The 55,855-nt window shown below is 68.7% G+C and carries 57 protein-coding genes (2 of these 57 only partly in view); 26 read left to right on the forward strand and 31 right to left on the reverse strand.

Annotated features, from left to right (window positions below; all coding sequences use genetic code 11):
- The 4 genes from GZ67_RS0117140 to GZ67_RS0117155 all read left to right on the forward strand — a co-directional run.
- Nucleotides 1-382, forward strand: the 3' portion of a protein-coding gene (locus tag GZ67_RS0117140; RefSeq protein WP_029261910.1) for a TPM domain-containing protein. Its footprint begins 1,658 nt before the window's first position; 382 of the gene's 2,040 nt are visible here — the last part of the coding sequence; its start codon lies off the left edge, out of view; its stop codon occupies nucleotides 380-382.
- A 58-nt stretch (nucleotides 383-440) separates the two neighbouring features.
- Entirely contained in the window at nucleotides 441-1,184 is a 744-nt protein-coding gene (locus GZ67_RS0117145; RefSeq protein WP_029261911.1) for a PspA/IM30 family protein, read from the forward strand.
- A gap of 65 nt (nucleotides 1,185-1,249) precedes the next feature.
- Complete coding sequence (locus tag GZ67_RS0117150; RefSeq protein ID WP_029261912.1) at nucleotides 1,250-2,053, forward strand: arginase family protein; 804 nt, start codon at nucleotides 1,250-1,252, stop codon at nucleotides 2,051-2,053.
- Nucleotides 2,050-2,493, forward strand: a complete 444-nt coding sequence (locus GZ67_RS0117155; protein WP_029261913.1) for a hypothetical protein — start codon at nucleotides 2,050-2,052, stop codon at nucleotides 2,491-2,493. Before GZ67_RS0117150 ends, GZ67_RS0117155 begins: the two co-directional genes overlap by 4 nt.
- A 16-nt stretch (nucleotides 2,494-2,509) precedes the next feature.
- On the opposite strand, the gene GZ67_RS0117160 is transcribed toward GZ67_RS0117155, so the two are convergent.
- From GZ67_RS0117160 to GZ67_RS0117170, 3 genes are all read right to left on the reverse strand, one after another.
- The gene (locus GZ67_RS0117160; RefSeq protein ID WP_029261914.1) at nucleotides 2,510-2,980 is read right to left on the reverse strand and encodes an SIP domain-containing protein; all 471 of its coding nucleotides are present in this window, start codon (nucleotides 2,978-2,980) and stop codon (nucleotides 2,510-2,512) included.
- A 74-nt stretch (nucleotides 2,981-3,054) separates the two neighbouring features.
- Nucleotides 3,055-3,765: a tyrosine-protein phosphatase gene (locus GZ67_RS0117165; RefSeq protein WP_029261915.1), complete on the reverse strand. Its 711-nt coding sequence runs from the start codon at nucleotides 3,763-3,765 to the stop codon at nucleotides 3,055-3,057.
- On the reverse strand, nucleotides 3,765-4,241 hold the full coding sequence (locus GZ67_RS0117170) for a carboxymuconolactone decarboxylase family protein (RefSeq protein WP_029261916.1): 477 nt from the start codon (nucleotides 4,239-4,241) through the stop codon (nucleotides 3,765-3,767). Before GZ67_RS0117170 ends, GZ67_RS0117165 begins: the two co-directional genes overlap by 1 nt.
- Before the next feature lie 171 nt (nucleotides 4,242-4,412).
- On the opposite strand from GZ67_RS0117170, the gene GZ67_RS0117175 reads away from it, so the two are divergent.
- The 6 genes from GZ67_RS0117175 to GZ67_RS0117200 all read left to right on the forward strand — a co-directional run bounded on the left by GZ67_RS0117175 (nucleotide 4,413) and on the right by GZ67_RS0117200 (nucleotide 10,380).
- Nucleotides 4,413-5,339: an alpha/beta fold hydrolase gene (locus tag GZ67_RS0117175; RefSeq protein WP_029261917.1), complete on the forward strand. Its 927-nt coding sequence runs from the start codon at nucleotides 4,413-4,415 to the stop codon at nucleotides 5,337-5,339.
- A gap of 92 nt (nucleotides 5,340-5,431) precedes the next feature.
- Nucleotides 5,432-6,952: an ABC transporter substrate-binding protein gene (locus GZ67_RS0117180; RefSeq protein WP_029261918.1), complete on the forward strand. Its 1,521-nt coding sequence runs from the start codon at nucleotides 5,432-5,434 to the stop codon at nucleotides 6,950-6,952.
- 17 nt (nucleotides 6,953-6,969) lie between these two features.
- Nucleotides 6,970-7,920: an ABC transporter permease gene (locus GZ67_RS0117185; RefSeq protein ID WP_029261919.1), complete on the forward strand. Its 951-nt coding sequence runs from the start codon at nucleotides 6,970-6,972 to the stop codon at nucleotides 7,918-7,920.
- Entirely contained in the window at nucleotides 7,917-8,786 is an 870-nt protein-coding gene (locus tag GZ67_RS0117190; protein ID WP_029261920.1) for an ABC transporter permease, read from the forward strand. Before GZ67_RS0117185 ends, GZ67_RS0117190 begins: the two co-directional genes overlap by 4 nt.
- On the forward strand, nucleotides 8,783-9,574 hold the full coding sequence (locus GZ67_RS0117195; protein WP_029261921.1) for an ATP-binding cassette domain-containing protein: 792 nt from the start codon (nucleotides 8,783-8,785) through the stop codon (nucleotides 9,572-9,574). The genes GZ67_RS0117190 and GZ67_RS0117195 overlap by 4 nt, the downstream gene beginning before the upstream one ends.
- Nucleotides 9,571-10,380 (forward strand): ABC transporter ATP-binding protein, encoded by an 810-nt coding sequence (locus GZ67_RS0117200; RefSeq protein ID WP_029261922.1) that lies wholly within the window; start codon nucleotides 9,571-9,573, stop codon nucleotides 10,378-10,380. Before GZ67_RS0117195 ends, GZ67_RS0117200 begins: the two co-directional genes overlap by 4 nt.
- A gap of 23 nt (nucleotides 10,381-10,403) precedes the next feature.
- Here the strand turns inward: GZ67_RS0117200 and GZ67_RS0117205 are convergent, their stop codons facing one another.
- The 7 genes from GZ67_RS0117205 to GZ67_RS0117230 all read right to left on the reverse strand — a co-directional run bounded on the left by GZ67_RS0117205 (nucleotide 10,404) and on the right by GZ67_RS0117230 (nucleotide 15,728).
- Nucleotides 10,404-11,015, reverse strand: a complete 612-nt coding sequence (locus GZ67_RS0117205) for a GNAT family N-acetyltransferase (protein WP_029261923.1) — start codon at nucleotides 11,013-11,015, stop codon at nucleotides 10,404-10,406.
- Between the two features lie 71 nt (nucleotides 11,016-11,086).
- Nucleotides 11,087-11,434, reverse strand: coding sequence for a hypothetical protein (locus tag GZ67_RS0117210; protein ID WP_029261924.1), 348 nt, complete (start codon nucleotides 11,432-11,434; stop codon nucleotides 11,087-11,089).
- A 627-nt stretch (nucleotides 11,435-12,061) separates the two neighbouring features.
- Complete coding sequence (locus tag GZ67_RS20645; RefSeq protein ID WP_136025841.1) at nucleotides 12,062-12,532, reverse strand: hypothetical protein; 471 nt, start codon at nucleotides 12,530-12,532, stop codon at nucleotides 12,062-12,064.
- Between the two features lie 57 nt (nucleotides 12,533-12,589).
- Nucleotides 12,590-13,363 carry a hypothetical protein gene (locus tag GZ67_RS0117220; RefSeq protein ID WP_136025843.1) on the reverse strand — a complete coding sequence of 258 codons (774 nt, stop codon included), beginning with the start codon at nucleotides 13,361-13,363 and terminating at the stop codon, nucleotides 12,590-12,592.
- Nucleotides 13,353-14,057: a hypothetical protein gene (locus GZ67_RS20650; protein ID WP_136025845.1), complete on the reverse strand. Its 705-nt coding sequence runs from the start codon at nucleotides 14,055-14,057 to the stop codon at nucleotides 13,353-13,355. Before GZ67_RS20650 ends, GZ67_RS0117220 begins: the two co-directional genes overlap by 11 nt.
- A 166-nt stretch (nucleotides 14,058-14,223) precedes the next feature.
- Complete coding sequence (locus GZ67_RS0117225) at nucleotides 14,224-14,943, reverse strand: uracil-DNA glycosylase (protein ID WP_029261927.1); 720 nt, start codon at nucleotides 14,941-14,943, stop codon at nucleotides 14,224-14,226.
- Nucleotides 14,944-14,945: 2 nt separating this feature from the next.
- Complete coding sequence (locus tag GZ67_RS0117230) at nucleotides 14,946-15,728, reverse strand: SDR family oxidoreductase (protein WP_029261928.1); 783 nt, start codon at nucleotides 15,726-15,728, stop codon at nucleotides 14,946-14,948.
- 196 nt (nucleotides 15,729-15,924) lie between these two features.
- Here GZ67_RS0117230 and GZ67_RS0117235 point away from each other — a divergent pair, with 196 nt between their 5' ends.
- The 3 genes from GZ67_RS0117235 to metX all read left to right on the forward strand — a co-directional run bounded on the left by GZ67_RS0117235 (nucleotide 15,925) and on the right by metX (nucleotide 19,618).
- A complete protein-coding gene (locus tag GZ67_RS0117235; RefSeq protein ID WP_029261929.1) occupies nucleotides 15,925-17,247 on the forward strand; it encodes a bifunctional o-acetylhomoserine/o-acetylserine sulfhydrylase in 1,323 nt (440 codons plus the stop codon).
- Between the two features lie 134 nt (nucleotides 17,248-17,381).
- Entirely contained in the window at nucleotides 17,382-18,314 is a 933-nt protein-coding gene (locus GZ67_RS0117240) for an endonuclease/exonuclease/phosphatase family protein (protein WP_051662613.1), read from the forward strand.
- Nucleotides 18,315-18,412: 98 nt separating this feature from the next.
- Nucleotides 18,413-19,618, forward strand: a complete 1,206-nt coding sequence (gene metX, locus GZ67_RS0117245) for a homoserine O-acetyltransferase MetX (RefSeq protein ID WP_029261931.1) — start codon at nucleotides 18,413-18,415, stop codon at nucleotides 19,616-19,618.
- A 10-nt stretch (nucleotides 19,619-19,628) separates the two neighbouring features.
- Here the strand turns inward: metX and GZ67_RS0117250 are convergent, their stop codons facing one another.
- Genes GZ67_RS0117250 through GZ67_RS0117275 form a run of 6 tightly spaced genes read right to left on the reverse strand, consistent with a single transcriptional unit; the run spans nucleotide 19,629 to nucleotide 24,366 of the window.
- A complete protein-coding gene (locus GZ67_RS0117250) occupies nucleotides 19,629-20,240 on the reverse strand; it encodes an NUDIX domain-containing protein (RefSeq protein WP_029261932.1) in 612 nt (203 codons plus the stop codon).
- A 9-nt stretch (nucleotides 20,241-20,249) separates the two neighbouring features.
- Nucleotides 20,250-21,479: an MFS transporter gene (locus GZ67_RS0117255; protein WP_029261933.1), complete on the reverse strand. Its 1,230-nt coding sequence runs from the start codon at nucleotides 21,477-21,479 to the stop codon at nucleotides 20,250-20,252.
- Between the two features lie 9 nt (nucleotides 21,480-21,488).
- Nucleotides 21,489-21,965, reverse strand: coding sequence for a GNAT family N-acetyltransferase (locus tag GZ67_RS0117260; RefSeq protein ID WP_036303394.1), 477 nt, complete (start codon nucleotides 21,963-21,965; stop codon nucleotides 21,489-21,491).
- Nucleotides 21,958-22,287 carry a thiamine-binding protein gene (locus GZ67_RS0117265; protein WP_029261935.1) on the reverse strand — a complete coding sequence of 110 codons (330 nt, stop codon included), beginning with the start codon at nucleotides 22,285-22,287 and terminating at the stop codon, nucleotides 21,958-21,960. The genes GZ67_RS0117260 and GZ67_RS0117265 overlap by 8 nt, the downstream gene beginning before the upstream one ends.
- A gap of 4 nt (nucleotides 22,288-22,291) precedes the next feature.
- Complete coding sequence (locus GZ67_RS0117270) at nucleotides 22,292-23,527, reverse strand: DUF2029 domain-containing protein (RefSeq protein ID WP_036303396.1); 1,236 nt, start codon at nucleotides 23,525-23,527, stop codon at nucleotides 22,292-22,294.
- A complete protein-coding gene (locus tag GZ67_RS0117275; RefSeq protein WP_029261937.1) occupies nucleotides 23,524-24,366 on the reverse strand; it encodes an NAD(P)H-hydrate dehydratase in 843 nt (280 codons plus the stop codon). Before GZ67_RS0117275 ends, GZ67_RS0117270 begins: the two co-directional genes overlap by 4 nt.
- Before the next feature lie 56 nt (nucleotides 24,367-24,422).
- Between GZ67_RS0117275 and GZ67_RS0117280 the strand changes: the two genes are divergently transcribed.
- Nucleotides 24,423-25,490, forward strand: a complete 1,068-nt coding sequence (locus GZ67_RS0117280) for an NADH:flavin oxidoreductase/NADH oxidase (RefSeq protein WP_029261938.1) — start codon at nucleotides 24,423-24,425, stop codon at nucleotides 25,488-25,490.
- Between the two features lie 66 nt (nucleotides 25,491-25,556).
- On the opposite strand, the gene GZ67_RS0117285 is transcribed toward GZ67_RS0117280, so the two are convergent.
- From GZ67_RS0117285 to GZ67_RS0117295, 3 genes are all read right to left on the reverse strand, one after another.
- Nucleotides 25,557-26,618, reverse strand: coding sequence for a hemolysin family protein (locus GZ67_RS0117285; RefSeq protein ID WP_029261939.1), 1,062 nt, complete (start codon nucleotides 26,616-26,618; stop codon nucleotides 25,557-25,559).
- Entirely contained in the window at nucleotides 26,615-27,931 is a 1,317-nt protein-coding gene (locus tag GZ67_RS0117290; protein ID WP_029261940.1) for a hemolysin family protein, read from the reverse strand. The genes GZ67_RS0117285 and GZ67_RS0117290 overlap by 4 nt, the downstream gene beginning before the upstream one ends.
- Nucleotides 27,932-28,043: 112 nt before the next feature.
- Complete coding sequence (locus tag GZ67_RS0117295) at nucleotides 28,044-29,498, reverse strand: GuaB1 family IMP dehydrogenase-related protein (RefSeq protein ID WP_029261941.1); 1,455 nt, start codon at nucleotides 29,496-29,498, stop codon at nucleotides 28,044-28,046.
- Between the two features lie 161 nt (nucleotides 29,499-29,659).
- Here GZ67_RS0117295 and GZ67_RS0117300 point away from each other — a divergent pair, with 161 nt between their 5' ends.
- Complete coding sequence (locus GZ67_RS0117300; protein WP_029261942.1) at nucleotides 29,660-33,334, forward strand: multifunctional oxoglutarate decarboxylase/oxoglutarate dehydrogenase thiamine pyrophosphate-binding subunit/dihydrolipoyllysine-residue succinyltransferase subunit; 3,675 nt, start codon at nucleotides 29,660-29,662, stop codon at nucleotides 33,332-33,334.
- 57 nt (nucleotides 33,335-33,391) lie between these two features.
- Here GZ67_RS0117300 and GZ67_RS0117305 read toward each other — a convergent pair whose 3' ends face one another.
- The 3 genes from GZ67_RS0117305 to GZ67_RS0117315 are packed head-to-tail and all read right to left on the reverse strand — an operon-like array spanning nucleotide 33,392 to nucleotide 35,634.
- Entirely contained in the window at nucleotides 33,392-34,696 is a 1,305-nt protein-coding gene (locus tag GZ67_RS0117305; RefSeq protein WP_029261943.1) for a GNAT family N-acetyltransferase, read from the reverse strand.
- A gap of 33 nt (nucleotides 34,697-34,729) precedes the next feature.
- Nucleotides 34,730-34,975, reverse strand: coding sequence for a zf-HC2 domain-containing protein (locus GZ67_RS0117310; protein ID WP_029261944.1), 246 nt, complete (start codon nucleotides 34,973-34,975; stop codon nucleotides 34,730-34,732).
- Entirely contained in the window at nucleotides 34,972-35,634 is a 663-nt protein-coding gene (locus GZ67_RS0117315) for a sigma-70 family RNA polymerase sigma factor (RefSeq protein ID WP_029261945.1), read from the reverse strand. Before GZ67_RS0117315 ends, GZ67_RS0117310 begins: the two co-directional genes overlap by 4 nt.
- A 70-nt stretch (nucleotides 35,635-35,704) precedes the next feature.
- Here GZ67_RS0117315 and aroA point away from each other — a divergent pair, with 70 nt between their 5' ends.
- Genes aroA through bcp form a run of 3 tightly spaced genes read left to right on the forward strand, consistent with a single transcriptional unit; the run spans nucleotide 35,705 to nucleotide 38,577 of the window.
- A complete protein-coding gene (gene aroA, locus GZ67_RS0117320; RefSeq protein ID WP_029261946.1) occupies nucleotides 35,705-37,021 on the forward strand; it encodes a 3-phosphoshikimate 1-carboxyvinyltransferase in 1,317 nt (438 codons plus the stop codon).
- 2 nt (nucleotides 37,022-37,023) lie between these two features.
- On the forward strand, nucleotides 37,024-38,094 hold the full coding sequence (gene rsgA, locus GZ67_RS0117325; RefSeq protein WP_029261947.1) for a ribosome small subunit-dependent GTPase A: 1,071 nt from the start codon (nucleotides 37,024-37,026) through the stop codon (nucleotides 38,092-38,094).
- Between the two features lie 9 nt (nucleotides 38,095-38,103).
- Nucleotides 38,104-38,577, forward strand: a complete 474-nt coding sequence (gene bcp, locus GZ67_RS0117330; RefSeq protein WP_029261948.1) for a thioredoxin-dependent thiol peroxidase — start codon at nucleotides 38,104-38,106, stop codon at nucleotides 38,575-38,577.
- 38 nt (nucleotides 38,578-38,615) lie between these two features.
- On the opposite strand, the gene GZ67_RS0117335 is transcribed toward bcp, so the two are convergent.
- Nucleotides 38,616-39,002, reverse strand: a complete 387-nt coding sequence (locus GZ67_RS0117335; protein ID WP_036303399.1) for a hypothetical protein — start codon at nucleotides 39,000-39,002, stop codon at nucleotides 38,616-38,618.
- A gap of 230 nt (nucleotides 39,003-39,232) precedes the next feature.
- Between GZ67_RS0117335 and GZ67_RS0117340 the strand changes: the two genes are divergently transcribed.
- Complete coding sequence (locus tag GZ67_RS0117340) at nucleotides 39,233-39,481, forward strand: WhiB family transcriptional regulator (protein ID WP_017203224.1); 249 nt, start codon at nucleotides 39,233-39,235, stop codon at nucleotides 39,479-39,481.
- Nucleotides 39,482-39,545: 64 nt separating this feature from the next.
- On the opposite strand, the gene GZ67_RS0117345 is transcribed toward GZ67_RS0117340, so the two are convergent.
- Together GZ67_RS0117345 and GZ67_RS0117350 are read right to left on the reverse strand one after the other, a co-directional pair.
- Nucleotides 39,546-41,030 carry a sensor histidine kinase gene (locus tag GZ67_RS0117345; protein WP_029261950.1) on the reverse strand — a complete coding sequence of 495 codons (1,485 nt, stop codon included), beginning with the start codon at nucleotides 41,028-41,030 and terminating at the stop codon, nucleotides 39,546-39,548.
- Nucleotides 41,031-41,054: 24 nt separating this feature from the next.
- On the reverse strand, nucleotides 41,055-41,441 hold the full coding sequence (locus tag GZ67_RS0117350; protein WP_029261951.1) for an Rv3235 family protein: 387 nt from the start codon (nucleotides 41,439-41,441) through the stop codon (nucleotides 41,055-41,057).
- Nucleotides 41,442-41,571: 130 nt separating this feature from the next.
- Between GZ67_RS0117350 and GZ67_RS0117355 the strand changes: the two genes are divergently transcribed.
- Nucleotides 41,572-42,195: a hypothetical protein gene (locus GZ67_RS0117355; protein ID WP_029261952.1), complete on the forward strand. Its 624-nt coding sequence runs from the start codon at nucleotides 41,572-41,574 to the stop codon at nucleotides 42,193-42,195.
- Here the strand turns inward: GZ67_RS0117355 and GZ67_RS0117360 are convergent.
- Nucleotides 42,183-42,461, reverse strand: a complete 279-nt coding sequence (locus GZ67_RS0117360; RefSeq protein WP_029261953.1) for a helix-turn-helix domain-containing protein — start codon at nucleotides 42,459-42,461, stop codon at nucleotides 42,183-42,185. The genes GZ67_RS0117355 and GZ67_RS0117360 overlap by 13 nt on opposite strands.
- A gap of 97 nt (nucleotides 42,462-42,558) precedes the next feature.
- Between GZ67_RS0117360 and GZ67_RS0117365 the strand changes: the two genes are divergently transcribed.
- Both GZ67_RS0117365 and GZ67_RS0117370 read left to right on the forward strand, forming a co-directional pair.
- Nucleotides 42,559-43,179: an SAF domain-containing protein gene (locus tag GZ67_RS0117365; RefSeq protein WP_029261954.1), complete on the forward strand. Its 621-nt coding sequence runs from the start codon at nucleotides 42,559-42,561 to the stop codon at nucleotides 43,177-43,179.
- Complete coding sequence (locus tag GZ67_RS0117370) at nucleotides 43,176-44,423, forward strand: AAA family ATPase (RefSeq protein WP_036303402.1); 1,248 nt, start codon at nucleotides 43,176-43,178, stop codon at nucleotides 44,421-44,423. Before GZ67_RS0117365 ends, GZ67_RS0117370 begins: the two co-directional genes overlap by 4 nt.
- Here GZ67_RS0117370 and GZ67_RS0117375 read toward each other — a convergent pair.
- The gene (locus GZ67_RS0117375) at nucleotides 44,347-45,573 is read right to left on the reverse strand and encodes a pyridoxal phosphate-dependent aminotransferase (protein WP_029261956.1); all 1,227 of its coding nucleotides are present in this window, start codon (nucleotides 45,571-45,573) and stop codon (nucleotides 44,347-44,349) included. The genes GZ67_RS0117370 and GZ67_RS0117375 overlap by 77 nt on opposite strands.
- A 70-nt stretch (nucleotides 45,574-45,643) precedes the next feature.
- Complete coding sequence (gene secA / locus GZ67_RS0117380; protein WP_029261957.1) at nucleotides 45,644-48,445, reverse strand: preprotein translocase subunit SecA; 2,802 nt, start codon at nucleotides 48,443-48,445, stop codon at nucleotides 45,644-45,646.
- Between the two features lie 188 nt (nucleotides 48,446-48,633).
- On the opposite strand from secA, the gene GZ67_RS0117385 reads away from it, so the two are divergent.
- From GZ67_RS0117385 to GZ67_RS0117400, 4 genes are all read left to right on the forward strand, one after another.
- Nucleotides 48,634-49,254 (forward strand): PadR family transcriptional regulator, encoded by a 621-nt coding sequence (locus GZ67_RS0117385; RefSeq protein ID WP_029261958.1) that lies wholly within the window; start codon nucleotides 48,634-48,636, stop codon nucleotides 49,252-49,254.
- A complete protein-coding gene (locus tag GZ67_RS0117390; protein WP_029261959.1) occupies nucleotides 49,251-49,976 on the forward strand; it encodes an ABC transporter ATP-binding protein in 726 nt (241 codons plus the stop codon). The genes GZ67_RS0117385 and GZ67_RS0117390 overlap by 4 nt, the downstream gene beginning before the upstream one ends.
- Complete coding sequence (locus tag GZ67_RS0117395; RefSeq protein WP_029261960.1) at nucleotides 49,973-52,813, forward strand: ABC transporter permease; 2,841 nt, start codon at nucleotides 49,973-49,975, stop codon at nucleotides 52,811-52,813. Before GZ67_RS0117390 ends, GZ67_RS0117395 begins: the two co-directional genes overlap by 4 nt.
- Nucleotides 52,814-52,889: 76 nt before the next feature.
- On the forward strand, nucleotides 52,890-54,212 hold the full coding sequence (locus tag GZ67_RS0117400; protein ID WP_029261961.1) for a hypothetical protein: 1,323 nt from the start codon (nucleotides 52,890-52,892) through the stop codon (nucleotides 54,210-54,212).
- Nucleotides 54,213-54,284: 72 nt separating this feature from the next.
- Here GZ67_RS0117400 and hpf read toward each other — a convergent pair whose 3' ends face one another.
- The 3 genes from hpf to GZ67_RS0117415 all read right to left on the reverse strand — a co-directional run.
- Nucleotides 54,285-54,941, reverse strand: coding sequence for a ribosome hibernation-promoting factor, HPF/YfiA family (hpf, locus tag GZ67_RS0117405; RefSeq protein WP_029261962.1), 657 nt, complete (start codon nucleotides 54,939-54,941; stop codon nucleotides 54,285-54,287).
- Between the two features lie 135 nt (nucleotides 54,942-55,076).
- Nucleotides 55,077-55,556 (reverse strand): ComF family protein, encoded by a 480-nt coding sequence (locus GZ67_RS0117410; protein WP_231481859.1) that lies wholly within the window; start codon nucleotides 55,554-55,556, stop codon nucleotides 55,077-55,079.
- A 256-nt stretch (nucleotides 55,557-55,812) separates the two neighbouring features.
- A protein-coding gene (locus GZ67_RS0117415) for a GerMN domain-containing protein (protein ID WP_029261964.1) crosses the window boundary here: on the reverse strand, nucleotides 55,813-55,855 show its final stretch. The gene runs 1,676 nt beyond the window's last position; 43 of the gene's 1,719 nt are visible here — the last part of the coding sequence; its start codon lies beyond the right edge, outside the window — the gene reads right to left on this strand; the stop codon is at nucleotides 55,813-55,815.

Below are 55,855 nucleotides of genomic sequence, written 5' to 3' on the forward strand. Positions count from 1 at the left end.
TCTCACCCAGGCGTTGAACCTGCGCGCCACCGACCCCGAGGCGTCTCTGGCCGAGGCCAACCGCGCACTCGCCCTCGCCGGCCAGGCCACTGCCGCCGCCCAGTCCGACGTCCAGGCGTACAACCCGCCCGGGTACGACAGCGGCGGGGGCAGCCCGTTCGGCGGATCCAATTCCTCGTCCGGCGGTTCCGGAATCGGCGGCGACATCCTCGGCGGCATCATCGGCGGACTCCTCGCCGGTGGTGGCGGCGGGTCGTCCCGCCGCAGCAGCAGCGGCTGGCGCTCCTCCGGGGGCGGTGGTTTCCGTAGCTCCGGTTTCGGCGGCGGGGGATCCCGCGGCGGTGGAGGCCGCAGCGGTCGGTCCGGAGGTAGACGCTTCTGATCCGCCACACAGACATTTACGCCAAGCTCTCGAAGACGCCCTCTGAAAGGAACCACGCATGACCAAGCAGTCCATCTTCGGACGTATCTCGACCCTCGTCCGCGCGAACATCAACTCCCTCCTGGACTCCGCGGAAGACCCGCAGAAGATGATCGACCAGCTCGTTCGCGACTACACGAACAGCATCGCCGACGCCGAGTCCGCGATCGCCGAGACCATCGGCAACCTGCGACTCCTCGAGCGTGACCACGAGGAAGATGTCCAGGCCGCGACCGAGTGGGGCAACAAGGCCCTCGCCGCCAGCCGCAAGGCTGACGAGATGCGCAAGAGCGGCGACGCCACCGATGCCGACAAGTTCGACAACCTCGCCAAGATCGCGCTGCAGCGCCAGATCAGCGCCGAGCGCGAGGCGACCGGTGCCGAGCCGCAGATCGCGGCACAGACCGAGATCGTCGACAAGCTCAAGAGCGGCCTCAACGGCATGAAGGACAAGCTCGTCGAGCTCAAGAACAAGCGCAGCGAGCTTCTCGCGCGCGCCAAGGTCGCCGAGGCGCAGACCAAGGTGCAGGACGCTGTCGGCTCGATCAACGTGCTCGACCCCACCAGCGAGCTGGGCCGGTTCGAAGACAAGGTCCGTCGCCAGGAGGCCATCGCTCAGGGCAAGATCGAGCTCGCGGCGTCCAGCCTCGACGCGCAGTTCGAGAGCCTGGAAGACCTCGGCGAGCTGACCGAGGTCGAGGCGCGTCTCGCCGAGCTCAAGGCCGGCGGCAGCGCTCCCCGCCAGGCCATCGAAGGCAACTGACACCACCACCGGGTGTCCCGGGCCGTGCGCCCGGGACATCCGCGCTCTTCTTCTCGGAGGCACCCATGGTGCGATTCCTCGTCATCCCGCAGTGGCAGGGTTCCCCCGCACCGCGCGCGATGCTCCTCGTCGACGGTGCCGCAGCCATCGCCGGAGACCTTCCTCGGGCAGCCACGACCGTGCTGGAGGTGCCGGTCGAGGCGGGTGAATCCCTCGGCACCGGGGTGCGCCGCCTGAGCGCGCTGCTGCGCACACGCGAGCTCACCCACGGGCACATCGACTCGGATACGGTCGTGATCGGCGGCGACTGCAGCATCACCGTCGCCGCGATCGATGCGCTCCCGGGCGGCACCGACGATCTCGCCGTCGTGTGGTGCGACGCCCACGCCGACCTCCACACGCCCGATACCTCTCCCTCCGGAGCCTTCTCCGGAATGGCGTTGCGCGCCCTGCTCGGCGAGGGCGAGGAGCAGCTCGTCCTCTCCCCCGCGATCCGCGCCGACCGGGTGGTAACCGTGGGCGTGCGCAATCTCGACGACGCCGAGGTCGCCCCCCTCGAGGGTCTGACGAACCTCTCGGTCGACGACCTCGAACGACCCGATGCGCTGCTCGACGCGGTCAGAGCGACCGGGGCATCACGGGTCTGGGTCCACATCGACGTGGATGTGCTCGACCCCTCCGACTTCGCCGGTGTCTCCTCCTCCGTGCCGTTCGGGCTCTCCCCCGCAGCGCTGAGCACTGCCATCCGCGCGCTGCGCACCGAGATCCCACTGGCCGGCGCGACGATCGCCGGATTCGCCCCGCGAACGCCGGCCGATGCGGTCGACGACCTCGGAGCACTGCTCCGGTTGGTCGGAGCCGTGGCGTGAACCCGGCTGCGGACTGGCGTCCTGCCGCCGACGAGGCGCTGGCCCGCGGGCGTCGCCTCGACCGTCGGATCCCCGCGTTCCTGCTGCGTTCGCCGATCAGTCGCCTCGGCTATGCCTGGGGCACGGCTGTCGGGTGGCTCTGGGGTTCGCTGTGGAGCACCGGCCCCGTCGAGAGGCGGGCCGGGCTGTGGATCTTCCGGGGCATGCCGAGCTGGACCTTCAACCGTGGGGGCGTGTGCGTCGGCGGGTGCTTCCTCACCGGTGACGCCCGCCCGAGCGATGCCGTCCTGCGTCACGAGGCCGTGCACAAGGAGCAGTGGCTCCGCTACGGCTTCCTGATGCCGGTGCTCTATCTGTTCGCCGGCCGGGATCCGCTGCGCAACCGCTTCGAGATCGAGGCGGGGCTGGAAGACGGCAACTACGTGCGCCGGTCGCGCTGACGCCGCGCTCGCGTGGTCAGCGGTCGGCGGGCAGCAGGCCGAAGCGCTCGGGGGTGCGGATGAGTGCGGGCGAGACCTGCAGCGCGCTCGTCAGGTGCTCGACGATGTCGGCGGTGCCCAGGTAGCCACCGAGCAGCGTGACGCGCGTCTCGATCTCGTCGTCGCACATCATCTCGTCGGCCCACGCGCAGGTCGCGCGTGCCAGGGCCTGACCGGGGGCGCAGGCGCGGCCACTGCCGGGAGCACCGGAACGCTGCTCGCGCGCGAGCCACGTGACGGTCATCCGTCCCGGAGCCTCGATCACGCCGATATCGGCGACCGTGGGCACCTCGATGAAGATGCGGCCGGAGGCGCACAGCGGCAGCGTCGTCAGGAAGACCTCGAGCTCGGTGAGGGACTGTTCGTCCGCCGTCACCAGGTGGTGCGCGCGCTGACGTGCCGCGCGGCGTGCTGCGCGCGTGCTGCGAGTCTCGAACGAGGTGTTCATGATGCTCTCATGGTACACCAAGTGAAGGCTTGCCTTACCTTGCTTCCTCGGGCCGGGCGCGGTCCCGATGCGCACTACTCGGTCGGCTCGACGAGGGCGGCGGTCAGCGCGGAGAGCTCCGCCTCGGTCATCCCGTTGGCCCGCAGGTAACCCGCGGCGGAACCCCAGCGCTCATCGACCTGCTCCAGCAGACTCCGCATCACCGAAGCGGGCGACTGCGTCGCGAGGGCCACCGCATGCACCGCCTCGGGGTGCTCGGCGCGGAGATACGCGGCGATGCGCCGCGAACGCTCAGCCGGCAGCTGCGACTCCGTGAGTGCGTAGTCGGCGATCACGGCCTCACGATCGGCGCCGACGGCGGAGAGGGCGAGGGCCACCGTGACCCCCGTGCGGTCCTTGCCGACCGTGCAGTGCACCAGGGTGGGCGCCCCTGCTGCGATGATGCGGATGGCCTCGACCAGGCGCTCCCCACTCTCCTCCAGCAGATGCAGGTAGAGATCGTCGAGGCTCGTGTCGGCTTCGAAGAACGACCGGACCGAGCCCAGGAACAGCGGGAGGTGCGTGGTGTCCGGTCCCTCGATCTCGGTGGGCTCCGCCGCCACCTCCTCGCCGTCGCGGAGGTCGACGATGTGCTGCACCGTCGCACGGAGCACGGCCGCTCCGTTCGTCGTGGCGCCCGAAAGCTGACCCGACCGCAGCAGCACGCCCGCCCGGATGCGGCCGCCAGACGTCGGGATGCCGCCGACATCGCGGACGTTGGTGACCCCGTCGACGTCGAGGATCATCACGCCTGCGCCTGCGGAGTCCGGGCGGGAACCGGATAGCGTCCGGCGATCACGACGCGGTTGAACGCGTTGATGGAGACGCACGCCCAGCTGAGCGCCGCGTACTCCTTCTCTGTGAAGACGCTGCCGACCAGGTCGTACACCTCGTCGGAGACTCCGTCCTCGGAGATGAAGGTGAACGCCTCGGCGAGCTCGAGGGCCGCGCGCTCGCGCTCGCTGAACACGCCACTCTCGCGCCAGGTCGGGATCTGGGTGAGCGTGTCGGTGTCGATGCCGGCGGCGACGGCGCGGTCGACGTGGATGCGGGCGCAGTATGCGCACCCGTTGAGCTGCGAGCAGTGGATCATGACGATCTCCTTGAGGCGATCGTCGATGCCGTTCGCCGCGCAGATCTGCCCGACGGTCTTCGAGAACGCATCGAGCGCCTGATACGCGGTCGGCTCGGTCTTGGACAGGTGCACACGCGTCTCACTCATGACTCCATGATATTCGGCGCTCGCCCTCGCGGTCGTGGCTCGCGTCGACGACGAAGAATGCACAACGCCACACCAAAGGGCGCTATGCGCGACATAAAGCCAAGCGATTCCGGGTTTTCGCTTGTCGCATTGCTCCAGCATTTCTCCTGCATCATCGCGGAGGAGCAGAATATCCACGTGGCGATCGACATCAGCGAGTTCAGCTATCTTCCCGCACAGGCCGAAGCGCTCGGCGTTCCGCTCCCGGAAGTGGAGCGCCTCACCCTCCCCCTCGCCGATGGACGCTCGGTGAGCGCTCTGCGGTTCGGTGGGGCGGAGCCGCAGGTCACACTGCTGCACGGCGCGGGCCTGAACGCGCACACGTGGGACACCACCTCCCTCGCGCTCCAGCGTCCGCTGCTCGCCATCGACCTGGCCGGCCACGGCGACTCCTCCTGGCGGGACGACGTCGACTACACGCCGCGCACCCTCGCACGCGATGTCGCAGAGGCCCTCGACGCCTGGACCTCACAGCCGCAGGTCGTCGTCGGACAGTCGCTCGGCGGACTCACCGGCGCCGCCCTCGCCGCTTCCCGACCCGATCTGGTCTCCGAGCTCGTGATCGTCGACATCACCCCCGGCATCGACGTCACCGCCGGACCGGCCGCGCTGCGCGAGTTCTACGCCGGCCCCACGGACTTCGCCTCCAGGGACGAACTCGTCGACAAGGCGATGTCGCTCGGCTTCGGCGGCAGCCGCCCCGAGACCGAGCGCGGTGTCTTCCTCAACACCCGCGTGCGGCCCGATGGACGGGTGGAGTGGAAGCACCACTTCGCACACCTCGCCGCACAGGCCCTCGCCGCGCACGATCCGGGTTCGCCCACCGCACCCTCGGTCCTGCACGAGACCGGGTGGGACGACCTGTCCGGGGTGAGCGCCCCGATCACCCTGGTGCGCGCCGCCCGCGGGTTCGTCAGCGAGGCCGATGCCGCAGACTTCCAGCGGCGTGTCCCCGCAGCCCGCGTCGTGAGTCTGGACGCGACGCACAACGTCCAGGAAACCGCACCGGTCGAGCTGGCCGCCCTCATCGCCGCCGCATCCACCGTTCGCGGAATATGACCTTCCGTTCCACACCCGACCCGCACCCTGCCACGCAACTCTAGGCTCGACACAACGGCACACAGCAACTGCCGCACCGAGAGGAAACGCCCATGTTCCGACGCACCCGACGCCTCGCGCTGATCTCCGCGCTCGCGGCCACCGCCGTCATACTCAGCGCCTGCGCCGGCTCCCCTGCGCCCAGCCCTTCCGAGAGCGCCGGCGAGCCCGACCCCGACGCGACCCTGCACGTCGGACTGGTCCTCGAACCGACCAACCTCGACATCCGGCACACCAGCGGCGCAGCTCTCGAGCAGATCCTCATCGACAACATCTACGAGGGCCTCGTCACGCGCACGCAGGACAACGAGATCGAAGGGCGACTCGCCACGGACTACGAGGTCTCCGACGACGGGCTGACCTACACCTTCACCCTCGGCGAAGGCATCCTCTTCCACGACGGCACCGCGCTCACCTCCGCCGATGTCGTCTCCTCGTACGAGACCGTGCGCACGGACGCCACCGTGCAGGGGAACGCCGATTTCGCAGCGGTCTCGTCGATCACGGCGACGGATGCCACCACGGTGCAGATCGTGCTCACCGAACCGAACCAGAACTTCCTGTTCGCCCTGACGGGTCCGGCGGGGCTGGTCTTCAAGACCGGCGACACCACCGACCTGAAGTCGGCCGAGAACGGCACCGGACCGTTCACACTGACCCGCTGGAACAAGGGCAGCACCATCACCTTCGCCCGCAACGACGAGTACTGGGGAGACCCGGCCGGTGTCGCGCAGGTCGAGTTCCAGTACATCCCGGACTTCACGGCGGGCGTCAACGCCGCACTCGCCGGCGACGTCGAGGTGCTCACCGCCGTCGATCCCAACCTCGCGCCGCAGCTCGAGGACTCCGGAGAGTTCGCGCTGACGAAGGGCCGCACCACCGACAAGGCCACGCTGGCGTTCAACAACAAGAAGGCGCCGCTCGACGACGTCCGCGTGCGCGAGGCACTCCGCCTGGCCATCGACCACGATGCCCTCATCGAGGCGGTCGGCGCGGGCACGACGCTGTTCGGCCCGATCCCCGAGCTCGACCCGGGCTACGAAGACCTGTCGGACGTGATCTCGTACGACCCCGAGAAGGCCAAGGACCTGCTCGCCGAAGCCGGCCAGGAAGACCTGGAGCTCACCCTCACAATCCCCGCGTTCTACGGGACGACGGTGCCCAAGGTGCTGATCTCCGACTTCAAGAAGGTCGGCGTCGCCCTCGACGTCAACTCGGTCGAGTTCCCGACCTGGCTCGAAGACGTGTACACGAACAAGGACTACGACCTCAGCTTCGTGCTGCACGTCGAGCCGCGCGACTTCGGCAACTTCGCCAACCCCGACTACTACTTCGGCTACGACAACGCGGAGGTGCAGGACCTGTACTCGAAGGCCCTCGCCGAGGTGGACCCCGACAAGTCCGCCGAGCTGCTCGCGCAGGCCGCCCGCATCGTGTCGGAGGACCACGCCGCGGATTGGCTGTACAACGGCGAGACCATCACGGCCGTGGCTCCGATCGTCACTGGGTTCCCCGAGGACTCGATCAACTCCCGGATCAACCTCGCCGGTGTGACCGTCTCCGCTGAGAAGTAGCGAGCGGTCACCCGTTCGTGATCCGCTACGCACTCGTCCGAGGAGCCCTGCTCATCGCAGGGCTCCTCGTGTCGAGCGTGCTCATCTTCCTCACCCTCCGGGTCTTCCCGGGAGATGTCGCTCAGCTGATCGCCGGCACGCAGGCCTCCCCCGCCGAGGTCGACGCGCTCCGGGAGTCGCTCGGGCTGAACCAGCCGCTGCTCGCGCAGTACACCGACTGGATCGGCGGCATCTTCCGGGGCGACCTCGGCACCTCGCTGCTCTCTGGCGCCTCGGTGGGCGAGGAACTGCTGCTCAAGGCCCAGGTCACCGTGCCCCTCGGCATCATGTCGCTGCTCATCGCCGTGCTCATCGCGGTGCCGTTCGGGATCCTCGCCGCCCTCCTGCGCGGCCGCCGCACCGGCACCGCCCTCAGCGTCGGCGCCCAGACGCTGGCCGCCGTGCCCGTCGTGTGGGCCGGCATGATGCTCATCGTCGTGTTCTCGGTCTGGCTCGGCTGGCTCCCGCCGCAGGGGTTCCCCCGCACCGGCTGGTCGACGCCCGGGCGTGCGATCGAGTCGCTGCTCCTCCCCGCGCTGACGATCGGCGTGGTCGAGGGAGCCATGCTCATGCGCTTCGTGCGCAGCGCGACCCTGCAGGCCGCCGGACAGGACTTCGTCCGGACAGCCGCAGCGAAAGGGCTGACCCGCACGCGCGCGCTCATCCAGCACGGGATCCCGGCCGTGGGGCTCTCGATCATCACGGTGCTCGGACTCCAGGTGGCCGGGATCATCGTCGGATCCGTCATCATCGAGCAGCTGTTCACCCTCCCCGGGATCGGACGGATGCTGGTCGCCGACGTCGGCACCCGCGACCTCATCAAGGTGCAGAGCGAGCTCCTCGTGCTCACCGGCTTCGTGCTGGTCGTGGGCTTCGTCGTCGACCTGCTGCACCGCGCCATCGATCCTCGACAGCGGGAGGCCGCATGACGCCGCGCTGGCTCGGCCGACTCTGGGCCACCCCGACGGGGCGCTTCGGCATCATCGTCGTCGTCGTGATCGCCCTGACCGCGATCGTGGCGCTGTTCTGGACCCCGTTCGACCCGCAGGCGTCGGACATCGGCGACCGCTGGCTGCCCCCGAGCTGGCCGCACCTGCTCGGCACCGACGACACCGGCCGCGACATCCTGAGCCTGCTGATGGCGGGCGCGCGCACGACCGTCTTCGTCAGCGTCGGCGCGGGAATCGTGGCCACGCTCGTCGGCATCGCCCTTGCCGCCCTCGGCGCCCTCACGGCTCGGTGGATGCGTGAGGCCGTCGCGGTGCTCGTCGACATCCTGATCGCCTTCCCCGTGCTGCTGATCGCCATGATGATCTCGTCGGTCTGGGGCGGGTCGCTCTGGGTCGTGGTCTGGTCCGTGGGGATCGGCTTCGGCGTGAACATCGCCCGTGTCACCCGACCTGAGCTGCGCCGGGTGCAGCAGAGCGACTTCGTGCTCGCCGCCCGCGCCGCAGGTCTCACGCCGACGCAGAGCCTCGTGCGGCACCTGCTTCCGAACGTCGCCCCGGTCTTCATCGTGCAGCTCTCCTGGTCGATGGCCGTCGCTGTGCTCGCCGAGGCCGGCCTGTCGTACCTCGGATTCGGCGCGTCGGTGGTCGAGCCGAGCTGGGGCCTCCTGCTCGCCGATCTCCAGCGCTACATCGGCGTGCATCCGCTGTCGGTGATCTGGCCCGGGCTCGCGATCACGATCACCGTGCTCGCACTCAACCTCCTCGGAGACGGGCTCCGCGAAGCGACCGATCCGACCCTGCGGCACCGCGCCGCCGAGGTCCACACCCCGGGAGTGGTCGCATGAGCCTGGTAGTGCAGGACCTGGTGATCGAGATCGACGGGCGCCGCGTCGTCGACGGGATCTCGTTCGAGGTACCCGACGGTGCGCGACTCGGGCTGATCGGCGAATCGGGGTCGGGAAAGTCGCTCACCGCCCTCGCGGTCCTCGGGCTGCTCCCCGACGGCGCGACGGCCAGCGGCAGCATCCGCTGGAACGGCATCGAGCTGATCGGGATGCCGGATCGGGAGCTCGCGAAGCTCCGCGGGGACGACATCGGCATCGTGTTCCAGGAGCCCCGCACGGCACTCAACCCCATCCGGACGGCGGGCCGGCAGATCGCGGAGTCCATCCGCATCCACGAGGGACTCGGTCGTCGGGAAGCCCGGGAACGCGCGATCGCGGAAGCGGCACGCGTACGGCTCCCCGATCCCGAGTCGATCGTGGACCGGTACCCGCACCAGCTCTCGGGCGGGCAGCGGCAGCGCGTCGCGATCGCCATGGCACTCGCCTGCCGTCCGCGGCTGCTCATCGCCGACGAGCCGACCACGGCACTCGACGTCACGATCCAGGCAGAGATCCTCTCCCTGCTGCTCGCGCTCGTCGCCGACGAGGGGATGTCGCTCGTGTTCATCACGCACGACCTCGCCGTGCTCGCGCAGGTCGCGACCGAGGGCGTGGTGCTCGAGCACGGACGCGTCGTCGAAGCGGCCCCCGTCTCGACGCTGCTGTCGACTCCTGCCTCGCCGGTCACCCAGGGCCTGCTGCGGGACGCCACCGCGACTCTCTGGCGGCCGAACGGTGGTGCCGCATGAGCCTGATCGAAACACGGGGACTGCGCCGCGACTTCGTCGTCCCGAAGCGAACCGCATTCGAACGAACGCGCACGCAGACGGCGCTGGCGGCGACCGACCTCGATGTCGTCGAGGGGTCTTCGTTGGGGATCATCGGCGAGTCGGGGTCGGGAAAGTCCACGCTGGTCCGACTGATCCTCGGTCTCGACCGCCCCACGTCCGGGACCGTGTCGATCGACGGACGCCCCGTCGATGCTGCGGCATCCGCGAAGTCGCTGCACTGGCTGCGGCGCGAGACCGGGCTGGTCTTCCAGGATCCGTATGCCTCGCTCGACCCGCGCATGACCGCCGGTCAGATCGTGCGAGAGCCGCTGTGGGCGCTCGGCATCGAGGGAGACCACCGGGCGCGAGTACGCGAAGTGCTCGCCCAGGTCGGGCTCGAGCCCGAGATGGGCGACCGCTATCCGCACGAGTTCTCGGGCGGCCAGCGACAGCGGATCGCGCTCGCGCGGGCGATCGTGCATCGCCCCCGAATCCTCGTCGGCGACGAGCCGCTCTCCGCCCTCGACGTGACGGTGCGCGCGCAGATCCTCGACCTGCTGATCGAGCTCCGCCGCACGACCGACCTCACGCTGCTGCTGGTGTCGCACGACATCGGCGTGGTCCAGAACCTGTGCGACGCGGTCGTCGTGATGAAGGACGGCCACATCGTCGAGCGGGGTTCGGCTCAGGATGTGCTGCTGCACCCCACGGAGGACTACACGAAGACGCTGCTCGCGGCGATCCCGGTGATCCCGGGCGCTCCCCCTCGCCCCTCCAGCGACTGAGCTGCCGCGGATTCTTCGGGTCGTCAGCGCGAACCGAAGAGCCTCCGCCGGCGTCCGGTGGGCTTGAGCACACGCCGCATGTACACCGTGCCGAGGTCGCGGCCGAACTTGTAGCCGACCCGCCCCATGCGACCGGCTTCGACGAACCCCAGCTTCTCGTGCAGCCGGATCGACGCCTCCGCGCCGCTGTCGCTGATCACCGCGACCATCTCGCGCAGACCGATCTGCTCGCAGGCGTCGATGAGCGCCTGCAGCAGGGCCGCGCCGAGTCCCTTCCCGCCCGCGCCCGGCCCGAGGTAGATCGAGTCCTCGACGGTGTACTTGTAGGCGTTCTTGCCGGCCCAGGGCTGCGCGAGCGCGTATCCCATGACCACGCCGGCCGGCGAGACCGCCACGAGGAACGGCAGTTCCAGGCGAGTGAGCAGCGCGTACTTGTCACGCCAGTACGGGATGCTGCTGCGCCGCTCGTCGAGCGTCACAGCCGAGTTGCTCACGAAATGGTTGTAGATCTCGCGGACGTGAGGCAGGTCAGCCGGACGCGCTGCACGGATCGTGTACGAGAAGACCTCGGGCGCGACCTCGGGGCGGAGGTGGCGCGGGAGGACACGGCGGCGATCCCCCGGTTCGAACTGCATGCGCTCAGCCTATTGGGAGCGCGTTCCGCGGCGGTAGATCTGGACTTCTGGGTGCCGCAGGCGCGATCACGCTAATGATCTGTGAACCGCCACGGCGACTCGGGGTCGATGACTTGCACTTCGTCTGCACCGGTTCGGAAGAGGTACGAATCAGCCTCTTTCTCTTGCGGCAGGGGGCACAGTTCCACGACGAACTCCGCCAGAAGCGCAGATATCCGCTCGCTCACTTCGTTTCGATCGCCCCAGCAGACCAGGACATCAGTCGGATGCGGTGGATCGAGCACGACGAACTCCGGGTTGAACGTCACCTCGATCAAGACGTCTTGCGGCCGCGACTCGGTCACGAACTTCAGGTAGAACGGCCCCCAGTCCGCAGTGCGAGAAAAACCGATGGCACCACCAGCGAGGATGCGCGTCACTGCATCTGCGGTCGAACCCGTTACCCCGCTCATTGCAGCCACACGTGGAAGTTCCAGCGAACTCCGTTCCGCCCGAGGTTCATCTTGATCCTCCGGGCCCCGCGCCGTCACGACGGGCTCTGGCTGATCGGCGCGGGCCGGTTCCCGCTCCCGACTCTGCCCCCAGCCACCGATTCAGTGCTTCCGAGGTGCGTCGCGCTGTGCGCCGATTGCAGACGCTTCCGTGCAACCGAACAGTGTCGCCATTCCGCAGTTCGGCAGCCACGCGACCACTCTCCAGCTGTCCCCCGGAAACATTCCAGCCCGCGATGAACAAGTATCCCGTATACGACTTCTCGCGAAAACGAACGATCTCACCCTTCTCGTAGGTGCGTGTCCGCCACCAAGAGGTGGCGACGATGCGATCTCCGTCTATGCGAATCCCCGTGAACGGCAGCCGGACCCAGCACCACGCGCAGATCACCACCGAGCCAGCCAGGAGGCTGATGGCGAAGGGCGGCATCGTCGCGCCGATATCGACCAGCGCGAGCAGCGGCAAGAGGCCGAAGAAGAACGTGGCCGGCCCGAGTCTCCTCGCTCTCTCGGCGAGAGCCTGCTCGCGTATCGACCTAGCGCGCAGCCCATTCCTCACGAGCTAGGCCGCCAGGGCGGCGCGATCCCGCGTCCGGCCCCATATCCGCGATACAGGCGCATCTGTTCGCCTCTCACTGTGACATCCACAAACGGCGTCCGCAGAAAACGAGTACGTCCACCGCGTCCGCCCGCTCGGACATACTGCAATCCGATCGCGACTCGGCGCCGCAGTTGCTCCTCCTCATCGGCCAATGACTGTCGAAGTTCATGTTCGTCATCAGCCAACAAGGCATCCTCGTCGATCTCGTCCAGGAAGTAGGTGTCGTCAAGACTCAAGGAATATAGATTGCTCGCAATTCGGGCGATGCAAGCGACACGGTCGTCACCGAGGCGCGATCTTAGCCAAAGCCTCGCCCCGGACTCGTCCGCCATAACAACGGCGTCGACATTCTGCTTCCCCTCAACCATCGTCGCCAGAAGCGAAGCTATAGCTTGGTTTGAACGCGGCATGGTCACGACATCCACTTCCCATACTTCCACCGTGGTAGATCCGGACCTCTGAGCACCGCGGGCGCGATCGCGCTAGTGATCTGCGAACTGCCACGGCGACTCAGGGTCGTGGCGCGCGAGCCGCGAGACTGTCCTCCCCACGATCTCCGTGAGTGCTACCCCCCAGTCGCCGGACACCCAGAACTTACCAGGCTCGAGAATGGCGCGGGCCATCCGTTTCGCGTCTCGAAGACGCGTCGGCCGCACGTCCCCCCGCGCATCCCGGTAACTCCACCAGAGCGTCGCGAACCATGCTCGAACCGCCGCCTCCGGGGACAGAGCATCGCCACCCTGATCGACAGTCTGCGAACAGGTCTTCATTAGAAGCTTGGCCTCCCGCCCATCGATATCCTCTGAGACAACGTTCGAAAGGAGCCGGAGGAGATCGGCGCTCAGCGACGCGGGGCTCGCGAGCGCTTGGAGCAGCGGCGCGCGCGCAGCGAGACGCACCGCACCTTCATCGATCGCTGAGAGCGTGGCCGGTCGCAGCGGCAGGTCCAACAGAACGCCCTCGTCGGGGCCACGAACAATGCGAACGTAGTCCTGGTTGAAGAATCGCGCGGCGAGTGAATCCGAGATGTCGGTCTCGACCCGGCCGACAAGATCCTTGTGGATGCGAGTCGCGTGATCTCGCGGGACAATGTTTCGAAGAATGCTGAGCGTGTAATGGTGCGGCGTCCAGCACGCGATTTCTACGAAGTCATCGGGGCCGACATCAATCGGATCCAAGGCGACAACACTCCCTGCCAACTCTCCCTCTTCAATATATCCAATGCTCTGCCATACTTCGTCCAGTTCAGTGCTCAATATGCATCCCGCCTGCGCGCCCCCGATACCCAATCACCGAGTATCTCCTGTGGGTATACGAGTGGTAATTCCAGCCAGTTCGATTAAAGGTATTCACTCCACTATTTCCTCGCGAGGTGATGCGCTTGACCGAAGGGTTCCTCAACAATGCTCGCGACGCGATCTGCGTCGCTCGGTAGCTTGCCTTCATAGTTGGCCGCGAGTGTGTGGTTTTGTTCACGAAATTACCGTTTCTCCACTGAGTACTCTTGCGCACCACATTTGTCGCTTGCGAGACCGTACGCAACCGATTGGCCACATTCATGCCTCTAGTGAATTTTGCCCCGTAGTACACCACTCGCGCTGCAACGACGGCTACCTTGATCGCGGCACCGGCGACGGTACCGACGCCGGGCACGAACATTATTGCGGTTGAGACTATGTCCAGTGCAAGCAGCCAGTCGAACTCGCCTGACAGATCGCTGCTCCCGATGGGATCTGTCGGCCAGACGTAGTCGTTGTCGACGCCGCCCTCGACGGGGTCGACCTGAAGGAATCGACCGAGGGCCGGCACATAGAGCCTCGCCCCCATCTCGATCATCAGGACAGTTGATTCCGCTTCAACCGGCTTCCGCGCGCCCTGATGCCATCCGCTCGCGCCATCGTTCTGCCCGGCGGCATTGGCGGCGATAGTGCCGATCGCGAACGTGGTCATATCCAACGGCTGACCGAACGGTTCGTATAGCTGCAGTGCCCCGTGGCCAGCCCCGTCACCGGTCACCAGGGTGTGCCCGAGAAGACTCGGATACTGCCACGACGCTGACACACCGTTCGTCCCTGACGCGCTCAGCGCGACCGACACTCCCCCAGGAAGGGAGCGCCTAGATCAAACGGTCGTGCTCCGCAGGCTCGCCGCCCACCCGCCAGTCGATCGCCTCCGCACCCTGCTCCGCGAGGAGCGCATTCACGCGGGAGAACGGGCGGGAGCCGAAGAAGCCGCGGCTGGCGGACAGCGGAGACGGATGCGCAGAGGCGATGACCGGCGTCGAACCCAGCAGCCGCTGCAGGTTCGCGGCGTCCTTGCCCCACAGCACGGCGACGAGCGGCTGATCGCGGGCGACGAGCGTCCGGATCGCGAGCTCGGTGACCTTCTCCCACCCCCAGCCGCGGTGGGAAGCGGCGGCACCGGGGCGCACGGTGAGCACGCGGTTGAGGAGGAGCACGCCTTGATCGCTCCACGCGGTCAGGTCGCCGTGGGGTGCCGGCGGGATGCCGAGATCGCTCTCGCGCTCCTTGTAGATGTTGGTGAGACTGCGCGGCAGCGGTCGCACGTCACGATCGACCGCGAAAGACAGACCGATCGGGTGGCCGGGCGTCGGATAGGGGTCCTGTCCGGTGATCAGTACCCGCACATCCGCCAACGGACGCTGGAAGGCCCGAAGGACGTTCTCACCGGACGGCAGGTACCCGTGCCCCGCCTCCTGCTCGGCGCGGAGTCGCTCGCCGAGCTCGGTGATGGTGTCCTGAACAGGAGCGAGCGCGTCCGCCCACCCCGCGTCGATCTGCCCGTCCGCAGCGAGCTCGGCGAGAGACCGCGCCATCGTCAGTCGATGGAGCGCACGCGCAGGGGTCCGCGCGCGAGCAGGTGCTGCGCCGACTGCGCGACCGGGCGCATCGTGATCAGGTCGAGGTTGACGTGCCCCGGCGACTCCAGCGCATAGGCGATCACGTCGGCGACGTCTCCGGCGAGAAGAGGCGCTTCGACGCCGGAGTACACAGCCTCGGCGGCGACGGCATCACCACCGAGACGGTTCAGCGTGAACTCCTCGGTGTGGACCATGCCGGGTGCGACCTCGACGACGCGGATCGGCTCGCCGTTGAGCTCCTGACGCAGGACCTTCACCAGCATGCCCTCGGCGGCCTTCGCGGCGTTGTACCCGGCGCCGCCCGCATACGCCGACTGCGCAGCGGTCGAGGTGACGAAGATCGTGTCGGCGTGGCCGTCTGCCGCAGCGGCCCGCCGCAGCAGCGGAAGCAGGCCGGCGACCAGTCGCTGCGTCGCCAGCACGTTGGCGTCGAACATCCACTGCCAGTCCTCGACCGAGGCATCCTCGATGCGGTCGGTCCCGCGGGCGCCTCCGGCCACCTGCACGAGCGCGTGTACCGGGCCGGATGCTTCGAGCTCCGAGACCAGCGCGTCGACGGCTGCCGGGTCGGTCAGGTCACACGCGATGGCCGAAGCCCCGGTCTCCGCGGCGAGCGCGGACAGACGGTCCTCGCGTCGGGCGACACCGACGACATCCCATCCTCGTGCCCGGAGTGCGCGCACCGTCGCCGCGCCGATTCCCGAACTCGCACCTGTCACCACTGCACGTCTGTTCACCATGCCTCCACCGTACGATGTTCCGCCGAGATTGCGGAGTCCCGCACGGGGCAGTCGCGGAACCCTCTCTCCCCCGTGATTCCGGGCCTCCGCCGTGTTACGTCACATTTCCCGGTTGTTGTTGACACGGGCCGATGTTCCGTACTCTCGCTGCAACGGCATCCGCCATCCGACCTTCCGACCACTCCTGGGGGAAATCATGTCCGCACCCGAGTCCTGGCGCTTCGAGACCAAGCAGATCCACTCCGGCGCCGCCCCCGACCCGGTCACGAAGGCCCGCGCCACGCCGATCTACCAGACCACGTCGTACGTGTTCGACAGCGCGGACCATGCGGCCAACCTCTTCGCCCTGGCGGAGTTCGGCAACATCTACACCCGCATCCAGAACCCGACGCAGGACGTGCTCGAGCAGCGTCTCGCCGCGCTCGAAGGCGGCACCGGCGCCCTCGTGCTCGCTAGCGGCCAGGCCGCCTCCACCTTCGCGATCCTCAACATCGCTCAGGCAGGCGACCACTTCGTCGCCTCGAGCTCGATCTACGGCGGCACCTACAACCTCTTCAAGTACACCCTCGCCAAGCTCGGCATCGAGGTCACCTTCGTCGAGAACCAGGATGACGCCGAGGAGTGGCGCCGCGCGGTCCGCCCGAACACGAAGCTGTTCTTCGCGGAGACCATCGGCAACCCGCAGATCAACATCCTCGACATCCGCGCCGTCGCCGACATCGCACACGAGTCCGGCGTCCCGCTGATCGTCGACAACACGATCGCCACCCCGTACCTGATCCGTCCGTTCGAGTTCGGCGCCGACATCGTCGTGCACTCGGTCACCAAGTTCCTCGGCGGACACGGCACCACCATCGGCGGCGCCATCGTCGACGGCGGAACGTTCGAGTGGTCGAAGAACGTCGACAAGTTCCCGGGCCTCACGGTTCCGGACCCCTCGTACCACGGCGCCAGCTACACCGCCGCGGTCGGCGACCCGCTCGCCTACATCATCAAGGCCCGCGTGCAGCTGCTGCGCGACCTCGGCTCGGCCATCGCGCCGCAGAGCGCGTGGAACCTCATCCAGGGCATCGAGACCCTGTCGCTGCGCATCGAGCGTCACGTGCAGAACGCGCAGGAGATCGCCGAGTGGCTCGACAGCCGTGACGACGTCGCGACCGTCAACTACTCGGGTCTTCCCTCCTCGCCGTGGTACGCCAAGGCGAACGAGTACGCCCCCAAGGGCGTCGGCGCGGTGCTGTCGTTCGAGCTCAAGGGCGGTGTCGAGGCCGGCCGCGAGTTCGTGAACAGCCTGTCGCTGTTCAGCCACCTCGCCAACATCGGCGACGTGCGCTCGCTCGTCATCCACCCCGCGTCGACCACGCACGCGCAGCTCACCCCCGAGCAGCAGCTCACTGCGGGTGTCACCCCGGGCCTCGTCCGCCTCTCCGTGGGCATCGAGAACATCGACGACCTGAAGGCCGACCTCGACCAGGCTCTCGCTGCGGCACGCGCCGTGTCGGAGGCTGCTCGCGCCTGACGTTCCACACGCACCACCACGAGGATGCCTCGGACCACGCGGTCCGGGGCATCCTCGCGTTCGCGGGCGCGGGCATCACCCGGCCGACCCACAGGCGGCGCCGTCGAGAATGGGATCCCCGCTGTGAGGAGAGCATGATCGACGTCGAACACCGACCACCGCTCGCCCGACGCCCCACGACGCGCCATGCCCGCCGTCTCGCGATCGCCGGCATCGCCGTGCTGATCCTGCTCGTGTGCGGCTGGATTCCCGGCGTGATCGGCACCGCCGTCGCCGCCGTCCTCCCCTGGCTCGGTCTCGTCCTGCTCGCACTCGTCGTCATCGCGTTCTTCCTCGCCCGGCGCGTGATCGTCCTCCTCCTGGTGCCCGTGCTCCTCTGGGTCCTCGCGATGGCCCCGGCGTTCCCCGGCCTCCCGGCATCAGCCAGTGCGGAGAGCGAGCTCACGATCGCCAGCCAGAACGTGCGCGCGCACTCCGGCAGCGCTGCCGCCTCCGCCGCAGAACTCGCGCAGAGCGAGGCGGATGTGATCGCCCTCACCGAACTCGACGGCGACAGCCTCTCCGCCGCGAGCGAGGTGCTCGCCGACGCCTACCCGCACTCCTACACGGTCGGCACGGTGGCGCTGTGGAGTCGATACCCCCTGGCGAGTGCCGAACCGCTCACTCTCGGGCTCAGCTGGAAGCGCGCGCTCCGCGTCGAGGTGCAGAGCCCCGCGGGCCCGGTCGCCGTCTACGTGCTGCACGCCGCCTCCGTGCGCCCCGGGCAGCAGCAGGACCGCGACACGATGCTGAACGGCATCGCCGAACAGGTCGCCTCTGACGCGGCCTCCGCGCTCGTCGTGGTCGGGGACTTCAACGCACCGTCGACGGACCCGAGCCTGGCCGCGCTGCGAGCGGAAGCCGAGTGGGCACGGCCGACCGACGGAACCCTCGGGTTCACGTGGCCCGCCGCCTTCCCGCTCGTCCGGATCGACCAGGTGTTCGTCCGCGGACTCGATGTCGTCGCCTCGAGCACTCAACGCGCCGGGAACAGCGACCACCTCGCCACGATGACCCGCGTCCGCTGAGTCGACCGCCCCGTCGTCCGGGCCGTCGCGCGCACGGCGACACGACACCGGGTCGTAACCTGCCGCCGCCGGGTGCTCGACCAGGCGACAATGGAGGGATGGACTGGCAGACGACCTCCGAGGACACGGTGCCGTCGGCGCCCGTGACGGAGGCCGACGTGCGGCTGCTCCGTGCCCGCCCACCGGCGACGGGCGCGTGGCGCGACGGCGACCCGGTCGGCGGTAGGCGTTTCGCCGCGTTCGGCGCCTTCTCGACCGAGAGCGGCCGGGAGCTGCCGGGTATCCGCATCGCCTACGAGTCGTGGGGCGAACTGAATGCCGCTCGCGACAACGCGATCCTCGTGCTACATGCGCTCACGGGCGACAGCCATGTGCGGGGTCCTGCAGGCTCCGGCCATCCGACCGTGGGGTGGTGGGAAGACATCACCGGCCCCGGTGCGCCGCTCGACACCGACCGCTGGTTCGTGATCGCACCGAACATGCTGGGCGGCTGCCAGGGGTCCACCGGGCCGGCGAGCGTCGCCCCCGACGGCTATGAGTGGGCGTCGCGCTTCCCCTACCTGACGATCCGCGACCAGGTGGCGGCGCAGGTGCGGCTCGCCGATGCGCTGGGCATCGACAGCTGGGCCGCGGTCATCGGCGGATCCATGGGCGGCATGCATGCCCTGGAGTGGGCGGTGACGCACCCGGAGCGCGTACAACGGCTGGCTGTGCTCTCCTCTCCCCCGGTGACGACGGCCGACCAGATCGCGCTGAACACCGTGCAGCTCGAGACCATCCGGATGGACCCGCGGTTCCAGGGCGGCGAGTACTACGACCTCGGAGACGGTGACGGCCCGCACCGCGGACTCGCGCTGGCACGGCGGATGGCTCTGCTGAACTACCGCAGCCCGATCGAGTTGAACCAGCGCTTCCAGCGGTCGTGGCAGTCGGATGTCTCACCTCTCGGTCACGGCGGGCGCTTCGCCGTGGAGTCGTACCTCGATTTCCACGGTAACAAGTTCACCCGTCGCTTCGACGCGAACAGCTACATCACGCTCGTCGAGGCCATGAACTCGCACGATGTCGGCCGCGGGCGCGGCGGTGTCGAAGAGGCGCTGCACGCGGTCACAGCCACGACGCTCGTCCTCGGTATCGACAGCGACCGGCTGTTCCCCGTCGACGGACAGCAGCGCATCGCCCGCAGCATCCGGAACGTGATCGACGGGGAGGCCGTGGTGGTCTCCAGCGACTTCGGGCACGACGGCTTCCTCATCGAGACCGAGGTCGTCGGCGCGAACCTGCGGCGGCTGCTCGAGAGCTGATCCGCGTCGCTCAGCCCGGAACGAACCGCCACGGCAGTTCGCCCGCCTCGAGACGCCCCTGCTCCCACGCGAACGCCTGCGCGGCACCCGAACCGAGAACACGGGTCTGGAACAGCTGCACGGCGCCGCCGGAAGACAGCGCGGATGCTGCGTCGGTGAACGCCGACAGCTGATGCAGCGTGATCCAGGTCGGCGGATACAGCATCCACTCCCCGGCACCGTGCCGCGCGAGAGCCTCGGCGGCACGGACCCAGGCGATCTCGGCCACCTCGTCTTCGGACGGTGAAGGATCGGTGGACGGCGCCGCAGCGAGGAAGAACCAGGTACGGATGCGCGTGGGTGCCTCGACCGGCGGATGCCATTCGGAGAACGCCACCAGCTCCTCGACGACGACCCCGACCTCTTCGAAGGTCTCCCGGATCGCGGCACGACGTGCGTCCTCGACCTCCTCGTCACCGTCTCGGAGGTCGGCCGGCTCGACCTTGCCACCGGGAAAGACCCACGCACCCGCGAATGATCCACGATCGGGACGCCGCATCAGCAGCACTTCGAAGCCGGGGTCGGCTGCGCGCAGCAGCACGACCGTGCCGGCGACGGGGAGCGAGGAATCGGGCGCGATCACCCCGTCACTCTACGACGCGACGCGTTCCCTGGCCGCGGGACGACGCGCTTCCACGCGGTAGGACAGCAGGGCGATCAGCAATCCCGCCACGGCGAGCGCGGCGCCGGTCCATGCGGGAGCCGTGAAGCCCCAACCTGCCGCGATCACGAGCCCACCGAGGAAAGCGCCCAGGCTGTTCCCGATGTTGAGGGCCGAGTGGTTCATCGCCGCCGCGATCGACTGGTTGTCTTCGGCCACATCCATCAGTCGCGTCTGGATCGTCGGGCTCAGCACCGACGACACGAAGCCGACCACGAAGACCAGCAGCCCGAGCGTCACGATCCAGAAGGCCAGGACCGCGAGCAGGCCGAGGACGACGACGAGGGCCGCGAGCCCGAACAGCAGCGTGCGGCGCAGGTCGATGTCTGCGAGGTGGCCGCCGACGAGGTTTCCCGCGGTCATGCCGAGCCCCATCAGCACCAGGACGATCGGCACCGCCCAGTCCGGCGACCCGGCGACCTCGGTCACGAGAGGCGCGATGTAGCTGTAGACGGCGAAGAAACCACCGAAACCGATCGCACCGACGCCGAGCGTGAACCACACCTGCGGGATGCGGAAGACTCGCAGCTCCTGACGCATCGTGCGTCCGGGATCACCGGGGTGCTGCGGCACGAACACCGCGATGAAGACCGTCGCCAACGCGAACACGAGCGCGACGACGGCGAACGCCGCGCGCCACCCCCACTGCTGTCCGAGGAACGTGCCGAGCGGCACGCCGACCACGTTGGCGACCGTGAGGCCAGTGAGGATGAACGCCACACCCTTGGCGCGGTTCCCCGGACCCATGACGTCGGCCGCGACCAGGGCGCCGATGCCGAAGTACGCGCCATGCGGGAGCCCTGCCAGGAACCGGGAGGCGGCGACCAGTTCGAACGTGGGCAGGATGACTGTGAGCGCGTTGAAGACCGTCAGGGCGAGGGCCAGCACGATCATGACCCGGTGCCTCGGGAAGCGCGCGACGAAGCCGGCGATGGTCGGCGCACCGACCACGACGCCCAGCGCGTACAGCGAGATCAGCCAACCGGCCTGGCTCAGCGCGTCTTCCTGGCTGGTGGCCCAGAGCGAGGGCAGCAGGTCGGCGGCGATGTTGGGCAGCAGACCCATGACCACGAACTCGGTCATGCCGATGCCGAAGCTGCCGATGGCGAGAGAGAGGAGCGCCCACTTCGCCGCACCCCTCGATTCAGTCGAGGGATTCACCGGTACAGCCTAGCGGCCGTCCGACGCCACGCCGTCCGTGCTCGTCCGCTCACGCAACATGAAGACGTCGACCTCGTCCTGCCTCTCGAGGACGAAGCCGTGGCGTTCATACAGCGCCCGGGCAGGACTGCCCTGGAGCACGTTGAGACGATGGGGCACGTCATCGTCCAGGAGCATCGTCAGGATGCGACCTCCGACGCCGGCCCCCTGGTGCGAAGGAACGATGTAGAAGTGCTCCAGCCAGCGCGACCCGCCTTCGTCACGGAGCGCGACGGAGCCGACCTCCTCTCCGTCCACGATGATGACGCGGGTCTCCTCCGGCGCGAACGCGTCCCGGAACCGCTGCCGCACACGCACATCGTCATAGCGACCGAGCCTCGTCAGATCGGACCGGAGCACGATCGCCCGCAGTTCCGCGATCCAGTCGACGTCATCGTCGACAGCCGGACGTGTCCGGACCTCGGCAGGAGCGCGCCGATCAGTCATCCGACTCCTCGATCGCCGCCTCGAGTCGCTCGATCTTCGCCTCGAGCTCGCCCGAGTACCCGGGGCGGATGTCGGCCTTGAGCACCAGCGACACCCGCGAGCCGAACGGCATGACCGCCTCGGTGGCGCGCTTGACGACGTCCATCACCGTGTCCCAATCGGGACCCTCGACCTCGGTGAACATGCTCGTCGTGCGGTGCGGCAGCCCCGACTCGCGCACCACGCGCACAGCCGCGGCCACCGCGTCGTGCACGGAGGCATCGGTTCGCTCGGTTCCTTCGGCGGGTGTGCCGCTCGGGGCGACGGAGAAGGCGATCAGCATGGGTTCACTCCTGGAGTTTCGGATGACGGACGGGCACGCGCAGGAGAGCGCGGAGGCCGAGGACGAGCAGGACGAGGAGAAGGACGTTTCGCACCGTCAGCACGGCGACGGGAAGCGCTTCAGCGCGCAGCAGGGCGTCGTAGCCGAGCGGATACACGAGACAGGTGAGCAGACAGAGCGCGAGCACGATGACCGCGGGCATGCGCGCTCTGGCGCGATCGAGCACGATCCACAGGATCACCGGCGCGATGAGCCAGGTCTGGAACTGGGGCGAGCCGACCTTGTTGGTGACGATGAGCAGCGTCACGAGTGTGAGGGCGAGCGGCGGGAACAACCGGGGGAAGGCGGCACCGCGCATCGCCTTCACCGCGCCGATCGCCGCGACCGCCAGCACGCAGATCATCATCAGCGGGGTGAGGGCCGCGGCTACGGCATCCACCCCCGGCGCCGTCACCTGGAAGGTGAGGATCTCGAAGCTGTACTCGATGCGTGCAGCCCCCGCGACAGCGAGCCAGAGGAACGGCGTCGCCGCCACCGCCTCGATCTGCAGCCCGCGCCCGGTCTGCTCGGTCAGGAACCCGAGGATCTCGGTGTCCGCGCCGAACAGGAGCAGCAGCGCCACGACACCACCCGTGACGATGATCGCCGCGAGCAGCACACGCCACCGCGCGCGGACCGCGACGACGGCGGCCACGACGAGCGCGCCGGGCCAGATCTTGATCCAGGCGCCGGCCGTCAGCAGGGCGGCGGCGATCATCGGTCGCGCGACGAGCCAGAGTCCCCCGATCACGGCGAGGGGCACGGTGATCGCGTCGATCCGGTACAGCGCGATCGGACCGAGCAGCAAGACGGCCCCACACCAGAACCAGGCAGCGACCCGCCGCGCGTGCGAGGGCGAGCGCCCGATGAGCACGCCGAAGGCGACCGCATCGAGGACGATGACCAGCACGGCCCAGCCGACGAGGTAGGCGCTCGAGACGCCGAGCACGGGAACCAGAGGCGCGGCGAGTCCGGCGGCGAGCAGCATGGGCACCAGCGCGAGCTGGGGGTAGACCCAGGTCTCGGTGATGCCGACGATCGGTCCGCCCCCGAGAGCCGCCGACGCCCACGGCTCATACACGAGCACGACATCACCCATGGGCTGGCTCGGATACACCCACCCGAGCAGCGCGGTGAGCAGGTGGACGAGGAGGAATGCGCCCCACAGGACGAGCACCCTCGTCGTCGAGTCGCGGCTCACGCCAGGACGTCCTGGATCGCGTGCGGGAGCGCCTCGGCCACGTCCATCGCGACGATCGGGTGACCCGGGCCGCCGGCGAGCGTGCCGGCCGCGATCCGCGCGGCATGACCATGCAGCCAGGCACCTGCGGCGGCGACCTCGGCGAGCGCGGCTCCGGGGTTCGCGGCCATCACCGCTCCGAGCACGCCGGCGAGCACGTCTCCGGTTCCGGCCGTCGCCAGCCACCCCGTTCCCGCTGCGACGGCGATGACGGCTCCGTCGGGGTCGGCGATCAGCGTCCGCGCCCCCTTGAGCAGCACGGTGCCGCCGATCTTCGCGGCCACCTGCCGCGCCGCATCCGCCCGCTCGTCGTCTTCGTCGTCGTGGGGCTGCACGCGGAGGCGCTCCCGCAACCGGGCGAACTCCCGTGCGTGCGGGGTGACGAGGAACGGTGCCCGTGCTCCCGGCGCGACGTCCAGCGCACCCGCATCGATCACGACGGGGACCGTACCGGCGAGGATCTCGCGCAGTGCGACGCTCTCCGCGTCCGTCCGGTGCGAAGGATCCGTGCCGGAGCCGATCACCCACGCGCCGACCCGCGAACTGCCGATGTCCGCGCCCACGACGGTCTCGGGTCGCCGCGCGAGCACCGCGTCAGCCACCCGTTCCGCGCCCACGTACCGCACGAACCCCGCTCCGGATCGCCACGCCGCCTCGACTCCGAGCACCGCGGCGCCGGGGTATGCGGGAGATCCGGTACGCAGCGCCACGACCCCGCGGGCGTATTTGTCGTCCTCCGCCGTGGGCGCACGGAACAGGCGCGCCGTATCGCTGCGTGACCACTCCCGCACCTCGATCATGACTCCACGTTAGTGCGACGGCCCGAGACGCACGCCCGCGGGGGTAGCGTCGAACGGTGAGTCTTCTCTTCTCCCCACTGAGCATCCGATCCGTCACCTTCCGCAATCGCCTCTGGGTCTCGCCCATGTGCATGTACAGCGCCGTCGACGGCGTCGCTCAGGAGTGGCACCACGCCCACCTCGCCCAGTTCGCCTCGGGCGGCGCCGGGCTGATCGTCGCCGAGGCCACCTCGGTCGTCCCCGAGGGCCGGATCTCCCCTCGTGACCTCGGCCTCTGGAACGACGACCAGCGTGACGCGCTCGCGCCGATCGTCCAGGCCATCCACGACCGCGGAGCGCACGCCGGCATCCAGCTCGCGCACGCGGGTCGGAAGGCCTCGACCTGGTGGCCCTGGGCTCCTCTGCGCGGCTCCGTCACGCAGGAGGACGGCGGCTGGACGACCACCGCGCCCTCGGCCGTGGCGTTCGACGGCTTCGAGGAACCGGTCGCCCTCGACCTGGCGGGCATCGACCGTGTGGTCGAGGCCTTCGCGTCCGCCACGCGCCGCGCACTCGACGCCGGCTTCGACGTCATCGAGATCCACGGGGCGCACGGCTACCTTCTGCACCAGTTCCTGTCGCCGCTGTCGAACCTGCGCGACGACGAGTACGGCGGATCGCTCGAGAACCGTGCCCGACTGCTGCTCCGCGTGGTGGACGCCGTTCGTGCCACCGCCGGCGCCGAGGTGCCGCTGCTCGTGCGCATCTCGGCCACCGATCACGCGGACGGCGGCTTCACCCCGGAGGAGGCGACGATCGTCGGCGACTGGGCGGCACAGCACGGGGCCGACCTGATCGACGTCTCCAGCGGCGGCCTCGTGGCGCATCAGCGGATCGACGTGTTCCCCGGCTACCAGGTGCCGCTCGCCGAGAGGGTGCGCCAGGGCGGCCGCATCCCGGTGTCCGCCGTCGGGCTCATCACCGCGTCGGCCCAGGCGGAGCAGGTGCTCGCCGACGGCGCGGCGGACGTGATCTTCGCGGGTCGGGAGTGGTTGCGTGACCCGCACTTCGCCCTCCGCGCCGCGCACGAGCTCGGTGCGGAGATCGCCTGGCCCCCGCAGTACGAGCGCGCGCACTGGCGCTGAGCGGGAGCGCACGCGACGAAGGCCGCCGATCCTCCCGGGTCGGCGGCCTTCGCGTATCTGTCCGGATCAGCGTCCGCGGAAGCGACGCGTCGCGTCCTGCACCTCGCCGACCAGCTCCTCCAGGATGTCCTCCAGGAACAGCACGGCGGTGGTGTTCCCCTGCGCGTCGCGCACCTTCGCGAGGTGGCGGCCCGCGCGGCGCATGACGGCGAGGGCATCCTCCAGATCCGTATCCTCCTGCACCGGCACCATGTGGTGGATGCGCTTGGCCGGGACCGGCTGGATCATCTTCGTCTCGGCATCCGGCCCTTCGGATGCGCGGAGGATGTCCTTCAGGTGGACATACCCGATCGGTACCGCTTCGTCGTCGACGATCACGTAGCGGGAGAACCCGTAGCGGGACACGGCCTTCTCGATGTCGTCCGGCGTGGTCGACTGCGGCAGCGTCACGAGATCGCCGAGCGGCACGGCGACATCCCGCGCCTTCTTGTCGGTGAACTCGACCGCGGCGGCGACCGTTCCCGCGGTGTCCATCAGCAGACCCTCGCGTCGCGACTGGCTCACGATGGTCGCGACCTCGTCGAGCGTGAACGTGGAGGCCGCTTCGTTCTTCGGCTCCACCCGGAAGAGGCGCAGCACACCGTTGGCGGCCGCGTTGAGCACCCAGATCACCGGCATGAACACCTTCGACACCCATACGAGCGGCGGCGCCAGGATCAGCACAGCACGATCCGGCACCGAGAACGCGAGGTTCTTCGGCACCATCTCGCCGAACACGACGTGCAGGAACGAGACGATCAGCAGCGCGATCGCGAAGGAGACCGCGTCGACGGCTCCGTCCGGCCAGCCGAGCGCATGCAGCGGGACGGCGAGCAGGTGGTGGATCGCGGGCTCCGAGACGTTCAGGATCAGGAGCGAGCAGATGGTGATGCCGAGCTGCGAGGTCGCGAGCATCAGAGTCGCGTGCTCCATCGCGTACAGCGCCGTCTTCGCTGCACGCGAGCCCTGGTCTGCGCGCGGTTCGATCTGCGACCGCCGAGCTGAGATCACCGCGAACTCTCCACCGACGAAGAACGCGTTCGCGATCAGAAGCACGACGAGCCAGGCGAGTCCTCCCCAATCGTTCATCGGGTGGCCTCCTCTCCCCCGTCGAGCGGACTCGGAACGTAGCGGACGCGGTCGACGCGCCGGCCGTCCATGCGGACGACCTGGAGGATGCCGCTGTCGAGCGGCACCTCGTCGCCGACCGAGGGCACGCGCTCGAGCACGCTCATGACGTAGCCGCCCACTGTGTCGTACACGTCGCCCTCCGGCACCTCGACGCCCGCGCGACGGCGCAGCTCATCGGGCCGCAGCTCGCCGGGGAAGGTCACACCCTCCCGGTTGCGGATGACTCCTGCTCTGGTGCGGTCGTGCTCGTCGGCGACCTCGCCGACCAGCTCCTCGACGAGGTCTTCGAGGGTGACGAGACCCGCAGTCCCGCCGTATTCGTCGACGACGACGGCGAGCTGGTAACCGCGAGCACGGAGCTCGGAGATCAGGGCGTCGACGTGCACCGTCTCGGGTACGCGCAGGGGCTCGGTCGCCAGAGCACCGACGGGGACGTCGATCCGGCGATCACGCGGCACCGAGATGGCCGCCTTGAGGTGCACGACGCCCGTGATGTCGTCGAGATCGTCGTCGTACACGGGGAAGCGGCTGTGGCCGGTCCGTCGCGCGAGTTGGATGACGTCGTCCACCGAGTCGCCCGCGGCGATCGCGTGCATGCTCGGCCGCGCGGTCATCACATCGGCGGCGGTCAGCCGGGAGAACATCAGGGTGCGGTCGAGCAGCGTCGCGGTGTCGGCCTCGAGCAGCCCCGCATTGGCGGAGCGTCGGACGAGCGAGGAGAGCTCCTCCGCGCTGCGGGCGCCGGAGAGCTCCTCCTTGGGCTCGATGCCCATGCTCCGCAGCACGCCGTTGGCACTGCCGTTGAGCACGACCACGGCCGGTTTGAAGACTGTCGTGAAGGCGACCTGGAAGGGGATGACGAGCTTCGCCGTCGCCAGCGGCAGGGCGAGCGCGAAGTTCTTCGGCACGAGTTCGCCGAGGATCATCGAGAGCACGGTGGCGACGAGCATCGCCACGATCGTCGCGATGGGCGCGACCGCCGCCTCCGGGATGCTCCAAGCGAGGAGCGTCGGACGAAGCAGGTTCGACAGCGCCGGCTCCATCGTGTAACCGGTGAGCAGCGTCGTGAGCGTGATGCCGAGCTGCGCTGCGGAGAGATGCGTGGACGTGTGCCTGAGGGCGCCGATCGTGAGCGAGAGCCGGGATTCACCTCTGGCCTGTCGCGCCTCGAGCTCGGCGCGGTCGAGGTTGACCAGCGCGAACTCGCTGGCGACGAAGAGGCCGGTGCCGACCGTGAGAAGGAGCCCCACGCCCAACATGATGTAGTCCATCAGCGGTTCCTCTCCTGCGAGAGAGGCGGACAGTGGGGCGATGTTCTGCAACTGGGAGGGTCGTCCATTATGCGGACGATTGTACAGAAGACGACTGTGCTCGCGCTCGCGATCACCAGCTGACGGGCAGCGCCTTGCCCTCTTCGTACCCCGCCGCCGACTGGAGTCCGACCAGCGCGCGATCGTGGAACTCCGGCACGGACGACGCGCCCGCATACGTGAACGACGAACGCACGCCCGAGGTGATCATGTCCAGCAGGTCCTCCACGCCGGGACGCAGGGGGTCGAGATAGATCTTGGACGAGGAGATGCCCTCGGCGAAGAGCTCTTTGCGGGCCCGCTCGTAGGCGTCGAGTCGGCCGAAGCGCGCCTGCACCGCCTTGGTCGACGCCATGCCCCAGGATTCCTTGAACAGGCGTCCGTCGCCGTCGCGCTGCAGCTCCCCCGGCGCCTCGATCGTGCCGGCGAACCACGAGCCGACCATGACGGATGCCGCGCCGGCCGCGAGCGCGAGCGCGACGTCGCGGGGGTACCGCACGCCGCCGTCGGCCCAGACATGGGCGCCGAGCTCCTTGGCGGCCTGGGCGGTCTCGAGCACCGCGGAGAACTGGGGGCGGCCGACCGCGGTCATCATGCGCGTCGTGCACATCGCCCCCGGGCCCACGCCCACCTTGAGGATCGTCGCGCCCGCATCGACCAGGTCGGCGACGCCGTCGGCGGTGACGATGTTGCCGGCGACGATGGGCAGACCGAGGTCGAGCTCGGCGATCGCACGCAGAGCTCGCAGCATGCTCTCCTGGTGGCCGTGTGCGGTGTCGACGACCAGCACGTCGACACCGGCTCCGGCGAGCGCCTTGGCCTTCGCTGCGACGTCGCCGTTGATTCCGACGGCCGCGGCGACGGCCAGACGCCCGTCGGTATCGACGGCCGGGCGGTACAGGGTCGAGCGCAGCGCACTGCGCGCGCTCAGGGTGCCCACGAGATGTCCGTGATGGACCACGGTCACCAACTCGACGTCGGCGTCCGTGATGACGTCGAAGGCGTGCCGCTCCGAACCGATGTCGTCCGCGTCGATGGACGGCGTCCCGCGGTGCACGAGATCTCCGAGCTGGGCATCCGGCAGAGCGGTGGCGAGTCTGGTCGCCGGGAGCACGCCGAGGATCCGGCCGACCTCGATCGGCGCGGCACCCTGCGCCACCACGATCCCGTGGCCGGCGGCGGCCGGGAGCAGACGGAGGGCGTCGGAGACGGAGGCCTCGGGCGGGAGCACGATCGGGGTGTCCCAGAGGACCGGCTGCGCCTTCACGTCGCGGATCGCGGAATCGAGGTCCTGCAGCGGCAGGTCCTGGGGAAGGACGCCGAGCGCACCTCGGCGGGCGAGCACCGCCGCGATGCGCGGTCCGGTCACGGAGTTCATGTTCGCGGCGACGATCGGAAGGGTGGCCGGGGTGCCGTCCAGTGGTGCCAGATCGACCTGAAGACGGCTGGTGACCCCGGATCGCCGCGGCACCAGGAAGACGTCCGAGTAGGTCAGGTCGACGGTCGGCTGCGCTCCAGAGAACTCCATGTCTCCACGGTACCCAGATCGCAGCCGCGTGGGCGCGTCGCTTCCGACGATTCCTCGAGCGAAACACGTTAGGCTTGTTGGTCGAGAGTGTGCGGATCCGAACGCATCCTGCGTCGACGTCCGCACCAGAGAGCTTCAGCGATGAAAGAGGGCGATCGAGAGTGTCGAACCAGGTGACCGGCGTCAACGGCGACGGGGGGTTCGGAGCCAATTCCTGGCTCGTCGAAGAGCTCTACGAGCAGTTCAAGGTGAACCGCGACTCCGTCGACAAGGAGTGGTGGCCGATCCTCGAGAAGTACCACTCGGACACGTCCTCATCGGCACCCGCCGCCGCGGACACGTCGGCACATCCGGTGACCGCCCCGATCCCGGTGATCGGCTCGCAGCCGGTCGCCCGCACGACCGCGAAGCCCGCGGCCGCCGCGCCGATCCCGGCCCAGGCGCCCAAGCCCGCGCCCAAACCCGAGTCGAAGGAAGCCGCCGAGACGGTCGAGGAGGACAAGGTCACGCCGCTGCGCGGCCTGCCGAAGACCCTCGCGGCGAACATGGACGAGTCGCTGACCGTCCCCACCGCGACCAGCGTGCGCACCGTGCCCGCGAAGCTGATGATCGACAACCGCATCGTCATCAACAACCACATGGCGCGCACCCGCGGCGGCAAGATCAGCTTCACCCACCTCATCGGCTGGGCGCTCATCCGCACGCTCGACGAGTTCCGCAGCCAGAACGTGTTCTACGCCGAGATCGACGGCAAGCCCTCGGTCGTCGCCCCGGCGCACGTCAACCTCGGCATCGCGATCGACCTGCCCAAGCCCGACGGAACTCGCGCACTCATGGTGCCCAGCATCAAGCGCGCCGACACCCTGTCCTTCACGGAGTACCTCAGCGCCTACGAAGACCTGGTCACCCGCGCGCGCGGCAACAAGCTCACCGCCGCCGACTTCCAGGGCACCACCGTCTCGCTGACCAACCCGGGCGGCATCGGCACCGTGCACTCCGTGCCGCGACTCATGAAGGGCCAGGGGTGCATCATCGGCGCCGGCGCCCTCGAGTACCCCGCCGAGTTCCAGGGCGCGAGCGACAAGACGCTCAACGAACTGGCGATCGGCAAGACGATCACGCTCACCAGCACCTACGACCACCGCGTCATCCAGGGTGCCGGGTCGGGCGAGTTCCTCAAGAAGGTGCATGAGCTGCTCATCGGCCAGCGCGGCTTCTACGACGACATCTTCGCGGCGCTCCGCATCCCGTACGCCCCCATCCGGTGGAACCCCGACATCGCGGTCGACCTCGCCGAGCGCGTCGACAAGCAGTCCCGCGTGCAGGAGCTCATCAACTCCTTCCGCGTCCGCGGCCACCTGATGGCCGACATCGATCCGCTCGAGTACCAGCAGCGGTCACACCCCGACCTCGAGATCGAGAGCCACGGGCTCACCTTCTGGGACCTCGACCGCGAATTCGTCACCGGCGGATTCGGCGGTCGGCGCGTCGCCAAGCTCCGCGACATCCTCGGAGTGCTCCGCGACTCGTACTGCCGCACGCTCGGCATCGAGTACATGCACATCCAGGACCCGGAGCAGCGTCGCTGGTTCCAGGAGAAGGTCGAGGTCAAGTACCAGAAGCCCGGCCACGACGAGCAGCTGCGGGTTCTCCGCAAGCTGAACGAGGCCGAGGCGTTCGAGACCTTCCTGCAGACGAAGTTCGTCGGCCAGAAGCGCTTCTCGCTCGAGGGCGGCGAGTCGCTGATCCCGCTGCTCGACGAGATCCTCCAGGGCGCCGCGACCGCAGGTCTCGAGGGTGCCGCGATCGGTATGGCCCACCGCGGCCGCCTCAACGTGCTCACGAACATCGCCGGCAAGACGTACGGCCAGGTGTTCCGGGAGTTCGAGGGCACCCAGACCCCCGGCAACCAGCGCGGCTCCGGCGATGTGAAGTACCACCTCGGCACCGAGGGCACCTTCGTCGCCGACGACAAGTCCGAGCTGCCGGTCTACCTCGCAGCGAACCCGTCGCACCTCGAGACGGTCGACGGCGTGCTGGAAGGCATCGTCCGCGCCAAGCAGGACCGCAAGCCGATCGGCACGTTCGCCTGGCTGCCGATCCTCGTCCACGGCGACGCCGCCTTCGCCGGACAGGGCGTCGTGGTCGAGACGCTGCAGATGTCGCAGCTGCGCGGCTACCGCACCGGCGGCACGATCCACGTCGTGGTGAACAACCAGGTCGGCTTCACGACGACCCCGAACGACGGACGCACCTCGGTGTACTCCACCGACGTGGCGAAGACCATCCAGGCACCGGTGTTCCACGTGAACGGCGACGACCCTGAGGCCGTCATCCACGTGGCGCAGCTCGCGTTCGAGTACCGCGAGCGCTTCCACCGCGACGTCGTCATCGACCTCGTGTGCTACCGCCGACGCGGTCACAACGAGGGCGACGACCCCTCGATGACGCAGCCGCTGATGACCGACCTGATCCAGGCGAAGCGGTCGGTCCGCCGGCTGTACACCGAGTCGCTCGTCGGCCGTGGCGACATCACGGAGCAGGAGTACGACGAGGCAAAGGCGGACTTCCAGAACCGTCTCGAGATCGCCTTCGCCGAGACCCACGCGGCGGAGACCGGGGCGACACCGATCGCACCCGACCTGCCTCCGGTGGAAGATCAGGTCGGCGCGCCCGAGGTCACCGGCGTGCCGGGTGAGGTCATCCAGCTCATCGGCGACGCGTTCGTGAACAAGCCCGAGGGCTTCACGGTGCACCCGAAGATCCAGCAGCTGCTGGAGAAGCGTCTCGACATGAGCCGCAACGGCGGTATCGACTGGGGCTTCGGCGAGCTGCTCGCATTCGGCTCTCTTCTGGTCGAGGGCACCCCGGTGCGTCTCGCCGGGCAGGATGCGCGCCGCGGCACGTTCGTGCAGCGTCACGCGACCCTTCACGACCGCGCGAACGGCCAGGAGTGGCTGCCGCTGTCGAACCTGTCCGACGCGCAGGGCCGCTTCTTCGTCTACGACTCGCTCCTCAGCGAGTACGCCGCCCTCGGATTCGAATACGGCTATTCGGTCGAGGCCCCCGAAGCACTCGTGCTCTGGGAGGCGCAGTTCGGCGACTTCGTCAACGGCGCCCAGTCCGTCATCGACGAGTACATCTCCGCCGCCGAGCAGAAGTGGGGCCAGCAGTCCAGCGTGACGCTGCTCCTCCCCCACGGCTACGAGGGCCAGGGACCCGACCACTCGTCGGCGCGCATCGAGCGATTCCTGCAGCTGTGCGCACAGGAGAACATGATCGTCTCCCGTCCGTCGACCCCGGCGTCGTACTTCCACCTGCTGCGCCGCCAGGCCTATGCCCGTCCTCGCAAGCCGCTCATCGTGTTCACTCCGAAGGCGATGCTGCGTCTGCGCGGCGCGACGAGCCCGGTCGAGGCGTTCACCCAGGGCCGGTTCGAGCCGGTGATCGACGACGACCGCGGTCTCGACCGCTCGGCCGTGAAGCGCGTCCTGGTGCACTCGGGCAAGGTGCACTGGGATCTGCGCGCCGAACTCGATAAGAACCCGAACCCCGAGGTCGCCCTCGTCCGGCTCGAGCAGCTCTACCCGACGCCGATCGACGACCTCAAGGCCATCACCGACTCCTACCCGAACGCCGAACTGGTGTGGGTGCAGGAGGAGCCGGAGAACCAGGGCGCCTGGCCGTTCCTCGCGCTCGCCTTCGCCGACGTTCCCGGCGACCGTTCCTTCCGTCCCGTCGCCCGCACGGCATCGGCATCGCCGGCGACGGGATCGTCCAAGGTGCACGCGGCCGAGCAGGCCGCACTGATCCGCTCGGCCGTCACGCTCGGCTGATCCATCGACGAGAAAGGGCGCCCCGACCACGGTCGGGGCGCCCTTTCTCGTTCCGGTTCAGTACCAGATGTCGAGGGACGGCACGGGGAAGGCGACCAGCGCCCGGTCGAGCGCCTCGACGGCCGCAGCGTCGCCCGAGATCCGACCGGCGGCGTGCAGAGACGCCGCGCGAACTCCCCCGGCGTACAGCGAAGACAGCGCCGACACGTCGAGCACGATGTCGGCGGGATCTCCATCCTCGGCGACCTCGACCGTCGCGTCACCGGACTCGTCGATGCGCACGCGCCAGTCGCCGTTCACGAACCCGAGCGAGTCCTCGACGCGCAGCACCGTGTCGAGCGGAGCGGAGTAGCGTCGTGCGGTCAGCGCGGCCGGGAGATCGAGGATGCGCAGCCAGCCGTGGTCATGCACCTCCTGCTTCACGCCGCGGGAGTCGGCGACGAGCCAGGGCAACGGATCGTCGAGGGGACGGAGGTCGGCGACGACCTCGTCGACGAGGTCGTGCTGCAGCGCGAAACGCCACAGGGCAGCGCGCGCTTCGGTGGTCTCCGCCACGAGCAGCCGCACGTCCAGGCGGAAGCGCAAAGTGCCGTTCGCCTCACTCACGGTGTATGCCATGACGCCTCGAAGCGCACCGTCCTCGTCGAGATAGCGCACGCCACGGGCCTGATCCCGATCTGCGGTCGGCGCGACGCCCGCATACCCCTCCCAGCGGCCGCGCCAGCCGGGGATCTGTCCGGCCGTTCGTCGACGCGCGCGCTCGTGGACAGCCCCGAGGTCGGCGGCGAGTGTCTCACGGTCGACGTATTCGAGGCGTCCCGGCGAGGTCTCGCCGCCCCACCCCGCCCGTCGTGTGTCCACGGTCAGGCGCGCGACCGGAACGGCGGAGCCGAAACCGTAGCGCCCGTAGATCGTCGCCTCCGTCACGGTGAGACCCGCGACGGCGACACCGGCTGATGCTGCGGCCCGCAGCTCCCCCTCCAGAAGGGCTCTGGCGATGCCTCGGCGCCGATGGGTCGCCGCGACGGTGACGACGCTGATCGCCCACATGTCGATCTCGCCGCCGCCCGGAAGCGTGAGCGGAGTCGCCCACGCGTTGGTGGTCGCGACCGGCAGCGCCGCTTCCGCTGCCGACTTCTCGAACACGCCGATGTTGCGTCGTGCGGCGAAGGTCTTCGTGACCTGGGCGAGCATCTCACTGCTCGGTTCTGCGCCGAGGAACCCGCGGTCGACCGCACGCTGGAACGCCACGGCGCTCGCGTCATCGGTCAGATCGACGACGCGGTACTCGAGTCCGGCGGCCGCCAGTCGTTCAGTCGAGGTGGTGTCTGCGGGCACGTCCCGCGCATCGATGGAGCTCATCCATCCACACTACCGACGGGCTCGGACGCGCGGTCAGTGCTGGGCAGCCTGGGCTTCGCGGAGGCGAGCGAACACCTGGTCGCGCAGCTGCTCGGGAGCGGTCTCCTTGCACGCACGGGCGATGACCTCGGTGAGGGTCGTCGCCACGAGCGCCTCATCACGGCAGGACGGGCAGTGCTCGAGGTGCTCACGGATCTCGGTGTGCTCGGTCTTGCACACTTCGTTGCGGAGGTACTCCTCCAGATCCTGACGCGCTTTGTCGCAGCCGCAGTCGCTCATTTCTTGCTCCTCGTCTCAGCCGCGGCGATGCCCCGCTCGGCGGCGTAATCTGCCAGCAGCTCCCGCAGCATCCGCCTGCCACGATGCAGGCGACTCATGACGGTGCCGATGGGGGTCTTCATGATGTCGGCGATCTCCTGGTACGCGAAGCCCTCGACGTCCGCGAGGTACACCGCGAGGCGGAAGTCCTCCGGCACGGCCTGCAACGCGTCCTTGACCACGGATGCCGGCATCCGGTCGATGGCCTCGGCCTCGGCGGAACGGCTGTGCGAAGCCGTCGTGGATTCCGCACCGCCCAGCTGCCAGTCCTCGAGCTCGTCGATCGTGCCCTGGAACGGCTCGCGCTGGCGCTTACGGTAGATGTTGATGTACGTGTTCGTGAGGATGCGGTAAAGCCACGCCTTGAGGTTGGTCCCCTGCGAGAACGTCGACCAGGAGCCGTACGCCTTCACGAACGTCTCCTGCACGAGGTCGGCAGCGTCGGCGGGGTTGCGCGTCATGCGCATCGCGGCGGCGTAGAGCTGATCCATGAAAGGGATCGCCTGCTCCTCGAACTCGCGTCGGGGGTCGCCGACGATGTCTGCGGTTGCGGTGTCATCCATCACCGGCCAGTCTAGGCCGCTGAGGTCGATCACCTCGCGCTCCAAGGTCGCCGGCATTCTCTCTCCTTCGCTTTCAGGAGCCTGTCTTTCGCGACGAAGCTTCCCGCGTTTACTAAGGTGAGAACCGATGAGCGCCAACAGGTATTCCCCCGCCCGGGTGCAGGGCACCTATCCTGCGCCCACCACCGACGTGCCGGTGCACGCCGAGCTCACGATTCCGGGCTCGAAATCGCTGACGAATCGCGAGCTGATGATCGCTGCGATCGCCGACGGCCCCGGCCGATTGATCGCTCCTCTCCATTCCGATGACTCCGCACGCATGGTCGATGCTCTGCGCGCCCTCGGCGTCGGCATCGAAGAGGTGGAAGCCGGACACGAGTTCGGCCCCGACCTCGTGGTCACCCCGGCGAAGCTCCGTGGTGGCACGACGATCGACTGCGGCCAGGCGGGCACCGTGATGCGCTTCATCGCCCCGCTGGCGGGCCTCGCCGAGCACGACGTGCACCTCACGGCGCATGAGACCGCACTGCATCGCCCTATGGGCGGGCTGATCAGCACCCTGCGGGACCTCGGCGTCGACATCGACGACGAGGGGACCTGGGCGCTCCCGTTCACCATCCGCGGTCACGGGCGCATCCGCGGCGGTCGAGTCGAGATCGACGCGTCGGCGTCGAGTCAGTTCGTCTCCGGGCTCCTGCTCGCCGCTCCTCGATTCGATGTCGGACTCCATCTCGTCCACGTCGGCGAGCACCTCCCGAGCCTTCCGCACATCGACATGACCATCGAGGCTCTGAGCCGCCGCGGCATCCGCATCGAGCGTCCGGCGGTCGGCGAGTGGCTCGTCGAAGCCGGCGTGCCGCGTGCGAAGGAGATCGCGATCGAGCCGGATCTCTCCAACGCCGCACCGTTCCTCGCGGCAGCCCTCGTGTCCGGTGGCTCCGTCTCCGTCACCGGCTGGCCGGCGCACTCCACGCAGCCGGGGGCGCTGCTGCCGGACATCCTGCAGGCCACCGGAGCGCACGTGGGTCGACACGGCGGCACCCTCACGGTGCGCGCCGGCTCCGGCATACGCGGTCTCGACCTCGATCTCTCCGCGGCGAGCGAGCTGACTCCGACACTCGTCGGCCTCGCCGCGTTCGCGGAGTCCCCGACGACGATCCGTGGCATCGGCCACATCCGGCTCCACGAGACGGACCGGATCGCGGCGCTCATCGGCAACCTCCGCGCGCTCGGCGGGGAGGCCGAGGAGCTCCCGGACGGGCTCCGCATCATCCCCCGCCCGCTGCACGGCGGCAGCTGGGCCGCCCACCACGATCACCGGATGGCCACGACCGGTGCACTGATCGGCCTGCGCGTTCCCGGTGTCGAGATCGACGACATCGGAACCACGGCCAAGACCCTCCCGGAGTTCACGATGCTCTGGGAGCGGATGCTGCGAGGTTGATGGTGAGCTGGCTCGACGACGGCGACGACCTCGATGACGACTTCGAGGACTTCGACGAGAGCAGCATCAGGACACGCCCGAACCCCAAGGCGAACCGCCCGCGCACCAAGCGCCGCCCCGCCCACGAGGATGCGCAGGTGGGCAGGGTCCTCGGCGTCGACCGCGGCCGGTACTCGGTGCTCCTCGGTGAGAACACTGCCGACGAGCGCATGATCACCACCACCAGGGCACGGGAACTGCGACGAATGCCGATCGTCACGGGTGATCAGGCGCGTGTGGTCGGCGACACCTCGGGCGACGAGGGCACGCTCGCCCGCATCGTCGGCATCGTGGAGCGCACCTCGCTTCTGCGTCGCAGTGCCGATGACACGGACCAGGTCGAGCGCGTCATCGTCGCGAACGCCGATCAGATGCTCGTCGTCGTCGCCGCTGCTGACCCCGAGCCGCGGGCCCGTCTCGTCGACCGCTACCTCGTCGCTGCGCTGGACGCGGGGATACGACCGCTCCTGGTCGTCACGAAGACCGACATCGCCGACCCGACGGAATTCCTCACCCACTTCGACGGTCTCGATCTGCGCGTGTTCACCAGTGCGCAGGAGGAGATGCCCGTGGAGGAGATCGGCGAAGCGCTCGTCGGGCACTCCACCGTCTTCGTCGGCCACTCGGGGGTCGGCAAGTCCACCCTCGTCAACGCGCTCGTGCCCACGGCTCTGCGAGCCACCGGACATGTGAACCAGGTCACCGGACGCGGCCGCCACACCTCCTCCTCGACCGTCTCGCTGCGCTATGAGGGGGCCGGGGGCAGCGGCTGGGTGATCGACACCCCCGGCGTCCGCTCGTTCGGTCTCGGCCACGTGGATCCCGCCAACATCCTGGCCGCGTTCACGGAGCTCGCCGCGATCGCCCAGGATTGCCCCAGAGGGTGCACGCACCTCACCGACGCCCCCGACTGCGCGCTCATCGAAGCGGCGGAACGGGGTGAGCTCGGCGACACCGGCCGTGCGCGGCTCGATTCCCTGCAGCGTCTGCTCCAGACGTTCGCAGACAAAGCGGAGCAAGCTCCCGGCCGTTAGGCTGGAGGCGTGACCCAGCGCCTGGAACCCGGAACCGCAGCCCCTGACTTCTCCCTCCTCGACCAGGACGGGAAGACCGTGCGCCTCGCCGATCTGCACGGCCAGAAGACGGTGCTGTACTTCTACCCCGCTGCGATGACGCCCGGCTGCACCACAGAGGCCTGCGACTTCCGCGACAGCATCTCGTCGCTCCAGGGTGCGGGCTACCGGGTCGTCGGCATCTCGCGCGATGAGCCGGCTACGCTGACGAAGTTCCGCGAACGCGATCGACTCACCTTCCCGCTGCTGAGCGACCCCGACCACGCGACCCATACCGCCTACGGCGCGTGGGGCGAGAAGATGAACTACGGCAAGCTCGTCGAGGGCGTCATCCGCTCCACCTTCGTCTTCGACGAGGACGGAACGATCGTCCTCGCGCAGTACAACGTGAAGGCCACCGGTCACGTGGCGCGCCTGCGCAAGCAGCTCGGTATCGACGCCTGACACCCGGCGCGGAGTTCACGCTCGGCGCGCCGCGGAGGTCACTCCGCCGCGCGTTGCTCGCCCTCGCGGCGCGCACTCGAGATCAGCAGCACGAAGCCCACAAGCCCGGGGAGTCCGACCCCGAAGGTGAAGGCCCACGACACCGGCTGCAGCGTGAGGGAGGCCAGCGCCAGGGCTACCGCGAGCACCTGGAACACCACTCCCCCGGACCGCGCCCAGGACTTGCCGCTGCGAACACCGATGGCGAAGGCCACCAACGCTGCGGCGCCGATGAGGGTGAGTGCGATCAGGGCCACAGCGGTCGGCAACGACGCCGCGTCACCGGCGCCGAGCCCCACCAGTTCGATCACCGCGAAGACGAGGAGTGCCGCTGCTTCCGCGGCGAGCACCGCCGCTGCAGCGAGAGCGATTCCAGGTGCGCGCACAGCATCTCCCAAGCATCGAAAGAGAACAAAACCCTTGATTTCGGGGTTTTCATGTAACAGAATAGAGAAAGTCATGTGCTCCCACAGCGGCGTGGGGCGAGCAATCACGCTCGCATCACAAATCGCGGGCATCCCGTCCGCACATCACCAGGGTAGCCGAACCCGAACTGCTGCCCGAATCCGAGAGGTCGCATCGCGACATCTCTTGAAATCCACACCGAGGAGCCCCCATGGACTGGCGCGATAAGGCCGCCTGCCTGACTGTCGACCCCGAGCTTTTCTTCCCCGTGGGGAACACCGGCCCGGCCGTCGATCAGATCGAGAAGGCGAAGACCGTCTGCGCCACCTGCACAGTCACGGAGATCTGTCTGCAGTACGCCCTGGAGACCAGCCAGGACTCCGGCGTGTGGGGCGGTCTCTCCGAAGACGAGCGCCGCGCTCTGAAGCGTCGCGCCGCACGCGCACGCCGCGCCTCCTGAACCTGCACGAAAGCGGCCTGAGACGAGGTCTCAGGCCGCTTTCGTCTGCCCTGCGTGCGGCCGGTCAGCGATCGAGCCAGCGCAGAGGGATGTCGATGACCACCTCTGTGCCCTCGCCATCGCTTCCGTGCCACTCGATTGTTCCGCCCAGCTCCCCCTGGATGAGGGTACGGATGATCTGTGTGCCGAGGCCCTGACCGATCCGACCCTCGGGGAGACCGAGACCGGTGTCGCGCACGGTGACGCGGAGATTCTCCTCGGTCCTGGCGGCGTCGATGGTGACGATGCCCTCCTGGCCGGCGAGACCGTGCTCGACGGCGTTCGTGACGACTTCGGTGAGCGCGAGAGCGAGGGGGGTCGCGTACTCGCTCGGAAGCACCCCGAACCGCCCTGTCGACTGCGTGCGCGCGCGCGTGTTCGGCGCCGAGGCGACCTCGGCCACGAGCTTGAGCACCCGGTGGAAGACCTCGTCGAAATCGACCTTCTGCGTGAGGCCCTGAGCCAGGGTGTCGTGGACGACCGCGATCGCATCGACGCGACGCATCGCCTGCGTGAGGGCATCACGGGCCTCGTCGGAGTGGGTGCGGCGCGCCTGGATACGCAGGAGCGACGCCACGGTCTGGAGGTTGTTCTTCACACGATGGTGGATCTCGCGGATCGTCGCGTCCTTGGTGATGAGCTCCTGCTCCTGATGCCGCAGCTCCGACACATCGCGACAGAGCACGATCGCGCCGATGCGCGTCCCATGGTCCTTCAACGGGATCGCGCGCAACGACACCGTGACGCCTCGCGCCTCGATGTCGGTCCGCCAGGGAGCGCGGCCGGTCACCACGACCGGCAGGGATTCATCGACCTGCCGGGAGGGTGGGACGAGCCGAGTGGTGACCTCGGCGAGGGACTCCCCTTCGAGCTCGTCATCGAACCCCATGCGGTTGAACGCAGACAGTGCGTTCGGGCTGGCGAACGTGCTGATCCCGTCGACGTCGATCCGGATGAGGCCATCCGACGCGCGCGGAGCGCCCCGACGCGGTGACGTCGGTGCAGTGAGGTCGGGGAAGCTGCCGTCCGCGATCATCCGGAACAGATCGTTCGCGCACTCGTCGAAAGTGATCTGCTGGCGAGAGGGAGTGCGCAACTCGCCCAGGTTGGTGTGCCTGGTCACCACGCCGATCACGGTGGGCCCGGCATCTGCGCCGCGTCGTTCGCTCACGATCGGCACGGCGCGCACCCTGGTCGGGGTCTCCTCGAACCAGTCCGGCGACGACGAGTCCACGATCTCGGCCGACTCGAAGGCGCCCTGGACCTGCGTGCGCCACTGCGGTCGCACCCGCTCACCGACGATGTCACGGTAGAACAGCGTCGCTGCCCCGCTCGGCCGTGCATGAGCGACCGCGATGAAGGTACCGTCCTCCGTCTGAATCCAGATGACGATGTCCGCCGACGCGAGATCGGCGAGGAGCTGCCCGTCACCGGCGAGTCGGTGCAGCCACTCGACGTCGCTGTCGGTCAGGAGACCCTGGGCATGGGCGAGATCACTGAGGGTTGACACCCCACCAGCCTACGGTCAGATCCGTCAGAGGATGGCCAGGGACGTCGCACGCCAACGCCGATCGATGCCGTCCAGCCGGATGGCGACCGCGCGCGTACGCCCCGGCCCCGCCACCACGACGACGGCTTCGATCACGCCGTCGGTCGGCTCGGCCACGCGCAGCGACCTGATCGCGAACGCCGGTCGTGCCGGAGCGACACCCCGTGCGCTTCGCGCTCTCGCCGAAAGGTTGGCTCTGGTGACCAGGCTCCGGTAGGCATCCTCACTGAGCCAGCGAGCGAGCTGATCGACCTCCCGGATCCCGGCGAGAGCCTCGAGGACGCCGGTGGTGAGACTCCGCAGGAGCGGTGCGGGATCGGGGAGTTCGCTGGTCGGCGTGGGCTGGGCGGCGAAGTACTCGTGAGGCATCATGTCGAACTCTCGGTCGGGGAGGTCTGGAAGTCCGTCAGTACAGCACCACGTCGTCCCCCGGCGCGGGCGCATCGAGCAACTATGTGGATAACTCGTACGTGAGATCCGGCCGTCGCCTACGCTCTGTCGGGTGCACTGGGATCGTCTGTTCGAAGACCTCGAAGGCCAGCTGGCGTCGGACTGGGAGGCGGAGCGGGCCGTGCTCGACGCCGAGTCCGAGCGACTACGGATCGCGAAGCTGGACCTGCGCGGCCGCCTCCGGACGTTGTGCAGCGCCGGCACCGACGCGACGATCGACCTCGTGAACGGACGACGGCTGCCTGTCACACTCCAGGCACTCGGAGCAGACTGGCTCGCCGTGGCCTCACGCGATGTCGGCGGCTCCCGCCACACGACGGGCACGGCAGCATCGGCACTGATCCTCCCTCTGCACGCCGTCGCCGGCATCACGACGGACCACGGCATGATCCTGGCGAGCCTCGACGACTCTGCGACGGAGGTACACCCGCTTCGCGAGCGGATGACACTCGGGTTCGTGCTGCGGGATCTCGCTCGACGACGGGTCCCTGTGCACATCAGCGTGCACGTCGGCGACGACGCCCACGGCACGATCGACCGTGCAGCAGCGGATCACCTCGATCTGGCGCTGCATGATCCGGGGCAGGCGCGTCTCGCCGGAGCTGTGCACGGCTTCCGCATCATCCCGTTCTCAACGCTCGTCGCCGTGCGCACCCCGGGAGATCAGCTGCGGTGAGCCGAGGAGGTGCCCCAGACCTCCGGAAAGCTCGCGACCTGCGACTGTCTCCACAACGCCATGCGGCGGGCGTTCTCCGATTCCTCTGCCAGGTAGCCCTCGAGACTCGACTCCTCGACTCGCCAGCGCGGCGGCGATCCGAGCTGCGCTCCGCGGAGCCTTCCTTCATGGAGGAGGTCGATCACCTCGTCCACACCGATGCTCAGGAGTTCGGCCACCTGTGCGGGGGCGAGGAATCGCGACGCGGGCCGGGTCGGGGGTGCCATCCCCCCATTCTCCACGACGGGATCAGGAGGATCAGGCGCTCCGCGGTCCTGTGGATAACCGGCGGAGCACATCCGGGATTTCTGTGACGATATCGCCATGGCTTCCCTCTCTCGCCCTCGGCGTGCGTTCTGGGGCGACACCCGCTTCCTCGTCGGGATCGTTCTGGTCGTGCTCTCCATCACCGCAGTGTGGCTCATCGTCACCGGATCCGACCAGGCGCAGCCGGTGCTCCGAGCCGACCGCACCATCGTGCAGGGCGAGAAGCTGAGTGCGGGCGACTTCCAGGTGATCGAGGTCGGGCTGGGCCTGTCCGGCGACGACTACCTCGGCCCCGAAGATCTGCAGCCCGGTCAGGTCGCGGCGCGCACACTCACGAAGGGCGAGATCGTGCCGACGACTGCGCTGGCTGATGCCGACCGAGACCGCAGCACCACCATCGTGGTCGAGAGCAACACCGGGATCCCCGGCGAGGTACAGGCCGGTTCGGTGGTCGACGTCTGGTTCGCCCCACCGCTCGACGACGGGCGCACGTACGACACTCCGCGAATCCTCGTCACGGACGTGGTCGTCCGCGACGTGATCGAGTCGAACGGCATGCTGGCAGATACCGCGGCCAGGCTCGAACTCGTGATCGACAGGAGCGATACAGCCGATGTGCTCGCCGCGATCACCGGAGGCGCAGCACTCTCCGTCCTCCCGGTCGGGGCCGGCTCGTGACGGCTGTCGTCGTGGCGATCCCGGAACCGCGCGCCACCGAACTGGCTGCGGAGCTGGAGATGGAGGGAGTCTCTGTCCTCGCCATCCTGCCTCTGCCCGCCGCCGATCTCGAACTCCCTCGTGACGCCGAGGCGATCATCGTGGCAGCCGCACGTGCAGTACTCACGGCCGAGCTGGTTTCCACCTGCGATCGGGCGGGAGTCCGCATCCTCCCACTCGGGGGTGCCGACAGCCGCCTGCTCGGACGACTCGGCTTGTCTGCCGCGTTGCCGCCCGAGGCGGCCGGCTGGGAGGTCGCGGCGGCGTTGCGCGCCGATGCCGACCACGTGAGCGCACCTCGATCACGCCATCCGCACCGGGTCATCGCCGTGTGGGGGCCGCACGGCGCACCGGGCCGCTCCAGGATCGCCATCGAGCTCGCGGTGGAACTCGCACGGTCCGGCCGCACCACCGCCCTGGTCGACGCCGATACGGTCGCTCCGTCACTCGCGCTGCTGCTCGGGCTCAGCGACGACGCACCCGGGATCGCTGCGGCCTGCCGTCGTGCCGAGCGAGGCACCCTCGACGCGACGGAGCTGACTCGACTCGCCACGACGGTCGCCACCGGCGGCGGCGAGGCGGTCGAGGTGCTCGCCGGTATAAACCGCCCGAGCCGGTGGCCGGAACTGGGGATGGCCCGTCTCCGAATGGCTTTGGGCGCGTGTCGGGAGTGGCGGGAAGAGACGGTCGTCGATGTGGCGGGAGCCTTCGATGCAGACGACGAGGTGACCTACGATATCGCCGGCCCTCGACGCCATGCCGCGACGTCGGCGACGCTGAGCGAAGCCGACCTGATCGTCGCCGTGGCCGCAGCCGATCCGCTGGGGATCAGCCGATTCCTCCGGGATCACGCGGAAGTCCGCCGGCTCACCGCGCCGACGCCGGTGTCGGTCGTCGTCAATCAGGTCCGGCCGGGACCGCTGGGGATCGATGCCCGCGGGCAGGTTCGACGCACGCTCGAGCGGTTCGCGGGAATCACGGACGTCACATTCCTCCCGTTCGACCAGCGCGCTGCCGATGCCTCGTTGCTGCATGCCCGCCCGATGACGGATGTCACACCGCGCTCGACGCTCGTCGCCGGCATTCGAGGGCTCGCGGCGACGCTGTCTCCCGTCGACGCGGAGCCCGTTACTGCCGGTAGCTCGCGAGGAAGTTCCCGAGTCGCTCGACGGCTTCGCTCAATACTCGGGGCTCCGGGAGCGTGACGAGTCGGAGGTGGTCCGGGGTCGCCCAGTTGAAACCCGTCCCCTGCACCAGGAGGATGTGCTCCGCGACGAGCAGGTCGTAGACCAGGCGAGCGTCGTCTCGGATCTCATGCACGTTCGGATCGAGACGCGGGAACGCGTACAGTGCTCCCTGCGGCTTGACGCACGAGACCCCCGGGATCGACTCGAGGCCTTCCCACGCGATGTCACGCTGTTCGTGCAGGCGACCGGTCGGGGCGATCAGCGCGTCGATGGATTGCACGCCCGACAGCGCGGCCTGCACCGCGTGCTGGGCGGGAACGTTCGGGCACAGTCGCGTCGACGCCAGCAGCGTGATGCCCTCGATGAATCCCTTGGCGTGGCCCTGCGGCCCGGTGATGACCATCCAGCCCGAGCGGTAGCCCGCGACACGATAGGTCTTGGACAGTCCGTTGAATGTCAGGCAGAGCAGATCGGGAGCGAGGGTCGCGGTGGGGATGTGCACGGCGCCGTCGAACAGAATCCGGTCGTAGATCTCATCCGACAGCAGCAGGAGCTCATGTTCACGAGCGATCTGCACGAGCCCCTCGAGGATCTGGCGCGAGTACACGACGCCGGTGGGGTTGTTCGGGTTGATGATGACGAGAGCTTTGGTGCGCGGCGTGATCTTCGAGCGGATGTCCTCGAGATCGGGCTGCCACTCGTCATCCTCATCGCACAGATAATGCACGGGCGTGCCGCCGGCGAGGCTGGTCATCGCTGTCCAGAGGGGGTAATCCGGGGCCGGGATGAGCACCTCGTCGCCCTCGTCCAGCAGCGCCTGCATCGTCATGGTGATGAGCTCGGAGACGCCGTTGCCGAGGTAGACGTCGTCGGGGTCGAAACGGGGAAAGCCTTCGATCTGCTCGTACCGGCTCACGACCGCGCGGCGGGCCGAGATGATGCCCTTGCTGTCGCTGTAGCCATGCGCGGACGGAAGCGACGCAAGCATGTCATGCACGATCTGATGAGGAGCATCGAAGCCGAAGATCGCCGGATTCCCGGTGTTCAGCTTGAGGATCTTGTGGCCTTCGGCCTCCAGACGCGCCGCCTCGACGAGCGCGTTTCCGCGGATCTCGTACAGGACGTTCTTGAGCTTCGACGACTGGTCGAAGTTGCGCGTTGGTGTCATCGACCAAGCCTACAGCGACGAAAGGAGGGCCGATCCACCCGGACTGGCCCTCCTCTCCTCTGCGCGGGAGCTACTTCTTCTTCTTGCCCTGGGCGCGACGCTGCTCGCGGTTGCCGGCGGCCGGAGCCTCCGCATCGGTGCGCTGTCCGAAGGCGCCTCGCGGCGCCTCTTCCGGTTCGGTCTGCGGGGCCTGAGCGCGAGCCGCCGCCTGACGGACACGATCGGTGGCCGCCTGCTGGACCTGACCGCGATCGTTGCGGACCTCGACTTCGCCTGCATCGTTCGCTGCGGAGTACTCGAGGCGCTGCTCTCCCCCGTCGGAAGCGAGCCCCTTGGCCTCGACCTCGGCGGTCTGGGAATCTCCGGCCCGACGCACCTCGACCTCGAGGTTGTAGAGGTACCCGACGGATTCCTCCTTGATCTGCCCCATCATCGATTGGAACATCGCGTAGCCCTCGCGCTGGTACTCGATGAGCGGATCACGCTGAGCCATCGCGCGCAGGCCGATGCCGTCCTTGAGGTAGTCCATCTCGTAGAGGTGGTCACGCCAGCGGCGGTCGAGCACCTGGAGCACGACGCGACGTTCCAGTTCGCGCGTCGCAGCCTCGCCGAGCGCCTCCTCGCGAGCCTCGTATGCGATCTTCGCGTCGGAGAGCAGCTCGCGGGTGAGTCCGTCCGCCGTGATCCCTCCCTTGCGCCCCGCAGCCTCCGAGACGACCTCGTCGATCGTCACGCCGACCGGGTAGAGCGTCTTGAGCTCGGTCCAGAGCGCGTCGAAGTCCCAGCTCTCGTTGTGCCCCTCACCGGTGTGGTCGCGGACCACGCCGCTGATCGCATCCTCGATGAAGTGCTGCACGCGGTCGGCGATGTCATCGCCCTGCAGGATGTGTCGACGGTCGGCGTAGATCGCCTCGCGCTGACGATTCAGGACGTCGTCGTACTTGAGGACGTTCTTGCGCATCTCGGCGTTGCGCGACTCGACCTGGGACTGGGCGCTGCGGATCGCTCGGGAGACGAGGCCCGACTCGATCGGCACATCGTCCGGGAAGTTCGTGCGGGCGAGGATCGCCTCCGCGGCACCCGACTGGAACAGACGCATCAGGTCGTCGGTCAGGCTCAGGTAGAAGCGGCTCTCACCGGGGTCGCCCTGACGCCCGGAACGGCCACGGAGCTGGTTGTCGATGCGACGCGACTCGTGTCGTTCGGTGCCCAGCACGTAGAGCCCGCCGGCCCCGATGACCTTCTCGGCCTCCTCGGCGACGATGCTCTTCATCGACTCGTAGGTCTCATCCCACGCGACCTCGTACTCCTCGGGCGTCTCGACGGGGTCGAGCCCCTTGCCCTTGAGTTCCTGGACGGCGAGGAACTCGGCGTTTCCGCCGAGCATGATGTCGGTGCCTCGTCCGGCCATGTTCGTGGCGACGGTGACGGCACCCAGACGTCCGGCGCGGGCGACGATCTCGGCCTCGCGTGCGTGGTTCTTCGCGTTGAGGACCTCGTGCTTGACGCCCTTCTTCGCGAGCAGGCGCGAGAGGTACTCGCTCTTCTCGACGCTCACCGTTCCGACCAGCACCGGCTGGCCGGCGGCATGACGCTCGGCGATGTCCTCGACGACCTGCGCGAACTTGGCGGTCTCGTTCTTGTAGACGAGGTCGGACTGGTCCTTGCGGATCATCGGCCGGTTGGTCGGGATCGGGATGACGCCGAGCTTGTAGGTCGACATGAACTCCGCGGCCTCGGTCTCGGCCGTACCCGTCATACCGGCGAGTTTGTCGTAGAGACGGAAGTAGTTCTGCAGCGTCACCGTGGCGAGAGTCTGGTTCTCGGCCTTGACGGGTACGCCCTCCTTGGCCTCGATCGCCTGGTGGATGCCCTCGTTGTAGCGGCGTCCGACCAGGATGCGGCCGGTGTGCTCGTCGACGATCATGACCTCGTCGTTCATCACGACGTAGTCGGTGTCCTTCTTGAACAGCGCGAGTGCCTTGATCGAGTTGTTGAGGAACGAGATCAGCGGGGTGTTGGCCGACTCGTAGAGGTTGTCGATGCCGAGGTAGTCCTCGACCTTCTCGATACCGGGTTCGAGCACGCCGACCGTGCGCTTCTTCTCGTCGACCTCGTAGTCCTCACCGACCTCGAGCGTGCGGGCGATCTTCGCGAACTCGGCGAACCAGCGGTTCGCCTCGCCCGAGGACGGGCCCGAGATGATGAGCGGCGTACGGGCCTCGTCGATGAGGATCGAGTCGACCTCGTCGACGATCGCGAAGAAGTGCTCACGCTGGACGAGGTCTTCCTTGCGCCACGCCATGTTGTCGCGCAGGTAGTCGAAGCCGAACTCGTTGTTCGTGCCGTACGTGATGTCGGCCGCGTACTGCTCCCGGCGGACCGCGGGCGTCTGGCCGGAGACGATGATGCCCGTGGTCATGCCGAGGGCACGGAACACACGCCCCATCAGCTCGGCCTGGTAGCTCGCGAGGAAGTCGTTGACCGTGATGACGTGCACGCCCTTGCCGGCGATCGCGTTCAGATACGCGGGCAGGGTCGCGACGAGAGTCTTGCCCTCACCGGTCTTCATCTCGGCGATGTTGCCGAGGTGGAGCGCGGCACCACCCATGATCTGCACGTCGTAGGCGCGCATGCCGAGCGTGCGCTTGGCCGCCTCTCGTACCGCGGCGAAGGCCTCGGGCATGAGCTGGTCGAGCGTCTCGCCCTTCTCGAAGCGTGCGCGCAGCTCGACGGTCTCATTGCGCAGTTCGTCGTCGGTGAGCTTGGAGATGTCCTCTTCCAGCGCTCCCACTGCCTTGACGACCTGATTCAGGCGGCGGATGACCCGCCCCTCGCCCGCACGCAGCAGCTTCTCAAGAGGATTGGCCACGGATGTCATCTCCCTGTCAGTGGGTAAATCGCCGGCCGCCGGTGAACCCGACGCCAGGCATGCTTTGCCATGTTACCGGCCCGTGACCTGCACGTCGCCTGCACAAGCCTTCCACGAGAAGATCCGAATAGTTGCCGGGTATGCATATACTCGGTATTGCATTCATCTCGACAACCAGGGAGCCCACCATGTCGGTACGTCAGAGCCTGCTCGCGATCCTCGATCAGGGCCCCTGCTACGGCTATCAGCTGCGGCACGAATTCGACCGTCGCACCGGTTCCACCTGGCCGCTGAACGTCGGACAGATCTACAACACGCTCGAGCGTCTCGAGCGAGACGGCCTCGTCGAGCGCGGGGATGCCGACGAGCAGGGTCATGTGTACTGGCAGATCACGGATGCCGGCTCCGCCGAGGTCGCACAGTGGCTCTCCTCCCCCGTGGTGCGGACGCAGGCGACGCGGGACGAGCTCGCGATCAAGCTCGCCGTGGCCGCGACGCTGCCCGGAGTCGACGTCGCAGCGGTCATCCAGTCGCAGCGCACGGCGTCGCTGCGACAGCTGCAGTCCCTGCAGCGGGCGAAGTACGCCGGCGGTGACGCAGACGGTCCGGAGGAGCTCTCCTGGGCGCTGGTCGTCGATTCGATGATCTTCGCCGCGGAGGCCGAGGTGCGGTGGCTCGACCACACGGAACAGCGCCTCGCCCTGCACCCGCGACAGGCGATGGCGCTCGAACTCGCGACCGAGCGCCCCAAGCGCGGGCGGCCCGCGAAAGCTGGTGCTCCCTTCGCGGATGCGGCTCCCTCACTGTGAGCGCCGAGACGGTCCTGCGACTGGTCGGGGTGACGCAGCAGTACGGGAACGGCGCGACGGCGGTGTCGGCACTCTCGGGTGTCGACCTGGAGGTTCGCCGCGGGGAGCTCGTCGCCGTCATGGGTGCCTCCGGCTCCGGCAAGTCGACTCTGCTCGCCATCGCCGGCGGTCTCGCTCGACCCACCACCGGTGAAGTCGTCATCGAGGGCGCGTTCCTCAGCGAGCAGAGCGCCGCGGAGGTCGCCCGCCTGCGTCGACGTTCCCTCGGCTTCGTCTTCCAGGACTTCAATCTGATCCCCACGCTCACCGCCATCGAGAACGTGACACTCCCGCTGGAACTCGACGGCTTCCGCACCCGGGTCGCCCGCCGCGCGGGGAAGGACGCCCTGCAGTCCGTCGGCCTGGCGGACAAGCTCGATTCCTATCCGGACGATCTCTCCGGAGGTCAGCAGCAGCGCGTCGCGATCGCTCGCGCCGTGGTCGGCGGACGCCGACTCATCCTCGCCGACGAGCCGACGGGCGCATTGGATTCCGTCACCGGCGAACTGGTGCTCCGGATGCTCCGCGGACGAGTGGATGCGGGTGCGGCGGGCATCCTCGTCACGCACGAGGCGCGCCATGCGGCATTCGCCGACCGGATCGTGTTTCTCCGGGACGGGAGGATCGTCGACGAGACCCGGCGCGACGACGCCGAGGTGCTGCTGAGCGGGACGGGCCGATGACCGCGACCGTCGACCGACCGGAGACGAGGACGTCCGACCGTCCCTCCTCGTCCGTCCGACGGCCGGGAAGACGCGCCCGCTGGCGCGTCGCCGCCCGGCTTGCGCACCGGCAGCTGCGCCGCACCCTGCTGTCGAGCGCCCTCATCGGCACGCTCGTCCTGCTCCCGATCGCAGCCATGACCGCCTACGCGGTCATAGGGGCGAGCATGATCGGCACCCCGCAGGAACGCGTGACCGCGGAACTGGGACGGATGGAGGCATGGGTCTCGGTGGGCGGTATACCGGACAGCGGATTCTGGCAGTCCCCCATCGACCCCACGTGGACGGGATATCCCGATAACTCCGGCAATACCCCCGAGGGGACGCCGATCGCCGATCCGACCACTGTGCTGCCGTCCGGCACCGAGGCGATCCGGGTCGTCGAGTCCACCGTGCGTGTGCAGACTCCCGACGGCGTGACCGGGATGCCCGCGTGGGGAGGCGAGGTCTGGGATGAGCGATTCGAGGGACGGTACGAGCTTCTCGACGGGGCGACCCCGCGGTCCGGCCGCGAGATCATGGCGACGCCGGCTGCACTCGAGCGGCTCGGGATCGCGATCGGTGACGAGGTCGTCGTCACCGACGGCGACCGCAGCTACACCGTCGTCGGAACCCTGGACTCGGCGGTCCTCTCCGATGCGACCTCCGCGCTCTTCCTGCCGGCGAGCGCCGGACTCTCGGGCGACGCCCGCTGGTATCTCCCCGACCTGTCGCTCAGCTGGCCGGAGGTCGAGAAGCTGAACGAAGACGGTGTGGTCGCCTACTCGCGGTCGGTGATCCAGGAGCCGCCGGTCCTCTCGGACAAGACGAGGGGCGGGTGGTCCGGAGCAGACGACGGCGCCCTGTGGACGGTGCTCATCGTGCTCATCGCCGGCGGGCTCTTCGCCGCGTACGTCGTCGTGATGCTGGCGGGCGCCGCCTTCGCGGTCGCCGCACGCCGCCAGCAGCGGTCTCTCGCCGTCGCCGCGAGCGTGGGAGCCGCGCCGGCCGACCTCCGCCGGGTCATCCTGCTCCAGGGCACGGCCCTGGGCCTCATCTCCGGCATTCTCGGTCTCGCCCTCGGCGTCGGGGCGGCCGCGGTGACGATGGCACTCCTCGCCGACGGATCGGCCACCCAGTTCTGGGGCTTCCACGTGCCGTGGCTGATCCTGGCGGGGATCCTGACCTTCTCGGTGCTGGTGGGAACCGCATCCGCAGTGCTTCCCGCACGCACGGTCGCCCGCACCGACACCCTCAGTGCGCTGCGCGGCGCGCGTCGTCCGCAGAGACCCCGTGCGTCGCGACCGATCTGGGGATCGATCCTGCTGATCCTCGGCGTCGCGCTCACGATCGGCAGCGCGTTCGCGATCCTCGCCATCGAGGTCACGGATCTGCCGTGGGACTCGCCGCTGCGGGCTATTCCTCCGTTCGGCATCGTCATCGGGCCGATCCTCGTGCAGATCGGCATCCTGCTCTCCGGTCGCTGGCTGCTGTGGATCACCGCCAAAGCGCTCTCGCCCGTCAGCGTCGCCGCTCGCATCGCCGCCCGCGACGCCGCGGCGAACTCCTCACGCACGGTTCCCGCTTTCGCTGCGATCGCCGCGACCGTCTTCGTCGCGGTCTTCGCCATGAGCCAGACCTCCATGCAGAACGCGTGGACCGCGCGGGATTGGGCCTACCAGGCTCCGGTCGGCACCCTCGCCATCGCGATCCAGCCGACCGGAGCGGAGTCGACCGTCGACTCCTCCGTCGCTTCCGAGGCGACCGACGCGGGAATCGCGCTCGCGGACAGCGTGGGGGCGTCCGGCACGGCCGTGATCGCCCGCCAGCCCGAGGTGTGGGGCTACGCGAACTCCCTCGACATCCCCGCGGACGAGACGAGGGTCATCGCCGTGATGCCGGACCGTCATCTTTTCGACCCGGAGGTCGAGAACTCGTTCACGGCGAACGGACAGAACCGACCGAACCCGATCGCGGTGGTCTCGGTGGACGAGCTCGACGAGGCCCTCGGCGTCACGGTGAGTTCCGCACAGCGCGCCGCCTACCGAGACGGCGCCGCGATCGTCACCGACCCGCAGTACGTCACCGACGGCACGATCGACGTCGGCGCCTGGAGCGCCCGGGATGTCTACGACGGGAAGGCACCCGACAACATCTGGACCGCTTGGGGAGACGCACCGCCACGCAGCGAGCCGCTCTGGGAGCGGAAGGTCGACGCCATCGCACTCGAACTCCCCCACCAGGCCGTCGCCGTGGCCATCTCCCCCGAGACAGCGGCGGAGTTCGACATGGCGACGCGTCCCACCCTGGTGATCGCCGCATTCGACGCCCCCGTGCCGGTGGAGGTGCGCGACCGCGTGCAGGAGAACGCCGATGCGCTGGGCACAGCCGACTGGATCCTCTCCCCGTACTTCGAGAACGGCCCGCCCGACGACTCGCTGTGGATCGTGCCGATCCTGAGCGCCGTGGGTGTCCTCGTCCTCGGCGCGAGCGGGGTGGCCCTGAGCCTGGCGCGGTTCGAGCGCCGCCCCGACGACGCCACGCTCTCCGCGATCGGCGGCACGAACGGGCTTCGTCGCCGGGTCGGCCTCTGGCAGGGACTCATCATCGCCGGGTTCGGCACTCTCGCGGGTGCGGTGGCCGGGGTGCTCCCCCCGATCGGGTTCGCGATCCAGTCGCGAGGCGTTCTTCTGATCCCCGACATCCCCTGGGGCGTGCTCGCCCTGCTTGCGGTCGCGCTGCCTCTCGCGATCGCCGCGGTCAGCTGGCTCATCCCCCCGCGGCGCGCAGAGCTCACGCGACGTACGGCGATCGCCTGACGTGCCCTGAGCGAACAGCGCCTGCCCGGAGCGGATGCTCAGCCACCGCCGGTACGCGAGAAACTAGGATCGACCTATGGCTGGAATTTGGGGCAGACGCAAACGCGAACAGGAAGAACTCGCCGCACAGGACGCCGATCTCGCACGTCGCGCCGAGCAGGCGCTGGTCGGCGCCGACGAGCGGATTCGCACGACGTCGGACGAGCTCTCCTTCGCCGAGGCCGAGCTGGGTGAATCGCTGACCGCCGACCTGCGCACGGCTCTCACCGCGGTGCGCACCCATCTGCGCGAGGCATTCCAGCTCCACCAGCTGAACCATGACGAGATCCCCGACACGGCCGAGGAGCTGCGCACGCGGAATGCGCGCATCCTGCAGCTCTGCGACTGGGCTCAGGACCTTCTCGACGAGAAGACCTCCGTACTCGCCGAATCCGTCGCCAAGGTTCGCCGAGCACCCGAGATCATCGCGCAGGTGCGGGCGGATGCCGCCGCGCTCAGCACCCGCATCCCCCAGACCAACGAGGCCGTCGCACGCCTCTCGGCTCGCTACGCCGATTCCGCGATGCACCAGATCACCGCCAGCGCTGCCGAGGCCGAGCAGCTCATCCGCTTCGCCACCCACAGCGCCGACATCTCCGAACGCCGTCGCGCAGCCAAACAGAACGAAGAGGCGAATGTCGCCCTCGAGACAGCGACCGAGGCCACCCGGCGCGCATCCGCGCTTCTGGATGCGGTCGAGGACTTCGAGATCGAGGCACTCCGAGCAGAATCCACCCTCGCCGAAGTCGTCGCCGACTCGCGCGGCGACCTCATCGCGGCACGCAACGCCCCGTCGGTGCCGGCCGTCGCCGAAGCGGTGGCCGCGCTCCAAGCCGCCCTCGCCGCTCTCACACCGGCCGGTCAGCCCAATGACCCGTTCGCCGAGCTGTCCCAGTTGCGCGACGCCAACTCCGCGCTGGACGAGGCGATCGCCAAGGCCCGGCACCGCGCCGAGAATCCACTCCCCAGCCTCGCCCAGGTGCAGCATGCGATCGACGACGCCGACCGTCAGCTCGGCGTCGCGCGCGGCCTCATCGCCGGCCACCGCGGCTGGATCGGTGCCGACGCCCGCACGCGCCTGGCCGAGGCCGAGCGCCTCCGCGTCGATGTCTCCGATCTCCTGCCAGCGGAGGACACGCGCGAAGCCGCCCTGGTGCAGGCCCGTCGGGTCGCGCACCTCGCTTCCGAGGCTCTCCAGCTCGCCCAGCGCGACATCGATTCCTCGCGTCCGCGCGATCAGGACTGGGGCGGCGGTCGCGGCTGGGGCGGCGGGCCGCGGCGCGGTGGTGGCGGCGACCTCGCATCCGGCATCCTCGGCGGACTCGTGATCGGCAGCCTCCTGGACGGCATCTTCGACTGACGACCCGCACCTGCGTCCTCAGACGCCAGAACGGCCCGGTCCCGCGAGGGACCGGGCCGTTCTGCGACTCCGTCAGGAAGCGAGCGCCTCAGACGGCGGCGCCTGCGTGCTCAGTGCGATCACGCCGTAGTCCCAGCCCTTGCGTCGGTACACGACGCTCGGGTGGTCGGTGCGGACATCGACGAAGAGGAAGAAGTCGTGTCCGACCAGTTCCATCCGATCGACCGCCTCTTCCACAGTCATCCACTCGGCGTCGAAACTCTTCGTGCGGATGACGACGGGCGAGTAGGTCTCGTCCTCCGGCTGCTGCACCGGCACGTTGCCCGTCGCGACGGCATGAAGAACATCCGCGGATGCCGGCTGGACGTCGATGCCTTCCAGCGATCCGCTGCCCTTCTCGAAGTGGGCGCCGCGCGGGTGCTGTCGGCCATCGACACGCTTCTCCTTCGCACGACGAAGTTGCTCGGACATCTTGTCGATGGCGAGGTCGAGAGCCACGAACTTGTCGCCGTCCGTCGCCTCCGCGCGGACGACAGGTCCCTTGCCCACCAGCGTCAGCTCGACGGTCTCGTCCGGGATGCGGCCGTTGCGATACACGCGGTGGGTGACTTTGACGTCCAGCCGTTGCGCCCGTGACGCGAACATCTGGACCTTGGCGATCTTCTCTTCGACAACGGTTCGGAAGCGATCGGTGATACCCACTCCGACGCCAACGATGCTTGTTTCCATTGCTGCCTCCTTGTCCCGGTCCTCCCGGCCAAGGGCGGACCGTGGTCGCCTTGTGTCACCCCACCGTAGTCCGACCATCGACGGATGTCACGGGGTTGCGACCCTGTGTCGCCGGTGCGTTCTCGATGAGGTTCCTCAGAATCCCGATCGATGCGGCGTGGCGGCGAGCGCGACCGCCACCACAGTGCGAAAGCCGGCCGCTCGGAGCGCCCTGGCTGCCTCGTCGAGCGTGGCACCGGTGGTGACGACGTCGTCGACGAGCACGACCTCGGCGCCCCCTCCCCGTCCCCGTGCACGCATCGTGCCGCGAACGTTCTCCTCGCGCTCACGCGCACCCAGGCCACGCTGGTCGGCCGCTGCGGCCACGACCGCGAGCAGCGGCTGCGGCTGTGCGTGTGCACGACGGATCAGCAGCTCGGGGACGCGATAGCCACGGCGGCGGAACGCTCTTCGCGCGGTGGGGACCGGCACGATCCAGGTCATCGGCGTCACGAATGGGGAGAGCACCGTCGCGAGCGCCGTGGCCAGCGGCCGCGCGAGATACGTCTCACCCTCACCCTTGAGCCGGCGGATGCAGCGTGCCGCGACCCCTTCGAACTCGAGCGCGGCGTGCACAGGCAGACCTCCCGGCGTCAGCGAGGATCGCGGGCGCGGTGTCAGGTCGCACCGGCACCGCGGACACAGCAGCGTTCCCGGCTGGTCACAGCCTGCGCACGTCGCCGCCAGCAGGAACGCCGCCAACTCCGTTCCGACACCGAGGAGACGAGAAGATGTCCACATCCGACGATTCTGGGGCCGCGCCCTCGACCATGCAGACGAAGAAGCCGCTGCCGCCGAGAACCGCGACCATTCCCCTGGCGTGCAGGAAGAGTCACTCTCCGACGCGCGTGGCGAGCACCGAGACGTCGGACGCC

Origin of the sequence: Microbacterium sp. Cr-K20, assembly GCF_000708325.1 — a bacterium.
Taxonomy (GTDB): domain Bacteria; phylum Actinomycetota; class Actinomycetes; order Actinomycetales; family Microbacteriaceae; genus Microbacterium.

Excerpts from the sequence above, each read along its gene's own strand:
- GZ67_RS0117145 (WP_029261911.1), top strand. The coding sequence starts at position 441 with ATGACCAAGCAGTCCATCTTCGGACGTATCTCGACCCTCGTCCGCGCG.
- GZ67_RS0117150 (WP_029261912.1), top strand. The coding sequence starts at position 1,250 with ATGGTGCGATTCCTCGTCATCCCGCAGTGGCAGGGTTCCCCCGCACCG.
- GZ67_RS0117160 (WP_029261914.1), bottom strand. The coding sequence starts at position 2,980 with ATGAACACCTCGTTCGAGACTCGCAGCACGCGCGCAGCACGCCGCGCG.
- GZ67_RS0117165 (WP_029261915.1), bottom strand. The coding sequence starts at position 3,765 with ATGATCCTCGACGTCGACGGGGTCACCAACGTCCGCGATGTCGGCGGC.
- GZ67_RS0117170 (WP_029261916.1), bottom strand. The coding sequence starts at position 4,241 with ATGAGTGAGACGCGTGTGCACCTGTCCAAGACCGAGCCGACCGCGTAT.
- GZ67_RS0117180 (WP_029261918.1), top strand. The coding sequence starts at position 5,432 with ATGTTCCGACGCACCCGACGCCTCGCGCTGATCTCCGCGCTCGCGGCC.
- GZ67_RS0117190 (WP_029261920.1), top strand. The coding sequence starts at position 7,917 with ATGACGCCGCGCTGGCTCGGCCGACTCTGGGCCACCCCGACGGGGCGC.
- GZ67_RS0117195 (WP_029261921.1), top strand. The coding sequence starts at position 8,783 with ATGAGCCTGGTAGTGCAGGACCTGGTGATCGAGATCGACGGGCGCCGC.
- GZ67_RS0117200 (WP_029261922.1), top strand. The coding sequence starts at position 9,571 with ATGAGCCTGATCGAAACACGGGGACTGCGCCGCGACTTCGTCGTCCCG.
- GZ67_RS0117205 (WP_029261923.1), bottom strand. The coding sequence starts at position 11,015 with ATGCAGTTCGAACCGGGGGATCGCCGCCGTGTCCTCCCGCGCCACCTC.
- GZ67_RS20650 (WP_136025845.1), bottom strand. The coding sequence starts at position 14,057 with ATGACCACGTTCGCGATCGGCACTATCGCCGCCAATGCCGCCGGGCAG.
- GZ67_RS0117225 (WP_029261927.1), bottom strand. The coding sequence starts at position 14,943 with ATGGCGCGGTCTCTCGCCGAGCTCGCTGCGGACGGGCAGATCGACGCG.
- GZ67_RS0117230 (WP_029261928.1), bottom strand. The coding sequence starts at position 15,728 with ATGGTGAACAGACGTGCAGTGGTGACAGGTGCGAGTTCGGGAATCGGC.
- GZ67_RS0117235 (WP_029261929.1), top strand. The coding sequence starts at position 15,925 with ATGTCCGCACCCGAGTCCTGGCGCTTCGAGACCAAGCAGATCCACTCC.
- GZ67_RS0117240 (WP_051662613.1), top strand. The coding sequence starts at position 17,382 with ATGATCGACGTCGAACACCGACCACCGCTCGCCCGACGCCCCACGACG.
- metX (WP_029261931.1), top strand. The coding sequence starts at position 18,413 with ATGGACTGGCAGACGACCTCCGAGGACACGGTGCCGTCGGCGCCCGTG.
- GZ67_RS0117260 (WP_036303394.1), bottom strand. The coding sequence starts at position 21,965 with ATGACTGATCGGCGCGCTCCTGCCGAGGTCCGGACACGTCCGGCTGTC.
- GZ67_RS0117265 (WP_029261935.1), bottom strand. The coding sequence starts at position 22,287 with ATGCTGATCGCCTTCTCCGTCGCCCCGAGCGGCACACCCGCCGAAGGA.
- GZ67_RS0117275 (WP_029261937.1), bottom strand. The coding sequence starts at position 24,366 with ATGATCGAGGTGCGGGAGTGGTCACGCAGCGATACGGCGCGCCTGTTC.
- GZ67_RS0117285 (WP_029261939.1), bottom strand. The coding sequence starts at position 26,618 with ATGAACGATTGGGGAGGACTCGCCTGGCTCGTCGTGCTTCTGATCGCG.
- GZ67_RS0117290 (WP_029261940.1), bottom strand. The coding sequence starts at position 27,931 with ATGGACTACATCATGTTGGGCGTGGGGCTCCTTCTCACGGTCGGCACC.
- GZ67_RS0117295 (WP_029261941.1), bottom strand. The coding sequence starts at position 29,498 with ATGGAGTTCTCTGGAGCGCAGCCGACCGTCGACCTGACCTACTCGGAC.
- GZ67_RS0117305 (WP_029261943.1), bottom strand. The coding sequence starts at position 34,696 with ATGAGCTCCATCGATGCGCGGGACGTGCCCGCAGACACCACCTCGACT.
- GZ67_RS0117310 (WP_029261944.1), bottom strand. The coding sequence starts at position 34,975 with ATGAGCGACTGCGGCTGCGACAAAGCGCGTCAGGATCTGGAGGAGTAC.
- GZ67_RS0117315 (WP_029261945.1), bottom strand. The coding sequence starts at position 35,634 with ATGCCGGCGACCTTGGAGCGCGAGGTGATCGACCTCAGCGGCCTAGAC.
- aroA (WP_029261946.1), top strand. The coding sequence starts at position 35,705 with ATGAGCGCCAACAGGTATTCCCCCGCCCGGGTGCAGGGCACCTATCCT.
- GZ67_RS0117340 (WP_017203224.1), top strand. The coding sequence starts at position 39,233 with ATGGACTGGCGCGATAAGGCCGCCTGCCTGACTGTCGACCCCGAGCTT.
- GZ67_RS0117350 (WP_029261951.1), bottom strand. The coding sequence starts at position 41,441 with ATGATGCCTCACGAGTACTTCGCCGCCCAGCCCACGCCGACCAGCGAA.
- GZ67_RS0117360 (WP_029261953.1), bottom strand. The coding sequence starts at position 42,461 with ATGGCACCCCCGACCCGGCCCGCGTCGCGATTCCTCGCCCCCGCACAG.
- GZ67_RS0117365 (WP_029261954.1), top strand. The coding sequence starts at position 42,559 with ATGGCTTCCCTCTCTCGCCCTCGGCGTGCGTTCTGGGGCGACACCCGC.
- GZ67_RS0117375 (WP_029261956.1), bottom strand. The coding sequence starts at position 45,573 with ATGACACCAACGCGCAACTTCGACCAGTCGTCGAAGCTCAAGAACGTC.
- GZ67_RS0117385 (WP_029261958.1), top strand. The coding sequence starts at position 48,634 with ATGTCGGTACGTCAGAGCCTGCTCGCGATCCTCGATCAGGGCCCCTGC.
- GZ67_RS0117395 (WP_029261960.1), top strand. The coding sequence starts at position 49,973 with ATGACCGCGACCGTCGACCGACCGGAGACGAGGACGTCCGACCGTCCC.
- GZ67_RS0117400 (WP_029261961.1), top strand. The coding sequence starts at position 52,890 with ATGGCTGGAATTTGGGGCAGACGCAAACGCGAACAGGAAGAACTCGCC.
- hpf (WP_029261962.1), bottom strand. The coding sequence starts at position 54,941 with ATGGAAACAAGCATCGTTGGCGTCGGAGTGGGTATCACCGATCGCTTC.